Genomic DNA, 57,671 nt, shown 5'->3' on the forward strand with positions numbered 1-57,671 from the left:
TCGTCGGAAAAAAGTTTGAGGGCTTTCGGTTTCTTGGGCTTTTTTACTGTGCTCATCGATGTAGTCATGGTGTTTCCCTTTCGGTATCATCTCATGACCTTCGGCACACAAAAAATCTGACAGGCTCAGCTCAACACCGACTGCGCCAGCACCGCCTTGCGCATGCCCGAAGACATCACCGTCACATCGGAAGTCTGCGCAGCAACAGCAATCGTAAAAGAGAAATAAAGGAAATCCCAATAATCGGGATTCAGCTCTGCATCAGGAAACTTCAAAGCCCTGCTCTTCACCGGCGACTGGTAATACAGACGTGCGTAATGCAGCGTATACACGCCACCCAGCAACAACCAGGAACCCAGCACCGTCACACCAGTGAACGCATAATGTACAAGCTGGTCAGTGCCAGCCAAACCTTTGGCCGAAGTAAGCTCGAGAATAATCGCCAGCAAACTCAAAGGCGCAGCAATAGACAAAATCCCGACCACCGTCCCCGCCCCGGCATCCTCACGCTCAGCTATCGCCTTCACCCGTTCATGACTGGACGTCGTCATCAACCATGCCATCTGCAACAGATTCGCCCACACCGCGACATTCCAGCCGGCCAGGGCGCGTGTGACAAGATTCCATGAATCAGGCGTGATCAGAGCGACTATGACGGCGATCAGTATGATAGACGTCAGGCGCAGGTGGGAGCGAGTCAAATGGGATGCTTTAGACATAGGGGTAGATAGCCTATCCGGACTAAACAATGTCAGATTACCGTTTATTCAGCAGTCGCGCATGGTCTTTAATCGCAAGCTCAGCTTAGCGCCTTTCTTGCATGGAGAGCAGACGAAAAAATACCTGGCACATGCCAGGCATTTTAATCATCGACCATTTGATCGTTTATCTCTTTCTTCCACAGTCAGTCGTATCCTTATACTCAACCGGCACCATCGTCATGGACTCGTTAGTCTTGACTATCTTCTGCGCCGTTGCCATACATTGCGGAACGTCGGTAAAGATCAATTCATAGTCAGCGTTAGGTTCAGGGATCAAGGTCTTTTTCATATAACAACCGTCATTACGCCAGGTCGAATATATCCCCGCTTCAATCTTGGTGTTTGGCTTGTGAAACCTGAATGTAATCGGTTCATTCGCAGCGACATAAATCTCAGAAGTGACAAAATTCTTATCACCAGAATATGCCGTCTCAGGTATGCCGATTTTTTTATTGTTCAGATTTTTTTCAAATCCCAGGACCATTTGGACATTGGCGACCATGCCGTTTCCTGGCAACTTATCGTTCACGCATGTGCTGCTTGGATAAGCCCGCACCCCACGGTAATCGATATCTTGAATAACGACCCGGACTCTTGCGCGCTCTCCTCCTGTAGGTTCGCTGACAACGACGTTTTGCTTGAGTGTGTTACAGCCACTTAGGAGAAAACATATGGCCATTAGAAATAGAATGTTTTTATTCATTTACAAATATTCAAAAGAACATATAAAAAGGAATAAATGAAACCGATCTAAATATTGCCCCATTAATCGTCTTTGTTTTCATTTTTAGATCGTGGGCTTTTCTGTAATTGGCCAGTGTGAGATTTGTTCAATGAACCAATAAAAGCCACAAACATAACAAGCAAGCCTATACCCGCAGGTACAAAAATGCCGGTCAAAGTAAATGTTTTATCTAACGTAATTTGAACTGCGGCTCGAAATCCCTTTGCATAAACACCCAAAAGAAATAGACCAAGATGAACCGCTAACATAGATAGAAGAAATATCACTCCGTATCTAAATTTACCTAACCACGTTACTAAGGCCGGACCAAATAATCCACTGAATAAACCAGACCAAAACCCATCAAACATAAAAACCTAAATAAGTTAGCGATTATTTGAAGATTTGAGAATGCTATGCATAGCTTCTCCTGCTGTCTTACCTAACAAAGCACTATTAATGCGGATAATAGCCCCTGGTAACGTCATAACATTAGTTATTGAGTTTGGCACTCCTGCCCAACCAAACATTGCTGTGCCGTATAACCCAGTTAGCCCCCCAATTGCCGCAGAAGTCCCCAACCCACCATAAGAAAATCTTTGATCAAAACCAACTCCGAAAGGTTGCCCCGATCCAAATCTCTCGTCGTATAAAGCATTAAATGCTGCGGAAGCAGTATAAGATACGCCGCCAACTGTAACACCTGTTCCCAATGCTGCACCGCTTGAATATGCAGCTGAAGCAGCTCGATAAGCATTCCACATATCCAAAGTACTTGCAGCCAACTTTCCACCTACATAACCCGAACCGGCCAAATATAAACCATCTTGTAAGCTCAAAGCTTGTTGATACTGAAATGCATTGGCATATGCTTTGTTTAAATCCGACGGACCAATAGGTTGCATGTTCAATCCCAGTGATACATCGGGACTATTCGCATAAACAACAGAACCATATTTACCGCCAACAATATTACCCATTGCTTTAGCTTGGCTAATCAATTGGTTGCAATCTGTTGACGGCCCACTACCACAAACAGCCTGAAAAATAGCATCACGCTGGGCTGATAATAATGCTAACTCATTTCGCTTATTACATGCATCCGAATTATTTCCACTACTGCAGGCCGCAGCAGCATTATCATAAAGTTCCTTTTCGGAGAGTTGTAGCATCTTGGGTCGAACGTGATTAAGATAATTATTGACCGTTTGATTAAGCCCTGTCGCAGCACCAGCAGCGCCACCGACCGTAGAGCCAACAGCTGCTCCGGCCAATGTAATTAGCGCCTGCTTTGCATCCACGGGAATATCAAGCGCATCAATTGATTTGGCTATTTCTGGTATAAGTTCCGCACTAAAACCCGCTCCTAATGCTCCTCCAGCACCTCCGCTCACTCCCCCAACTACCGTATGCAGACCAACACGATAGATCCCTCCCTCATTCCATTTTTCTGCCTCCGCGTTGAGCTCGTTCGCTAAGGCAACGTTACCCGAATCAAGTGCTTTCTCTGCATCACTCATTAATGCCAAGACTTTGTTGTTAGCGTACGTTCCTATATCCTCGGCCATTTTTTGGCCTAGCTCACCCATCATGCGTGCAGCCTGATCCTCCAGACGCGCCTGCTGCAGTTTCTTCTCAAGCTCGGCCGCTTGCTGCAGAGTCAGTGTGTTGGTAAGCGCACCGTTGGCAATAGATGCATCACGACTTGTCAGCTCTTCAGCTGTTTGCTGACTTTGCGCATTCTGCTCGGCGTTGCTGCCGGTGATGGTGATATTTGCCGGGCTAATAACGCTCAATGTCTGGCTTTGCTCATGCCCGTCTTTTGGCAAGGCCTTATTTGCCGCGGCATTACCCAGAAGATTGAGTGCGCTGTCATTACCTAATTTAGTTAGATTCTCAGAGATCGTGGCACCAGGCCCCAAAGCAGCTGTTCCACTAAAGCTGCTGCTTTTGGTGGCAGTGTCTTGTACGTTGTTCAGATCACTGCTGCTCAGACTACCGGTGCTAAGGTTATTTTTCGTTTTGTCGGCTGTACTGGTAATAGCTGCGCCAACCAGATCTGTCGCATTGGCCACGGTGATATCAAAACCGCCATCACCCACCGAGATACCACTCTGCCCCTGAGCACTTTGGTAATTATGTTTGATGCTTTGATTGCTTGTATTGACGGAGACTGAGCTGGCACCCACGCAGAACGGCGGTATACATAAGCTGAGGCCAAAGCCACTGCTCTTCTGTTCGCTTTCGTATTTGCTTTGATCCTGTAAAGTCTGAATAGTAAGGTCGCCACCTACCTCCATTTTCACTTGCTGAGCTGCGAGTTGCGCCCCCTGCAAGGTCGTGTCATTACCGCTTTTTATCGTGAGCTTATCTGTGGCAGTGATGAGTGTGTTGTCATAGGTAGTTTCTTCTCCATTAGCCTTGCCTTTGGCATTTTGCACGCCTAGCTGAAGACTGATGCCACTTTGCTGACCGATACCGACCGTGATGCCTACACTTGCACTCGAGGATTTATTAACACTATGCACCTCGCTGGTATTCGCAGCAGCGACTAAAATCACGTCCCGCTTGGCCTCCAGGTTAATCGTTTCTGCCTGAAGTTTAGCGCCCTCCATGGTGATATCGGTCTGGCGTGCGTTCAGGTCGATAGACTTGGCTTGTAAATTGGTACCTGTAACCTCCGTACTTGCTGAGCTGCTAGAGCTACTCGATTTAGAGCTACCGACACTGATGGATACACCAAACGCAGCTCCACCTGGGTCTGCACCTTGTGCCAAGTCTTTAAAACCATTGGCAAGTGCCGCACTTTTCTCTATCGCTTTGTAGGTGTCGTATCCAGCCTTTAACGCCAGGGCATTATCCAGCCTGTCGTTGCCGCTACCTTGGCTAGCCGCCATGGCCGACTCAATTGCGCTATTGATCAGTCCGCCAATTTGCCCTGCAGGTTTGCTACCCACAGTGAAACTCTTACTTTCTGCCTGGTTGCTACTGCTGCTCGTGTCACGTGCAGCCAACAGGTCGATGCGATCAGCTTCGAGCGTAATCGCATTTCCCGCCAACAGATCTGCTCCGCGTGTCGTGATGGTGGCATCCCGCGTACCCGCATTACCGGCTACCATGGTGAGGTTACCGCTATTAGCCGACAACAAACTGGTGACGGAACTCTGCCCATCCGCTTGACCATTCTGTTTTTCAGAATTGATGCCGAGTATGGTCATACTGCCGCTCAGGCTCGGATGCAGCCCTATTCTGGTACTGGAACTTTGGCTGGTACTTGTCGTGCTCTGTGTTTCTTTGACGACGTCTATATTGATATTTCTGCCAGCGGCGATGTTGATATCTTTGTCTGCCAGTACCGCACTGCCGAGCACATCCACATCCCGATCTGCATTGATCTTGACATTATTTCCGGAGATGCTGGATGTAATCGCAAGCTGCCCTTGTTGATCCAGGGTCTGATTGCTCTTACTACTACCCACGGACAAACCTGTCTGAAAACTTCCCGAGAATCCGGATCGTTTTGTTTCACTTGTTTGTGCAGTATTGTGGTCCTCAATTGCAGCAGCAATCAAGACATCTTGCCCGGCGCTGACGATAACGTCTTTCACTGCATCAACCTGGCTCCCTATAACTGCAATATCACTGCCTGCTGAAAGCGTAACGTTATTCCCTGCGACGGAACTACCCACCACCTGCGTATTGTAGGTCTCGGTAGTTTTTTTGTTTTCCTTGCTCGAGATTAGGCTACCTTTTCGCGAATCAGAGAACGTACTGGACTGACTAGAGCTGATCGCGGCTTCGATGATCAAATCTTTATCCGCGGCTATTTTCGTATCGGCGTCGCCAATGATTGTAGAACCACGGATTACTGCGCTCCCGCCAGACGTAATGGTGACGTTGTCACCACCAAAATAGCTACCAATAGCGGTATTACTCGAACTCTGCTCACGGCTTTCGGTACTGGACGAAGAAAGAAATCCTTTACTCTTCGCATAACGTGCGTCATCGCTCTGGCTGGTCGCACGACCTTCAGCAATTTGGATGTCACCTGCAGCATTAACACTTAAATCACCTATGGCATTAACAGTAGCGGCTTTTGCATCAAAATTATTCCCTGCCGTTAAAGTAGTTTTACCAACGGAAACAATCTGGCTACCAACGTCTTGAGTTCCGGATGCCCGCATGTAGTTACGATCATTCGCGGTGAGATCGCTTTTGTATGCAGTCTCTACCGTACCCAAGTTCATATTATTTCCAGTGGAAACCTGTATATCACCAGAACTGGCAAGCACACCTGCCAGAACGCTAAAGTCGTTGCCAGCACTAGCTACAAGGATGCCCTTATCTCCTGTCACATACAGCCCCGCTACGCGGTCTATCTGAGTGAGAGAACTGCTGGAACGTCCAGACGAAGCTGTACCTGTACTGGTTGTACTTTCGATGACAAAGTCTCTGCCTGCGCTTGCAGTCAGACTATCGTTTGCGACAATGCTGCCACCAATATTAAGCAAATCCTCCTGCGCCGCTACATTCACTGTTTTACCGACTATGTCTCCAAAGTTCTGCACATTGTCGGCGTTGATCTGCATGACGTTACGTCCAGCGATGGTGCCGGAATTTTTGAGGTCGCCCGAGAGTTGGATATTAACGTTCTGCCCTGCCAGCAATGAGCCGCCAGTCGACAAATCGCCAGGTCTAGGCACGACATATACCTGAGGCACCAACGCTGTAGTGGTCGTTCCATCTGGCAGCACTACCTCTTGCGCGACCAACCAGACGATATCGCTGGTGAGTGCAGCCATCTGCGCTGGAGTCAGGCTAACGCCGGGCACCAATTCCCATTGCTTGGCATAAGCGGCGCCTGCTTGCATCAATGCCTGATACTGTGCTTCGTCACTGGCGTAGCCATCAAGAAATCTGCGCCCTGTCAGTTCCGCGACTTGTTCGCGAATGAGCATTTGTTCATAGAAACCGTCACCCAGACGTTTTTTTATTGTGTTTGGATCAGTAGCGAGCTCCTGCAACATGTAATCACTGGATAGCCATTGTTGCTGGTTATTGAAACGCGGATCGCCCTTGTAGATGTGGCTATCGTACGGGTCGGGATTAAGTATCAGCAGACTGCTGCTAGGTGGCGTACGCGGCCCTGCAACTTGCGTCCCTGTCCCCGAGACACTGGTATTGCCTTTAGCGACCGATGTATCTAGTTTGGTTGTAACACTTTCCGTCACTTCGGCATAAGCACCGCTACCGAAGTACCCCGCGTGTATGCCATAACCTTTGTATTTCACACTATCGCCGCGGAAGGAGCCAAAATCTGTTACCACTTTCTGCCCCATAGTCTCTGTGTTTGTCAGACTAGCGCCGGAGATGTCCAGATTACCGCCAGCCATGATCTGGCTATTGTCATTGAGAACCGCTGCACCAGCCAGCTTCATTCCACCTGCCGAAATTATGCGTCCTGGCGTACCCGGATTGTCGACAACAGTTTGTACGGTTTGCGTACTCGTTACCCATATCTGATAGAAGTCACGATAGGCGCGAGAAATGATGCTTTGGTTGTAACTCTGCAGATAGCTTCTCAGTGTTACCTGGTCACCAACCGCGACACCGAAAAGCGCCCAGACCGGGCTATCTGCTGGATACAGATACGGCACTTGTACGGTCATTCCACCTACTTCCGTTTCATAGTACTCATACGTGTTGAGTTGATACGGAACGCGTGAGAATCCTGCCTCAAAAGGATAAGCACTACTAGGTGCCACATACTCCAGACGCGGCAAACTCGGATCACCGTCATCGAAGCGATCCGATGCACATTTAAAGCAACGCCCCAGAGCACTTTCCAGATATCTGGTACCACCCAAGCGTATGTAGTGAATATAGGTAGACTCGCTAGTGGTATCGGTACGTGTACTGAAGTCAGGATTCAAGTTATTAATCTTGCCTGCCGTGATAGTCAGGCCGCCCATCGACTCTATCGTCGCAGCTTGATTAGTGACGACATCTGCCGTGCCTGTCGCATGCGCTTGCGCGTCCAGACTGCGTCCGATGTTCAGCGCAGTTTCTTCTGTGCCTGCGCTGAAGAGTAATGATCCATCGCGATTGTTGAGCGTGCCGACACCCAAATCCATACGCTGACGAGCAGCGATGACTGCATCTGAGCGCAGGCCGGTTAGTGTTTCGCTATCGTTGTTCAGTGTATTTGCCGCAATGGCTAGTTGATCGCCATAAATACGGCCAGTGCCTATATTGTCGAGTTGATCTACACGTAAGACGGTTTCCGTTCCGTCGATCAGACCACGATTACTGAGTTTATTTGCGGCAGTAAGGTTTGCTGTGTTGGCAGCCATCTCGCCGGTTGCTGCGTTGTCGATATTTGTGGCATTTACTATCAACTTGTCCGTAGCGCCTAGCTTGCCGGCATTGCTTAGTGTGTCTGCTGTAATAGCAAGATTATTGTTCGCATCTATACGTGCATCGACAGTGTTGAATAGCTCACCAGTCGTCACAAGATCAGCCTGATCTTGTGCTCTTATAACCGCCTGGGCACCGCTGTTAGTGATATTGCCTGCAGTCTCGATATGCAATTTTCCGCCATTACCATTCGACGATGCAGCCAGTATCGCCCCCTCATTCGTGAGGAAACCATTCGATAGCAGAACCAGGTTACCGCCATTCGCATTGATGGCCCCCTGGTTACGCACACCCATGCCGCTTTCACTGCCGACCAGATAGATGTGGCCAGCGTACATGCCACCTAGTGCAGCGACATCAAGACTGAATTGAGGAGTTGGCCCGGCGCCTGCAATCGGTGTAATACCTTGCGCCACATTGCCCGGATAATCTGTACCGTTGACGGACACGTCATTCGCGCCTGTCACCACTTTTAGTTTATTCGCCCAGATACCGGCATTGACTTGCACCGACCTGGCCAAAATGTCCGTGTAAGTTGCACCGCGCGTATCCAGCCCCAGGCCTTCAACACTGATGGTGCCTTGCGTAATGCGGTAACTTTCCAGTGATCCGTTATTGACCGGATTGCTTGTTGCAGTTCCCGTCGTGAGCGTGACACGGTCAGCATTGATGAAGCCACCGCCATTGATTTGTATGCCCGCAGGATTGGCGATGATGACTTCTGCCTTCTGCCCTGCGACTTCGACGTAGCCACGCAAATGGCTGGGGTTGCTGGAATTGACTTCATTGAGAATCACACGCGCCGCACCACCCGATAGCCATGGATTACCCTGCACCCAGCCACCAGTTTGGGTGAGCACATTGTCCCGGCTGTTATTGAGGATGGCACCATTGCTCTGCACGTCGAACTGGCTATAGGTATTACGCGACACGCCCGCAGCCGATGGTGTCTGGATGTTGACTTGTGGCAGACCATTCGCTGTTTGTACGATGGTCGGGCGTTGGTTGTTCGGTGCAGTTGGGTCTGCCACGATCTGCGCATGGGCAAAAGGCATGATGACTGTCATGACCCCGGTGGTCAATTTGGCGGCAAAGGAAATGGATTTCAGACGTAAATCAATCTGCTCCACCATCGGCCTGATTACAGCAGATGATGCCGCATCCCCCTTGCCATACGCAGATACATTCTCCGCGACCGCCATCATGATGCCGCGCGCTTTATTGAAAACGATGCGATATAGATGCTTATTCATGTCTGCCTCTTGCCTGATTTATTCAATATGGAAATGTGATAAATGTGAATCACAAGGTTTTACGAGCCACGCGTTTTTCTAAATGCTCCAGTTCAGATTGAAGCCTGCGGTCGTATTTGCAGTCCTGAATCCATCTGGCTTCTTAATCGGCTGACCGACGAAGATGTCGTACGAAACACCCAACACACTGCCGCGCAGTCCCAAGGCCGTACCAGCCAGTCGCCTGCCTAGCAGGTAGCGGCTGGACTGCCCTCCGACCTGACCGTAGTCGAGTCCGAGATATAGCTCTGCACCTATCGGGCCAAGGACCATGCCTATGTCATTACGCAAGGTCCAGCCGCGATCGGCGGACAGCATCATGTTTCCGTCAAAGCCACGCACCGAATAACGACCGCCGATGGCAAACCTGTCCTGCGGTACTAAAGGGGTGTCGTTCCACTGCGCGCGTAACGCACCGAGGTAACGGAAGTTTTGTTGCGCAAGCTGGAAAGGAACTGATACAGACACGTCGGCATTCCAGACTTTGGGACGTGAGGCACCTTCACCAAACAGATCTTCCGGGGCCTGCAATGCCTGGAATGCACCAGTGCCGTGGCGATATGCGAGATTGAGATCGAGCGTGTTCGCGCCCATGAATTCTCTATGCGCGACACTGACCTCCCAGCCCGCAGTGCGCCTGCGCTGGGTTTCTATTTCCGTGTCTTCTATGTAGTTGCTCGACTCTTTGAGATAGCCGCGTACGGCCAAAGTCGTTTTGCGCTGCGCATCCCGATACACCACGCGAGATAGCTTGAGATCATTGCTGGCGCTGGTACCGGAGTAAACATAATCCTGGTTCAGGCCTGCGACAGTTTGAAAGTAACGGTTGCGTGTGGCAGTTGTGCTCAGCAACCAATAGCCAAGCGGTATCGAGTAATGCGCAACGCCACCGCGTGTCCCCCTTGCCCCGCTATCGCCACCACCCAAGTCATGGTTGAAGCTGACATAGAACAGATCATTCAACGTCAGCATATGGTCGTAGGAGAGCGTCACGCTGCCCTGATATTTACCAGTCGATTTGGAACCTGAATCATCGACCGAGACGGACATACGGAACGGAATATCCTGCTTGTATGAAATGACCAGATCACTTTGCCCCGGCTGCGCGCCTTCACCTTCCGCGGCTTCTATCTTGATATCAGCCGCTGCAGTCGGAACACGTTTAAAGTTTTCCAGGCCTTGCTCTATATCGCGCAGATTCAAAATATCGCCAGACTGAACCGGCATGGCATTCCACTTCGTGCCACGCGGATCGGCGTCAGCCGCAAACCTGATGTTGCGCACGCGCCCTGGAATCACGGTGAGTACTAAGTTGCCTGCATTCAGATCCTGTGGCGATACCAGCACACGCGTCGTTACATATCCTTTATCGACGATCACGTTCTGTATGCGACCCACGACCAGATTGATACCGCTTACGCCCAGGCATTTGCCTATAGGCGAGTCCTCACCATCAATCACGCTCTTCAGGCCGAACTGAAAACGCTCGGCAGCATCACCAAGCAGCGAAATATGATTAATGCGAAAACAAGGTGTCTCGTTCTCCGACAGCAATGCAGACGGTTGCATCTCTGGCGTCTGTAGACGAACGTCAGGGACCTGCTCTTGCTGCAAACGCAATTGCCGCTCACGTTCTTGCTGACGCAACAACTCGTCGGCGGCAGGACTTTGCGCATACGCCGGAGCAAGACAGAAGAGCCCGGCGATGAGCAGGCAAGTTGCTGCGGTAACTGATTTGCTGGCGAGAGAACTGGTAGTCGTGAGCTGATGCGCAACGGTGGATGTCTCGGTTTGATTCAATATATGCCTCAAAAAAATCAGGACGATATAGAGAATTTAGCGCGAGCACCTCCCATATTTAAGGGGTTCCAGACGCAACAAAGTTACCAAAAATAAGGGCAATCTTATTCAAAAATAAGAGAACTTAAAAACAAATGAATGAAATTAGAAATGACGCACCAGAGAAAAAATGCGCATCGTTAAGCCTCATGCTGGATAGCGAGGCAGCGTGCAAAAACAGGCACTTTCGACACGCGATACCAACATCCTCCAATAGCGGAGCTAATAAAGTTTGGGGGATTTCTCCCAAACACGGGGACTTGTGGCGAATAAGCCAAAGAATAGAGGGAGACGGTACTTAATCGTCAGCAGTAACCGGCACTTCAGTCACCACATCAGGCATACCCGAGAGGATCATCAGTTGCACGCGACGATTGCGCAGACGCCCTTCTGTCGTGTCATTGCTATCGACAGGAAGGTTAGCACCATGGCCCATGGCGACCAGGCGTTTTTCAGCGACGCCATTTGCCAGGAATAAGCGCACCACGCTGCTGGCGCGTACCGCGGAGAGCTCCCAGTTGGAAGGGAACATGGAGTTGTTGATAGGTGTGTTGTCGGTGTGACCTTCGACCTGGATGTCGTTATCGACGTCCTTCAAGACTTGAGCCACTGCACGCAATGCTGCTTCCGATTGTGCATTCAGTTTCGCCTCACCCGGCGCAAACAGCACACTCGCATTGATTTCCACACTGACGCCGCGATTGGTTTGCGTAACGCGCACTTTGCCCTGGCTAACCAAAGGAGCCATGGCCTTGAGGATGTCGCGCGCAATGCTGGTCATGCGTGCTTTCTCGCGTTTGACGACTGCTTCATTCGCGCGTTGCGATGGCGATGGTATAGGCAGCGGCAGGATGGGAGTATTTTGATTGACCGGGTCCTTGATGGTTTCGGTCTTCGCTGCGACACCACCGAAGGCGATGCCCAGCGAGCTGGAGAGGATGCGGTACTTGCCTTCGTTGACGGATGAAATCGCGTACATGACGACGAAGAAGGCGAACAGGAGCGTGATGAAGTCGGCGTAGGACACCAGCCAACGTTCATGGTTTTCATGCTCTTCTTCGTATTTTCTTCTACGTGCCATGGTGGATCTATCTGCCTACGCTTTGGGCGGGCTAACTTACATCGTATAGACGTTCATCCGCTCTTCGATCAAGCGCGGATTGTCACCTGCAGCAATACCGGCAAATGCATCTGCCAGCATTTCACGTTTGAAGATGTCCCTGCTGACCAATGCCTTGAGTTTGCTCGAGATCGGCAGGAAGACCAGATTGGCGAAGCCGACACCATAGATGGTCGCGACAAAAGCTACAGCGATACCGCTACCGAGACGGCTAGGGTCGGACAGGTTTTCCATCACGTGGATCAAACCCAATACGGCACCCAGAATGCCGATGGTCGGCGCATAGCCACCCGCGGCTTCCCAGATCTTGATGGCCAGGCGTTGACGTGTTTCATATGCGCCTATTTCCAGGTCCAGCACATCACGCAATTTGGTCGGATCTACACCATCGACGATCAGGCGCAGGCCGTGTGCGATGAACGGATCCTTGACGTCCTTGATGACGCGTTCCAGGCTAAGCAGACCTTCACGGCGTGCGATGACACTCCATGCGGTAATGTCCTTGATCAGACCAGGATAATTGTCGTCCTTGGGCATGAAGACCTGACCGGCCATTTTTACGCCTTGCACAAAGTTGCGCCAGCCGCTTTGCAGCAGAACCGCGCCTATCGTGCCGACCACCACAATGATGAAGGCTGCAGGTTGTACCAACGAACCTAAAGCACCGCCTTCGAGTATTTGCCCGAGGAGGATGCCGCCCAGCGCCAGTGCTATACCAACTAAGCTACCCCAGTCCACGCTTTCTCCCTTAAGTTCGCACGCATCCTGGCGATAGCCTGGCTATGCAATTGCGATACGCGTGATTCGGTGACTCCCATGACGGCGCCAATTTCCTTCAAATTCATTTCCTGCTCGTAGTACAAACCCATGAGGATTTTTTCTCGCTCCGGCAAGGCCTGGATCGCTTCGATCACGGCAGCGCGGAAGCCTGTGTTCATCAGGTTCTGCAGCGGATCCGGAGACTCGTCGGTGCAATAACGATCGAGGAAGTGTTCGTTATCCTCGTTATCGTGGAAATCTTCGTAGTAGACCAGTTGGTGACCACCGCCATCACTGAGCAAGTCCTGATAGTCGGCCAGCGACAACTTGAGCTGCTTCGCTACTTCGCTTTCATTCGGTGCACGTCCGAGACGCTGCTGCAAGGTGTTCATCGCCACCTCGATCTTGCGCATGTTCTGGCGCATGCTGCGTGGCATCCAGTCACTGCTGCGCAATTCGTCCAGCATGGCGCCACGTATGCGCTGCACTGCATAGGTTTCAAACTGTGCGCCGTGCGTTTCTTCATAACGGCTGACTGCATCAAGCAGGCCTATCATGCCAGCCTGTATCAAATCATCGACTTCTACGCTGGGCGGCAGCTTGGCTTTCATCTGGTGCGCCAGCTTTTTAACGAGCGGCGCATGCTCAGTTACCAGATGATTTTTGTCCGATTTTCCGGCCGCGGTATACATGTGTGAATCAGGCTCCAAACTTGGCGCTATGAGCGGACAAGGTAAAACGTTCAGCCAGGCCACGGAACGCAACGGATGCGCCTGCCAGCGGGAAAGCATCGATGACGGCGCGTCCCAAGCGTGCAGCGCGTGTCATATGATCGTCCTGCGGTACAAAACCAACGGAATGTAATTGCAAGGCCAGGTAACGGCTGGCTGCTTGCGCCATGTTTTGATAAACGACAGCGGCTTCCTGTGCATCGGCACCGGTTACCAGGATGCCAAATGGACGGCGACCCAATTGCGCGTTTAATCGTTTAATCAGTGCGTATGCTTTCTTGATGGAGGCAGCACCTGGTGTGACCTGCACGATGATTTCGCCATTGCCCATCGCCGGAATAGCAAAGTTATCGTTCATATCCAGTTCGGCATCGACCATCAATACATCAGATTGCGCCGCCAAGACGCCAAAGGCGTTCGACAAACGGCGTTGCTGATGCTGATCGCTGCCATTCGCTGCGCGCAGGGAACCACGCGTTAGCGAAGCCAGACCAAAGCCCTGCGGCATTGCATGGACGACCTGGTTCAATGCACGTTCCTGACGTGCCACATCCAGCAGCGTGGCCTGCAACTCTGCGCCCATGCGATGGCTGATGCCATCATTGGAACTGCAGGCGTCGAGCAGGACGACATCACTGCCACTTAAAGCCAGCGAGGCGCTCAGATTGACCAGCATCGCGCTTTTATCGGTGGCCGAAGCCGCAGATAAAAATGTAAAAATGCGCGGCTTCGGTCCTGCGAGCATACGCCGCAAACCTTCTGCCTGATCACATTCGAAACTAGCCAAGAATCACCTCACGCAAACTCTTATCGTTCATTGCACGGACGGTATTTGCCATGACAGCTGGTATCTCCGCATCACCCAATTGGAATGGCGCTGTTTCGCGCTTGAGTTTAAATGCACGGTCTACCAGATACTGTTGGTTCGCGACGTGCAGGTCTTCCGGCACGCGTTGTCCGTTCGCGACGTAGTATAAGTTCAATTTCTGTCTAATGACTACATCTAGTGCACTGCCAATGGTTGCAGCTTCGTCCAGTTTGGTCAATATGCAGCCCGCGAGGCCATCACCCATGTAGGAGCGCACTACTTCGTTCAGTGTTTCACCGGTCGAAGTCGCATTCAGGCACAGCAGGCGTTTGACCTGGTCACCGGCACCGGCCAGCATGGCGATCTGGTCTGCCACCATTTGGTCACGCTGGCTGACACCGACCGTGTCGATCAGCACCGTATGCTTGCCTTTGAGCTCGTCCAGCGCGATGCGCAGGTCAGCTTCATCCTTGACCGAATGCACCATGACGCCGAGGATTTTGCCGTAGATGCGCAGTTGTTCGTAACCGCCGATACGGTAACCGTCCGTTGTAATCAGAGCCAGTTTGCTTGGGCCATGACGCATGACGCAACGCGCAGCCAGTTTGGCTGTGGTTGTTGTTTTACCGACACCGGTAGGGCCGACCAGCGCATAGACACCACCCTTTTCCAGGATTTCGTTTTCATCGCCTATGGTGGTCAGGTTGCGGGTCAGGATGGATTTGATCCAGTCCATGCCGCTTTGATTACTGGCACCGGCAGGCAGGCGAGCGATCAGGTAACGCGCCAGGCTGGCACTGAAACCGGCTGCCAGCATTTCACGCAAGGCTGTCGATTTGACTGGCTCACGCTTTTGCGGATCGTTCCATGCGAGCTCGGACAACTGGATCTCCAGCATGCCGCGCATCGAGCGGATTTCGCTCATCATGTTATTCAATTCAGCGGTGCTGATTTCAACGCGGTCGGATGCCGGGGCTGTATCTGCTGCCTTCGAGGTCAAAGCCAGTGGAGCTGGCTGCGTTGGCTTGTGATGTGGCACCAGCGAAGCCAGTGTGGTTTCGGAAATGGCAGCGCGCTCGACCATAGGTTCTGCCAGCGAGGCCATATCCTCACCGGCCAGTGCCAGGATCTCGACCCCGCCATCGATAGCGCGATTCGAAAGGATGACCGCATCAGGTCCGAGTGCTTCGCGCACCAGACTCCATGCGCCGCGTGACGTGCTTGCCGTGAATTTCCTGACGTTCATACCTGACCTCCAACTAAGCTAGTTACTCTGATTGTTTTTGAATCCGGGACTTCCGCGTGCGACAGCACTTTGAGCTGCGGCAAGGCACGGCGCAGGAAGCGCGCCAGCAATGCGCGCAATTGCGCTGGCACCAGCAGTACCGGTGTTAATCCTAATTGTTCCTGTTGACGCGTCGCGGCTTCAGCCTGCGCAGCTATGGTGTCGGCCAGACCTGGCTCGATACCGGCACCGTCTGCACCACTGCCCTGCAAGGCCTGGGTCAACAGACGTTCAAGGCGGTTATCAAGTGTCATCACCGACAGTTCATTGGTGGACGGGAACAGTTGCTGCACGATGGCGCGTCCCAGCGCTACACGAACCAGAGCAGTCAGTTCGTTGACGTCCTGGATGTAGGCTGCGTGTTCGGTCATGGTTTCTATGATGGTGTGCATATCGCGGATATGGACGCCTTCGATCAGCAGGTTTTGCAGGACCTTTTGCAGGGTCGAGAGCGGGATCAGCTTGGGTACCAGGTCTTCCACCAGTTTCGGCGATTCCTTGGTCAGGTGATCCAGCAATTGCTGTACTTCCTGACGACCCAGCAATTCAGCTGCGTGCGTAGTGATCAAATGATTCAGGTGGGTCGCCACCACGGTACCGGCATCCACCACGGTGTAACCCATGCCTTGCGCCTGTTCGCGCATGCTGGAATCAATCCAGGTGGCTGGCAAGCCGAAAGCAGGATCGCTGGTGGTTGGTCCTGGCAGAGTACCGCTGACCATGCCTGGGTTGATCGCAAGGAATTGACCAGCGAGTGCTTCACCACTGCCGACTTCCACGCCTTTGAGCGTGATGCGATATGCAGATGGTTTCAGCTCCAGGTTGTCACGGATATGTACTGGCGGCGACAGGAAGCCGACTTCCTGCGCGAATTTTTTACGGATGCCTTTGATACGGCGCAACAGCTCACCGCTTTGCGATTTATCAACCAATGGGATCAGGCGATAACCGACTTCCAGGCCCAGCGTATCGACTTGCACGATATCTTGCCAGGTCGCCTCTTCCACTTCCGGTGCCGGTGGTGGTGCAGTCACTTCTGGTTCAACTTCCGGTGCTTTCAGGTTGCGCTGCGAGATCAGATAAGCAGCACCTGCCATCAGGCTGGCCAGGAACAGGAAGGACACATGTGGCATGCCTGGGATCAAACCCATGCCGCCGATGATGGCCGCGGTGATGTACAGCACTTGTGGACGCGCAAACAATTGGCCGATCAGTTGACCACCGATGTCTTGCTCACTAGCGACGCGCGATACCACTATACCGGCAGCGGTCGAGATGATCAGCGAAGGAATCTGTGCCACCAGGCCGTCACCAATAGCTAGCAAGGTGTAGTTTTCCAGCGCAGCGGAGAAGCCCATATCGTGCTGCACCATACCGACCACCAGACCACCGACCACGTTGATGACGGTAACGATAATGCCGGCGATCGCATCACCACGCACGTACTTACTTGCACCGTCCATCGCGCCGTAGAATTCTGCTTCCTGCGCTACCTGGGTACGACGCAGACGTGCATCCTGCTCGCCGATCAGACCGGCATTCAGGTCCGCGTCAATCGCCATTTGTTTACCCGGCATCGCATCCAGGGCAAAACGTGCACCCACCTCAGCGATACGGCCTGCACCTTTGGTGACGACCGTAAAGTTGATGATGGTCAGGATCACGAAGACCACGATACCGACTGTGTAGTTACCGCCAATCAGGAAGTGACCAAAGGCCTCAATCACTTTACCTGCTGCATCCGGACCGTTATGACCTTCGGTCAATACAACACGGGTCGAAGCGACGTTCAGCGACAGGCGCAGCATGGTGCTGACCAGCAGCACGGTCGGGAATACCATGAAGTCCAGCGGCTTGACCGTGTACAAGGCAGTCAGCAGCACGATGATGGACAACGCAATGTTGAAGCTGAAGAAGATATCCAGCACGATAGCCGGCAGCGGCAGCACCATCATCGACAGCATCATGATGATGATCAGCGGTGCTGCGACAGCACGCGATCCTTGGCTAGTCATCCAGGCGGGTAATTTCAGGCTATTCATTGTGGCAGGCCATTCGAATCTGCATCAGCTGCAGAGGGATTAAGTGGGTCCATCTCTGGCGGCACATCCAGGTCGCCCGGTTTGACCGGACGGTTGCCGCCGTGTTTGCTATACGCACGCAACTGGAATACATAGGCCAGCACTTCAGCCACTGCGATATACAAAGCTTCAGGAATTTCGTCACCGAGTTCAGCGTGGCGGAACAGCGCACGTGCCAGTGGCGGCGCTTCCAGCAGCACGACGTTGTTTTCCATCGCGAGCTCACGGATCTTGGCCGCGACTTCGTCGGCACCTTTGGCCACCACGCGTGGTGCGCGCATGCCGTTCTCGGAATATTTGAGCGCGACCGCATAGTGGGTCGGGTTGGTCACGACCACGTCTGCGGTCGGTACTTCGGACATCATGCGGCGGCGTGCCATTTCACGTTGCTGCTGACGGATCTTCGCTTTGATCTCAGGATTACCTTCGGACTCCTTGGATTCCTGGCGTACGTCCTGGCGCGACATCATCAGTTTTTTCGCGTGTTGCCACATTTGATAAGGCGCATCGATGGCAGCCACGATCACCAGACCGGCTGCGATGAAAATGAAGCTGAACACCAGCAGGTGTCCCAAATGTTCGGTGCCGCTTTTCAGCGGTTCTACGCTCAGCGCCATGATGGCGTCGAATTCATGCCGCATCACCATCCATGCGATCCAGCCAATCAGGATGGTTTTGGCGATGGCCTTGCCCAACTCGACCGCAGCGCGGCTGGAAACCATATTGCCGAGACCCTTGATCGGGTTCATACGGCCAAAATTCGGTTGCAAGGCCTTGCCGCTGAACAGCCAGCCACCGATCAGTGCAGGCGAAGCCAGCGCCACCACGATCAGGATCAGCGCAGCCGGGGCAAATGCAATCAGCAAATCGATGATGCTGGCTGCAGCATGTGCCAGCAGCAGCTCCATGTCGAAGGCCATCTCACGATCGAAGGAAAGACCGGCGGCGAGCATCTTGTTCAGCTCCCCGACCATACGGCCGCCCAGGATCCAGAAAGCAGCGCCCGCGCCGAGCAGCAGCGTACAAGTCGCCAGCTCGCGCGAACGCGGCACGTCACCCTGCTCCCGCGCCTGTTCCAGCTTGCGCGGTGACGCGGGTTCCGTCTTTTCGAGATCACTTTCTTCAGCCAAAGCCGACTCCTGAGGTGCTTCCGATAGCGTGCAACACGACGCTATACGGACCTATGAGTAGATTATTGGCCAGAACGCCCCGGACTAATCGGGGGAATAAGGTGGGAAAGGCACCGCTTTTCAGTCATGCAAAGCGGGGAAATGGCAGGGATAACTAAATCTTCAGGGCCTGGGCCCACAGCAATGCGGCCAAATGGGCTTCATTGACCTGGCGCGCGCTGATGAACAGCGAGTCGGCCAGTGCTGCAATATTGCCATTATTCAGCTCACAGGCCTCAGCCAGGGCCAGGAACGGACCGTACATGCCATCACGCGTCAACAAAGCCTGGGCCACCGGTTCCGCCAGCTGGATTTTAGCCAGGACTTCTTCCATCGGCATACCCAGCAAGCGATCCAGCAAGGAAAACATGCCAACCACGAACAGGTTTTCGGCTTCGTTTTTCGGCAGGATACCCTGCCCGGCCAATTCCGCAAAGCGGCCGCGCACGATCGCCGTCTGCATCAGCACCGCCGCATGGCTATCGGTACTCGCCGTTGCCAGCAGCAGCGACAACCAGCGATACAGCGGCGAGTAACCCAGCATGGTCACTGCATGGCGCAGCGACTGGATTTCGGCACCGAGGCCGAAACCGACGCTATTGATGTAACGGAAGAGCTTGTAGGACAGTGCAGCATCGCGTTTCAGGACTTCTTCCAGTTCACGGATGTCAGCGTTTTGGCGCAACATCTCCATCAATTGAATGATGATGATTTGCGCTGAATTCAAACCTTTTTTCTGGGCATGCGCACGCGGTGTCAGGTACAGGTTACCTATAAACGCATGTAAGCCCTGCAAGGCACAGACATCGTATTCCTGCCACGATGCCAGCTTGCGCACGACCGCCTTGACGGTCGTCGATTGCAAGGCCGCTATCGGTATCGCCGCGCCTTGTTCATGACTAAGCCGACCCTCGACATGGCTGACGACTTGCAGCAAGGGATTACCCGTCCTGAGCGCATCAGCGCCGCGCAAGGAGATACCATAACCTGCCAGCCGCAATGCACTGGCCGCCTTCAGCGTTTCAGGATCGGCAAGATCGGCGGCGGTCAGGCGAAATACCGTATTCTTGGCCGGTAACTTGCGCACCACATTGGTCGCAATCAGGGCTGGCGTCGCTTCCAGGAACAGCAAGCTGCCATTCAGTTGAGCGGCAGCCTCCGCACCCTGTAATTGCGCAGCAAGCACCTCCACCAGCTCGAGCAAGTCGTCATCGCTGGCCATGCCACCACCCTGCTCGCCACCAAACCAGGACAATTCATAGCCCAGGATTTGTTGCGCGGCATTGAGCAAAGGCTCACGGACGATGAATTTCAATTCAGACATGGGAATTCAGGACATGGGAATTCAGGGATAGGTACTGCACAGTGACCGAAGTCGGCATGGATGCCCTGGGCGAAAATCAAAAACCCAGGCTTTCGAGCAGATCATCAACCTGCTCTTGTCCTGCCACTACGTCATGACCAGTAGGATTGATTTGCGGGCCGTTGAGCAAGCCGCTATCAACTTCTTTCTTTTTCTCGGCTGGTGCGTAGTCGACCAGTAATTGCAGCAGCTGCTGCTCCAGGCCGTGCGCCAGCTCGGTGACTTTTTTGATGACTTGCCCGGTCAGGTCCTGGAAGTCCTGCGCCATCATGATGTTCATCAAATGCTGGCGTGTTTCCGTGGTCGCTACCTGCGTCGCATTCAGATGTGCGATCGTTTGTTCAGCCAGCGCCTTGAATTTTTCTTCCGAGTAGTCGCCCTGCAAGGCTTGCTGCCATTGCGTCGACATGGCCGCCGCATCGGATTGCACTTGCTCTTGCAAAGGTCCGGCAGCTTCGGTCGCGTTCAGTACGCGTTGCGCTGCCTGCTCGGTCATGCGTGCTACATAGTCGAGGCGATCACGTGCATCCGGGATGTCATGCGATGCACGTTCTACTAATTGATCGAAACCCAGGCCACGCAAGCTTTCGTGCAAGGCACGCGTCATATGACCGACGCGCGACAGCACTTCATCATGCGGTATGCCCGCTTCGCTTACCGCATCCACCATCTGTGCAGATGAGTTGCTAGTCAACTCAGGCTCCTGCAGCAGCCAGTTTCTCGAAAATCTTGGCCAGCTTCTCATCCAGCGTCGCGGCAGTGAACGGCTTGACGACGTAACCGTTTGCACCTGCTTGCGCTGCTGCGATGATGTTTTCTTTCTTGGCTTCAGCGGTAACCATCAACACTGGCAACTTCGACAATGCCGGATCAGCACGAATGTGCTGCAGCATGGTCAAGCCATCCATATTAGGCATATTCCAGTCGGACACGACGAAATCGAATTGCTCGCTACGCAACTTGGCCAGTGCCATTGCACCATCTTCAGCCTCATCGACATTCGTGTAGCCCAATTCTTTCAAGAGATTACGAACAATGCGACGCATCGTTGAAAAATCATCAACAACTAAAAATTTGGTGTTTGGGCCTGACATGAATTACTCCATTAAATCTCTATATGTTTATCGATCCTGCAAAGAATCGAACATGGTCTACAACATCCGCTTTTTTGAGCTCTCACTATTATGCACTGAGGATACATAAATTTTGAGAGAAATCCGATAGCACTTGTCGTAAATCAACACTTAGACGCGCAAGGCACGACTGCTGTGTGCGGCAAGGTAACCCAGAACCATGCCTGGCAATGCTTGCAAGGGACCGACTTCGTGAGTTGCACCAACGGCAATTGCTTCGCGCGGCATGCCGAATACTACGCAAGAAGCTTCATCCTGCGCAAAGTTATATGCACCGACGTTTTTCATCTCGAGCATACCGAGTGCACCATCTTTACCCATGCCTGTAAGAATTACACCGACAGCATTCTTGCCCGCGTGCACTGCAGCGGAATGAAACAGCACATCAACCGATGGACGATGGCGATTGACTGGTGGCCCCTGATCCAGTTGCGTCATGTAGTTGGCACCACTACGCACCAGTTGCAAATGCGAGTGACCAGGTGCGAGGTAGGCGTGTCCTGGCAGTACACGTTCACCACCTTCGGACTCTTTCACACTGATCTTGCACAAGCTGTCGAGCCGTTGTGCAAACGATTTGGTAAAGCCTGGCGGCATGTGTTGCGTGATCAAAATGCCCGGGCAATCGGATGGCATCTGCATCAGGAAATCCTTAATTGCTTCAGTACCACCAGTCGATGCGCCGATGATGATCAGCTTCTCACTACTGGTCAGCGGATTGCGTATCATCGGCAATGCTTCGCCGCTGACCTTGTTCGCATCATGCGGCGTGATCTGACGCGACTTAATACGTGCCTTGGAAGCAGTACGGATTTTGTCTGCTATCAATTCGGTATATTCGAGCATGCCGCTCTGGATAGACATCTTCGGTTTGGTGACAAAATCTACCGCACCCAGTTCCAGCGCACGCAAAGTGATATCCGAGCCACGCTCCGTCAGTGATGACACCATAACCACCGGCATCGGGCGCAGACGCATGAGTTTTTCCAGGAAGTCGAGGCCATCCATGCGTGGCATCTCGACGTCCAGTGTCAGTACATCCGGATTTGTTTGTTTGATTAAATCACGGGCAACGATGGGATCTGGTGCGACACCGACGACTTCCATGTCCGGCTGGCTGTTGATGATCTCTTTCATGACGCTGCGTATCAGCGCTGAATCATCGACGATCAATACTTTAATTTTCATGAGGCTACCCTGGCAAAACGTCTTCGTTTTTATTTTATTGATGGATATTTTTTATTTGCGTCAGGAAAAGAGTTCTACATCTCCGCTGACTGCGCCTGATTGCAGGCGGTTGGCGTAATCCTGCTCGCGATTAGCCAATGTGTTGTTGTTCAGCTGTCTGAGTTTCTTGACCAGCACTTTGCCGTTACGCGGGAAGAAATAAACCTTGCGCGGATGCACGTCATTCAGGTCTTCCGCCACGATGCGTATGTTTTCCACCTTCAGGAAATTACGCACGAACTGGGCATTGCGTTCACCGACGTTAATCGAAGTAAAACCGCTCAGGACATTGCCGCCGCCAAATACTTTGGCTTCCAGGTTTTCGCGGCGCGCACCTGCTTTCAGCAAATCATTGATCAGGATTTCCATCGCATACGTGCCATAGCGTGCCGATGCTGAAATCGGGCTATCCGCATCGCCACCACCATCCGGCAGCATGAAGTGATTCATGCCGCCTACACCAGTCACGCGATCGCGTATGCAAGCCGAGACACAAGACCCAAGTACGGTAACGATCAGCATGTCCTTGCCGGTGTAGTAATACTCACCTGGCAAGATCTTGGCTGCGTCGCGGTCGAAGGTCCGGTCGTAATAGACGTTCGTGGCGAAATGCTCTTTGGTCAGTTCATTCATGGATTCTTATGCCCGACGTGATTGCGACAAGCCCGCCTTTTTGTTTGGCTCTAATTCGTAAACTGTTTTTCCGCGCAACTTGAATGCATCGGTCACATACAGGAAGTTTTCTGAGTGACCGGCAAACAGCAAACCGTCCGGCTTCATTAGCGGTGCGAAGCGATCCAGTATCTTGCCTTGTGTCGGCTTATCGAAATAAATCATCACGTTGCGGCAAAAGATCGCATCAAACTGGCCGGAAATACCCCAGTTGCTCTCGAGCAGATTGACCTGTTTGAAGGTAATCAGCTGGCGCAATTCAGGACGCACGCGCACCATGCCTTCACGCGCACCTTTGCCACGCAGGAAGAAGCGCTTGGCGCGCTCAGGTGCCATCTTGTCCAGCCTATCTATCGAGTAGACACCGTTAGCGCCTGTGTTCAGTACATTGGTATCGATATCGGTCGCGATTATGCGCACCGGCGGCGTCAGCGTATTAAACGCTTCGCACGCAGTCATCGCTATCGAATAAGGCTCTTCACCGGTAGAGGCGGCCGAGCACCAGATTTCGATAGGCTCCTTGATTTTCTTGATATGGTCGGCCAGGATCGGGAAGTGATGTGCTTCGCGAAAGAAGGAGGTCAGATTCGTCGTCAGCGCATTGGTAAATGCTTCCCACTCTTCATCGCTGCCACCCTGCTCCAGCTGATCCAGATAGCTGACAAAAGAAGCTATGCCGGTCGCACGCAAACGACGCGCGAGTCGGCTGTAAACCATCTCCTGTTTACTCTCGGCCAGTGCAATGCCAGCCTTCTTATGTATCAAGGCACGGACGCGCTCGAAATCACGCGCGGTGAATTCGAACTCTTTAGATCCTTCTGCCCTACCTTGAGTAGTGGTTTTCATACTGCAGATTCCCCTTTCGCCTGCTGCATATCCTCTCTCTCGGATATGCGTATAGCCAAAAACTTACACGCGATTGTTTGCGTAGCCTGATGCTGCTCGCCCACTCGGCAATCTTTTATACGCCAGCCTTAAGCTGCGATTTTTTCGATCAAACCCATTTCGCTGCTGGACATCAATTTATCGATATCCACCAGGATCAGCATGCGCTCATCCAGGGTGCCCAAACCGATCAGGTAGTCGGTATTGAAAGCTGTACCCATTTCTGGTGCTGGTTTGATTTGTTCGGGTGACAAAGTGATCACATCAGACACGCTGTCGACCACCATGCCGACGACACGGCCGCCGATGTTCAGGATGATCACAACTGTAAATTGATCGTAGGTAGGCTCACCCAGGTTGAACTTGATACGCATGTCAACGATAGGCACGATGATGCCGCGCAGGTTGACCACGCCTTTGACGAATTCAGGTGCGTTGGCGATACGGGTGACGGCTTCGTAACCGCGGATCTCCTGTACTTTCAGGATATCGATGCCGTACTCTTCCTTGCCCAGAGTGAAGGCCAGGAATTCATTGCCGTTTTCTGCACCGGTCGTATTGTTTTGGATATTGTGAATCATGCTGATTCTCCCCTTCAGGAATAAATGGATTCGTCGTTTAACTGACGGCTTGAACGCAGTAAGGCTGCTACATCGATAATCAGCGCGACTCCGCCGTCACCGAGAATTGTGGCTCCCGATATTCCAGCCACCTTACGATAATTCGATTCAAGATTTTTGACTACAACTTGTTGTTGACCGACCAAATCATCGACAAACAATGCTGCTTTTTTGCCTTCTGATTCAAGGATAACCACGATGCCTTCCGACGGATCGACAAAGCGTGGCTCTATGCTGAAAATCTTATACAGCGGGATCAATGGCAAATAGTCACCACGCACCTTGATGACCTGGCCCTGTCCGCTGATTTCTTTAATATCTGCCAACTCAGGCTGCAACGACTCCACCACATAACCAAGCGGCAGGATATAAATCTCGTCACCGACCTTGATCGACATGCCGTCCAGAATCGCCAGTGTTAACGGCAAGGAAATCAGGATGGTGGTGCCATAACCTTTGCTGGAACGGATATCTACCGAACCACCCATCGCGGTGATATTCCGTTTCACTACGTCCATACCGACGCCGCGGCCAGATACATCGGTCACTGCTTCCGCAGTCGAGAAGCCTGGTGCAAAAATCAATTGCCAGACTTCTTCATCCGGCAAATCATCGGACACCGGCAAGCCCTGTTGCTTGGCTTTGGCCAGGATGCGGTCACGGTTCAAACCACCGCCGTCGTCGCTGACTTCAATAATGATGTTGCCGCCCTGATGCCCGGCCGACAAAGACAATTGACCGGATGCAGATTTACCCGCAGCCAGGCGTGCTTCCGGCATTTCGATGCCGTGGTCTATGCTATTGCGTACCAGATGGGTCAGCGGATCGACGATGCGTTCGATCAGGCCTTTATCCAGTTCAGTCGCGGCACCATGGGTGACGAAATCCACTTTCTTGCCCAGCTTGGAAGCCAGGTCGCGCACCATGCGCGGAAAGCGTGAGAACACGTAATCCATAGGCATCATGCGGATAGACATCACCGCTTCCTGCAGGTCACGTGTATTCCTTGTCAGTTGCGACACGCTATTAAGCAAACGTTCGTGCTGCATAGGATCGAGCGCACCGGTGCGCTGCTCTATCATGGCCTGTGTAATGACCAGTTCGCCGACCAGGTTAATTAGCTGATCGACTTTTTCTATACCTACGCGTATCGATGAAGACTCTGCACTGACATTAGTCTTGTCGACGTCACGCTTGGCTGCCGGTTTCTTGTCAGCCGCAGCGGCCGCGTGTACTTCCTCTACCGCCAGTGCATTTGCTTTTTCTTCATCCTGCTCTGAAGCATCCTTGCTGCTCGCATCGGGCAGCGGCAACGGGACAAACGGCGCAAAGAAACCATAGCCCTGTGCATTTTCGGCAATCGTCGAGTGCAGCGGCTCGAAGAAGCCATAGCCCTGCTCTTCTTCATTGCGGCTGCGATCATCTATTGATTGATGCACACCTTTGATGACCGCTTCTTCGGTGATTTTTAAATCTTGCGGATCGAGGATGAAGGAACAGATTGCAATGATGTCGTCCACACCTTCTTGCGTACTCAACGTAAACACTGCACGTTGATCCGGCAGCACGTCGCGCTGTATCTCACCCAGCAAGCCCAGTTCGGCGGCCAGCGCATCCACGTCGCGCGCGGAAGTTTGCGGTAATTCGATACGGAAGCGCCTATCGCCGGAGACATCGCCTGGCGTCGCCGCAACGGCTGGCGCTGCTTGCGGTGGCTGGGCCTCGTCTTGCGACAAGGACTCAAGCAGGATGCGCACATCCGCGACTGCATCCAGATCCACCGGCGTATGCAGGCGATGACCATCCAGTTGCATCTTGAGTACGTCTTTCGCCGACAGGAATGCATCGACGTGTTCAGCCATCAGCGCCATCTCACCTTTGCGGATACGGTCCAGCAAAGTTTCCAGCACGTGTGTGACTTCGGTCAGATCTGTAATGCCAAATGTGGCAGCGCCGCCCTTGATCGAGTGCGCCGCGCGGAAAATCGCATTCAAGTCTTCTTCATCAGGAGCCGATACGTCCACCGCCAGCAGCAGCTTTTCCATCTCGGCCAGGAGTTCTTCCGTTTCATCGAAAAATACCTGGAAGAACTGACTCATATCGATGGTCATCGTTCTGCTCCGTTATCTGTGCGCTTGATGATGTTGCAACTCATGATATGTATTAACCAATCACTTTTTTCACGACTTCAGTCAGTCGTTGCGGATCGAAAGGCTTGACCAGCCAGCCGTTGGCACCAGCCGCACGACCTTTGGCTTTCATCTCATCACTGGACTCGGTAGTCAGGACCAGGATCGGTGTTTTTTGATAAGTCGACAGCCCGCGCAATGCACGGATCAGCGAAAAGCCATCCATGCGCGGCATGTTTTGATCGGTCAGTACCAGATCAAACACCTGCGTCTTCGCTTTATCCAGACCATCTTGTCCATCAACTGCTTCTGTCACCTGATAGCCGGCCGCCCTCAAACTGAAGACCACCATTTGTCGCAGTGAACCCGAATCATCGACTGCCAATATTGTCTTTGCCATCTTTACCCCTGCCCATTTTTGTTTCAGGCCTGTACGCCCGGTTATCTAAATTTAAATCCGTTTAAAACAGTTCGACGTCGCCGCTTTCCATATGCGTCTGACGCACTGCTTTCCACAATTCATTCTCGAGATTGATGCTTTGTGTTTTCAGGCTGACATTTGCCTGCTCCAGCAAATCCTGCAACTGGCTTTGATCTGCCTCGCCCGGTATCGCGGCACTATGTGTACCCAGCACTTCCAGTACATCACGCACTCCGACCAGCCTCTGCATCGCGCGACCTATCAGTTGATTCGTCATATCCTGGAACTGCAAACCCGTCACCGCAGAATTCACATGCTGATCGATCTGTGCCGCCTTGCTCTTGAGCTCGCCCACTGCGGCGGCGGGTGCCTGTGCCAGCAGCGCATCAACCATCTGTTGCTGCGCACTTACCGCTTCGTGGATCGCCATGAAACTGGCACTCAGTTTTTCTATCGCTTCACTCAACAAGATATTGGTTTGCACCAGATCTGTTTCGATTTCCGACAGATGCTGACTTCCGTGTTCAGACAAGCCCGTTAATAGTTTCTTTATTTCCAGCGCCAACGAATTTTTTATTGTCATGGGAGCACCCGCTCATTTCGTTTACTTACAGCACTTTGCTTATCTTGCAATTGGGGCTACCGGAGCTGCTGGTGCAACTGGGGCTGGCTTCACTTGCTGCGCATTCACGGCGTTCTCGACGACTTCCTGCGCACTCTCCTTGTCACTCACATCAACTTTTCTGTTTTCCTGCGTGATCGAATCTTCGGCTTTCTTGTTTAGCACGATGATGCTGATACGACGATTGACCGGATTCAGCGGATCAGCAGTATCGAACAGCACTGCAGAAGACAAACCGACGACCCGCAACATTTTGTTTTCCGCCATGCCGCCAGCGACCAGCTCACGACGCGAAGCATTGGCCCGGTCGGAAGACAGTTCCCAGTTGCTATAGCTTTTTTCACCGCTCGAATATGGCGTCGCGTCGGTATGGCCGGACAGGCTGATACGGTTAGGAATATCGTTCAGGATCTTGGCGATTTCGTGCAGGATGACTTTGGTATACGGCTGTAACTCGGCACGTGCCAATGCAAACATCGGACGGTTCTTTTCATCCACGATCTGGATGCGCAAACCTTCGGTCGTGATGTCGATCAGTAATTGATTTTTGAATTGCTGCAAACCGGGAATGGTATCGATCGCTTTCTCGATACGTTCTTTCAACGCCTTGAGGCGATTGATCTCCTGGCGTTCCAGTTCTGCTTCTGCCGCTTTCAGGTTGAAGTTCTTGGCTGGCGTCAGGTCTTCACCTTTTTTCTGCTGACCGTCGATACGGGTCATGTCCTTGCCGCCGCCCTTGATCACGCTCGAGCTGTCGCCGCTACCGGAACCGCCAGCCATCGCCACTTTCAAAGGAGTACTGAAGAAGTCAGCGATCCCTTGCAGATCGCCTTTGGTGGTCGAGCCCAGCAACCACATCAATAAAAAGAAAGCCATCATCGCCGTGACGAAATCGGCGTAGGCGATTTTCCAGGCGCCGCCGTGATGGCCGCCCCCGGATTTTTTGATACGTTTGATGATGATGGGACGGAGTCCTTCGTCAGCCATGCCAGTCTCCGTTAGATTACTTTTTTACTTGCGACGCAAAGTTAATAAATGGGTTTATTTTGTTTTCGACTGTCTGATGTGCTCTTCCATCTCGCTGAAGGAAGGACGCTCAGTCGAGAACAGGACCTTACGGCCGAATTCAACTGCCAGTGCAGGTGCGTAACCATTCAGGCTGGCCAGCAAAGTCACTTTCACACATTGGAAAATCTTCGAAGATTCATGCAGCTTCTGTTCCAGCAAGCTCGACAAAGGAGTCACGAAACCGTAAGACAGCAAAATACCGAGGAAGGTACCAACCAGCGCGTGTGCGATCAGCATACCCAGTTCGGCCGGTGGCAAGCCCACCGACTCCATCGTATGCACCACCCCCATCACCGCGGCCACGATACCGAACGCAGGCAAGCCGTCACCGACTTTAGCCACGCAATGCACCGGCACTTCACCTTCGGCGTGATGGGTTTCAATCTCGTTATCCATCAGGTTTTCGATCTGGAATGCATCCATATTGCCCGACACCATGAGGCGCAGGTAATCGGTCATGAATTCGATGGTGTGGTGATCAGCCAGTACCGTCGGATACTTGGCGAAGATTGCGCTTTCTTCCGGCGACTCGATATCACCTTCGATCGACATCAAACCTTCTTTGCGGACCTTGGTCAGGATTTCGAATAAAAGCGTCATCAGCTCCATATACAAACTCTTTGTATATTTGGAACCTTTAAAAACGCTAGGCAAAGCCTTCAGTGTCGCCTTGATTGCTTTGCCGTTGTTACCAACGAAGAAGGCACCAACCGCAGCGCCGCCGATCATGAGCAACTCAAGGGGTTGAAACAAAGCGGCCAAATGACCACCAGCCAGAGCGAAGCCGCCAAAGACCGATAGGACGACAACCAGATATCCAATGATGACTAACAAGTGCGCTCGCTCCGTTTTTCTTAGGTTTAGGCTGCCATTATTGCCTTAACAGTTGCATACGCGCAACCAAGATGACAGCCCACCTGTTGTATATAAGGGTGGTATTGACCGCTCAAGCGCTCATATGCTTTCAACGGCGTGAATTGTTGGAACTTGAGCGGTTATCGGGGAGGAATCACTGAAATAAAGCTGAGAGATGCGCTCAGATTTGCTCAGATACGCCAGCCGTAAAGCTGGACGCCACTTGCGTCGGGGGATAGCACGATATCGGGCGTGGTCCCCGGGATGATGAACTCATAACTAAGCAGCAAAGTACCGCTGCGCATTTCTGCCTTGGCCTTGCGCCACAGATTCGGCATGGCTGCCGGTGACAGATAAGCAAACACCACATCGTAGTCAGCAAAATTCAGGCGGCCGTAGTCGCCGCGCTCAAAGCGCGCACCACTGGCACCGAAGCGCGCACGCAGACTGCTGATCAGCCACGGCAAGGGCGCGATCTCAATACCGACGAAACGACTTTCCGGTCGACGTCGCGCCAGACTCATCACCAGGCCGCCGAGACCACTGCCTATATCTATAAAGCTGATTTTTTGTTCAGGCGGCAGCACACCTTCGACCGCCTGCCATGTGGACAGACGTGACGGGTAATACGGGACCTGGGTACGGAAGGTGCTCCAGTAGAGGAATAGCAGAACCAGGAAAGCAGCCAGGAAGATAAACGGCGACCATTGCAGGCTTAGAGTCAGCAACAGTACCGGCAAAAACAGCAGTTGGATTAACAACCACCACGGTGCGAGCCCGCGCCACCACGACAAACCAGCAGCGACCACGCCTTGCAGACAAGCCGCAACCAACACATTCATGGACCAGCCGAAAACTGCCGCCAGGCTATACGCCAGCAGCAGTACGATAAAAAAGGAGGAGATTTGAAACAGAAGGGCTTGCACTGCCGGTATCTGGAATACCGTCCCTGGAGGCGCCGACTTTGCGCCGGAGCGCCCCACTTTCTTCACACAGACACTCTTTCAATAATAAGACTATCCGTTCAGGCGGCCAGCAGACTGTCTGCCTTGGCACGTTTGGTTTTACCTGCCCGGGATGGCATATGGCACAGGCCACAGGTGTAATTTGCATTCAAATCGAGGCGATGCACGACGAAATTGCCGCCGCATTCGCTGCAACATGCAGTTGCCAGCATTTTGCTGTCGAAGAATCGTACCAGAGTCCAGGCGCGCGTCAATGACAAAACTGGCTCACCATCCGCACCCAGCTCAACCTGCTCCAGGTAAAGCTTGTACGCTTTCATCACAGCCTGGATGCCAGAGATCTGTGCATGTTCGATCAGGTATTTATGGATGCCCATAAACAATGAGGAATGTATATTCGGCTGCCAGGTAATAAACCAGTCGGTCGAAAATGGCAACATCCCTTTCGGCGGCGATACGCCACGCAATTCTTTATATAGCTTCAGCAAGCGTTCGCGCGACAGCGTGGTTTCCGATTCCAGCAACTGCAGACGTGCACCCAAATTAATGAGTTCGATTGCAAGCTGAATTTCTTGTGCTTCTGTCACTACACTTTTCTTGGCCATTTTTTCGCTCGCTTCTGAAGAATTACAACAATACGGTCGGCAACAGCTTAATTAAGCAATTTGCTCAACAGCTTGTCCTGCCATCAGGATGGCTGCATGCGAATGCGCAAGCGAGCGATCTTTGTTGTAATTGGTCAGCATGCCGAGTATGGCGCCGTCGTCGAAACGGAAGCGGGCCAGCATCATATTGGCACCAGCGAGTTTGAGGATCTGGGCATTGTTCATGCCTTCGATCAGGTCAGCGATCTCATTGCTGATTCCGAGGCGGAAGATTGCAGTTGCCTTGTCGGAACGAATCATTTGTTGTGCAAGCATCAAGTAACCCAGGTTGGCGTCACGAATTTCAGCAATGATGTCGTTGTTTGTCATGTTATCCCCTGATCTGTGAATTTCCTGGCGGTAATTTGTAGCCAGTGATTGCATTCTGCAGGGGGAAACTGGGGGCTGGAATAGGCAGGTTTCTGTATTTTTATACAGAGCAGACGACAATAAGCCGGTAGGCGTTTGTCTTACAAACGTCGACCAGCATTCAATACGCGCTCACATGAAATGAGGCGGAGAGTGGCTTGCATATTGCATCTGAGCATTTATTTCGCATTCAGATGTTGCTTATAAAAAAGCATGTTTTGAGGCAATTTTTAGTGATTCTGGGGGATACAGAATTTTCCAAAAATCGACTCCAGAGACAAAAAAATGAACTTCTTTTCTCGCTCTTGTCTCTTTAACGGCACGTTTTTTCCAAACTTTAGGGTTAAAACAAAATATTTTTAAAATATTTTCAGAACCCAAAATCAGGAAAGATTCCCTGCTGTCTGAATTTGATAACGGCCGCGAAAACCAGAACTTTAGGGTTTCAGTGAAAATATTTTGATTTTTTTTCGATTTATTACACTTTACTTATTAAATTGATATCTCAATCGTTCAAACTAAGCCTCTTCCCCTTATCTGATCGATACTTCGTTATTTTTTATGCAATGAATTAACAGCGATCAGAATGCCACTGGCGCGACTAACAAAATCTGGTATTGTTATCTCACCCTCAACCCAAAGGAGACTCTTATGGATTTGGTAGAAAAATTCGATGCCAAAGGAAAGACCGGTGCCGCTTACCACGTTGAGGTTTATCAAACGCCTATCAGTACGCCCGATCCGGACGAACTGCCAGGTTCCAAAACCTATCAATTGGCAGATGGCCGCGCACTCGACCCGCTATCCGACGCAAAATTCAAAATTGTGCAGACCGGGGAAAAAATTTACAGGGTCTGAGCCCATCTCATACACAGACGCAGCCTCAGCCCACATCAAACGCCGCATGGCCACACACTGACCGCTACGGCAAATAAAAAAGCCCGCATCCAGACGATGCGGGCTTTTTTACATCCAGGCCTGGCGAGTCGCACTCGCCTGCCGCTCAGAAGTATTGTTCGACGATCTCGCCAAAAGCAGCTTCAGCGGTCATCCCCTTCTTCATCAGATTGGTTATGTCCTGCGAATAAGCGCGGATGCCTTCCGGTAGCTTCTGTACGTTGTTCTTGAAGTATTCGTACTTCTGGATATCGATCAGGTCACCCGGACGTGCTGCAGGTGTGCTGCTGCCCCGTACGCTGCGAACTGCACGCGTGGTGGTAGTCACACGCTTGACACCGACGTTGGCTATCGCACTCTCTATTTGCGCCAGTGTCAGCACAGGAGTTGCATTGGCACCGACAAATTCATCTTCGCCCGGATGCAGCAAATGGTTATTGCTGTCGAATGCCATTTTCTTTTCAAAACTATTGATGACCTGGTAGTGCGGCTTTTGTCCCGGCCCGTTCAATGCAAACTGTACGCGATCGCCGTAAGACTTCATCTGCGTTACGACATCCTTCAGGTAATCCGCGGTCAGCGTATCTATCTTTCCATCCCAGCGCTTGCTTCTCTTCGTGTTCAAAATACGTATTCCAGTAAAAGTGACTCTATCCAATTCGAGAAAGAAAAAAAGCCCTTGATTTTCATCAAGGGCTTTCAATTCTTTGGCGGAGACGGTGAGATTCGAACTCACGATACAGGTTTAAGCCCATATGCTTCCTTAGCAGGGAAGTGCCTTCGGCCACTCGGCCACGTCTCCACATTACTTCAGCAACGTCGACAGCCCGTCACCAGAAGGTCCAGCATCATAACTTTTCACGCATGTCTGGTCAACCCAAAACTATGCATTTCCATGTATGACTTGTTTTCTTTTTTAATTACTTTTTTCCAGATCGAAGGTCTTGTGCAAGGCACGAACTGCCAATTCCATATACTTCTCGTCGATCAGGACCGAAATCTTGATTTCCGAAGTCGAGATCATCTGGATGTTGATGCCCTCTTCCGACAAGGTACGGAACATTTGCGACGCGATACCAACATGGCTGCGCATGCCTACACCAACCACCGAGACTTTGGACACTTTAGTGTCGCCCTGGATGCTGGCTGCACCAATGTGTGCTTTGACGCTTTCATTCAATACATCCACTGCCTTGGCGTAATCGCCACGTGGGACGGTGAAGGTAAAGTCTGTTTTGCCGTCGACCGACTGGTTTTGAATGATCATGTCGACTTCGATATTTGCCGCAGCAATCGGTCCCAGGATCTGATACGCGATGCCTGGGCGATCAGGTACGCCCAGTACGGTAATTTTCGCTTCATCGCGATTGAATGCTATACCGGTGATGGCAGCTTGTTCCATGTGTGTATCTTCCTCAAACGAAATCAGGGTGCCGGATTTTGCTTCTTCTTCCAGCGGTATCATAGGATCGGTCAGCGACGACAGCACGCGTGTCGGCATCCGGTAGTTACCAGCAAATTCAACCGAACGAATCTGCAGCACTTTCGAACCTAGCGATGCCATTTCAAGCATCTCTTCAAAGGTAACTGTATTCAGGCGACGCGCTTCCGACACGACGCGTGGGTCAGTCGTATAAACACCGTCAACATCTGTGTAAATCAGGCATTCCTGTGCCTTCAGCGCGACTGCAACAGCCACTGCCGAGGTATCGGAGCCGCCACGACCCAGCGTTGCGATATTGCCGTCGTCGTCCACACCCTGGAAACCAGTGATGATGACGATGCGACCCGCATCCAGATCCTTCTGCACTTTAACGTCGTCGATAGACTGGATGCGCGCTTTGGTGAAAGCGGAGTCCGTCTTGATCGCGACCTGCCAGCCTGCATACGATACCGCTTCCTTGCCGATAGACTGCAAAGCCATCGCCAGCAAGGCAACAGATACCTGCTCGCCGGTAGAAGCCAGCATGTCCAGTTCGCGTGGATCTGGTTGCGGCATGATATCTTTGGCCAATCCGATCAAACGGTTGGTTTCACCGGACATCGCCGATGGCACCACTACGATTTGATAACCAGCGTCATGCCATTTGGCGACGCGTCTGGCGACATTTTTGATGCGCTCGGTGGAGCCCATCGAAGTGCCGCCGTATTTGTGAACGATTAAAGCCATAGGGATAGTGAACGAGCTCTTAAAAGAAGAGAAAAGCGTGAAAAATCAACCCTCGACTTTACAGCCTGCAGCGCAGAATGACAAGTCCGACAAGGCCGCGCCAGCGCCTTGCCTTATCAAAATCACCAAAAATCCCGGGTATGTGCGTTTTCCGTTCTTGATACGGCGCAATTTAACTCTAATCGAACTGCCAACGCAGCTGAATATTGGCTCCCGCCTCGGGATTAAGCGGATGGCAATCCATGCCTATACCTGCAGCAAACAACAATTGCTTACCTGCAAAAACCAACGGCAGGCGTTCACGCTCCCAAGCTGGAACATCGCAAGCCTGGTACTGGTACTTCAAACTTTTGGTCGGGCGATTCCATGCCGGTTTCAAACGTTCCCCACCGCTGCGCAATTGGATAGACAGTGTTTGCGCACGTAACCAATCGGCAGCAATGCCCTGCTCCGCCTGATCAAAGTGCAAAGTGCCGCCGAAACTGGGGAAATGCAGGCTGGCTTCACCCTGCCAGTTGAACGAGCGTGGCGGCTGCAGCAGCAAGTCCGGATCGAATTTAGGCGTAATGTAGACCCGGTCACGGTGGCGCCGGATATGACAGTCTGCATGCGTGACGCATAACTGCGCATCGTGTTTTGCTTCCAGCAATTGCGTGCGCATTTCATTGAGCCAGGCGGTCGATGGCATACGCACACCGCGCAAACCAAACCAATAGCGCAACATATTGTCGATGCGGTCTGCACTGAAAAGCTTCAGCTTGCTCACATCCACGCATTCACCATCCAGGCATTGCTGCAAATCTTCGGCCGCCAGTTCTATCAACAAACGTTGTGCCGATTGTGCATGCTGCGCGGTACGCGCAAAGCGCTGCTGGAAACCTGGAAAGTGTTCTTCCAGTTTCGGCATGACCTGATGACGCAAAGCGTTGCGTGCATAGCGCGGGTCCAGATTCGATTCATCTTCGACATACTGGATCGCGTGCGTTGTGACGTAGGCCTGCAAATCTTCACGCGTCACCTGCAACAATGGACGTCCCATCAACAAGCTGGCATCACCCAGCAAATCCGCCGCATGATTCGCGCTATCCATACCGGACAGACCTGCCACACCGGAACCGCGCAAGAGCTGCAGCAACACGGTCTCTGCTTGATCATCCAGATGATGCGCCGTCAACAGCAGCGGTACACCATACGCACGACACATGTCGCCGAGTGCCGCATACCGACTTTGCCGTGCCGCTTCCTCTATGCCGTTTTTATCTTTGCGGGTGATTTGTACCTGGCGCGCATCGAAGGTCACACCCAATGCCGCACACTGCGCGCGGCAATGCGCAAGCCAGTCATCGGCATTCGCACTCAAACCATGATGCACATGGAAGGCATAGACTTCCAGCTGCTGCACCTGTCCATATGCATGCAGCAAATGCAGCAAGGCCGCTGAATCGAGTCCGCCGCTGTAAGCCAGCGCGATTTTGGCGACACCGGGGCCAGAAAGAGAAACGCGCGTCCGGATCTCCCCTAACGCGCGTTCAAACCCAGCTTGCATAGACGCAGTTTCTTTATTCGTCACGCATCATTCCGGTGTGTTGAGCTCTTTGAATTTACCGTAGCTCATTAATTTTTCATGACGTGCTGCCAGCAAGTCCTTGGTTTTCATACCCTGGAACTGACGCACGGTATCGGCCAACGCACGTTTGACCAATGCTGCCATTTGCTTAGGATCGCGGTGCGCGCCACCCAATGGTTCATTAATGATCTTGTCGATCAGGCCCATGGCTTTCAGGCGATGTGCGGTCAGGCCGAGTGCTTCTGCCGCATCGGATGCGCGCTCTGCAGATTTCCACAGGATCGAAGCACAACCTTCCGGCGAGATCACCGAGTAAGTCGAGTACTGCAACATCAGGACTGCATCACCAACCGCAATCGCCAGCGCGCCGCCGGAGCCGCCTTCGCCGATGATGGTCGCGATCAATGGCACTTTCAATTCAGCCATGACGTACAGGTTGTGACCAATCGCTTCCGATTGCCCACGCTCTTCGGCATCGATACCAGGGAATGCACCCGGGGTATCGACAAATGTAAACACCGGCAAGCCGAATTTCTCAGCCAGCTTCATCAGGCGCATCGCCTTGCGATAGCCTTCCGGTTTCGGCATACCGAAGTTACGCATGCTACGTTCTTTGGTATCGCGACCTTTTTGATGACCGATGACCATGCAAGGCATGCCATTGAAACGTGCCAGGCCGCCGACGATGGACAGATCGTCCGCATAGCTGCGGTCACCGTGCAATTCGTGGAAGTCGGTGAAGATTTCATTCACATAGTCCATGGTGTACGGACGTTGCGGATGACGTGCAATTTGCGACACTTGCCACGGCGTGAGCTTGGCGTAGATATCTTTGGTCAGTTGCTGGCTCTTCTTGGACAGGCGATCGATCTCTTCCGAGATATCGACTGCAGAGTCATCTTGTACAAAGCGCAGCTCTTCGATCTTGGAATCGAGTTCTGCAATCGGCTGTTCAAAGCCGAGGAAAGTCGTTTTACTCATCGTGCACCTTTATGATTCAACACGTGGTGGATTTCGTATCTACCTAGTTTGCTGCCTCTACCGGATCCAGGCTACGCCACAGATACCAGGTCGCAACAGTACGGTAAGGTTCCCAATTGGCGGCTACTTCCCGCGCATCGCTGCGCGAAACCGGCTCGCCAGAAAAATAATTACGGCTAATGCCCGCCAGCAAACCGAGGTCGTCCAGCGGCAAAATATTTGGTCGGAGCAGATTAAATATCAAAAACATCTCCGCTGTCCAGCGTCCGATGCCGCGAATTTGAATTAACTCAGCGATAACTTCTTCATCTTCCATCTCGGCCCACTTGTCACAATTGACACGTTTTGCCTTGAAATGGTCTGCCAGATCGAAAATATACTCTGCTTTACGCTTGGATAAGCCACAAGTTGCCAGCTTGTCACCAGCCTTGATCACTTGGGCTGGCGTGCATTTTGGGCAAACTTCGAGGAAGCGCTGCCAGACGGAATCAGCAGCTTTGCTGGAAACTTGTTGTCCGATGATGGAACGGGCCAATGTGGAAAATGCCTCGCCGCGGCCAACCAGGTGCAAATCACCAAACTGTGGGATGAGTTTGCGCAGGATACGGTCGCGCTTCATCAGCTCGGCCTTGGCCTCCTCCCAGTAGGCTGGCAGGATACGGGTTTCGTCAGTGGCGATCGTTTTCCCCATCAGCTCAAGCCCTACGCCATTCGGTCAGACCACCCGGTTTATCTTCCAGGATGATGCCTTTTTCCAGCAGCTCGGCACGAATACGGTCAGCTTCGGCAAAGTTCTTCGCCTTCTTGGCGTTGACACGCGCATTGATTTGCTCGACGACAAATGTTTCCATCTCGCCATCTTCCCCGTTGGCCAGTCCGGCATGCAGGAATTGCTGGGCCGGGCGCTGCAAGAGACCGACTATACCAGCGAGTCCGACCAGTTGGCGCGCCAAAACAGGGGATTTTGTTTTATTGATCTCGTTTGCCAGCTCAAACAATACGGCTACGGCCAGCGGCGTATTGAAATCGTCATTCATTGCCTCGGCAAAGCGTACGGCATGCGCTTCTGTCATATCCAGCGGTGCGCCATCCGGTGCCACATCCTTGAGCGCCGTATACATCCGCGTCAGGGCGTTGCGTGCATCATCCAGATGCGCATCGGAATAATTCAGCTGGCTGCGGTAGTGCGCGCGCAGGATAAAGAAGCGCACGACTTCGGAATCGTATTTCGCCAGCACTTCACGGATGGTGAAGAAATTACCCAGCGATTTCGACATTTTTTCATTGTCGACGCGTACGAAACCGTTGTGCATCCAGTAGTTGACGAAGGTATGCTCGCTCGCCCCTTCGGACTGGGCAATTTCATTTTCGTGATGCGGGAACTGCAAATCTGCACCGCCGCCGTGTATATCGAATTGTTCACCCAGCAGTTCACACGCCATGGCCGAGCATTCGATATGCCAGCCCGGACGACCACTACCCCATTTCGATGACCACTTCACTTCTTCCGGCTCGGCTTCTTTCGACGATTTCCACAAGACGAAATCCAGCGGATCACGTTTGCCGGTGTTGACGTCGACGCGCTCACCGGCGCGCAGATCGTCCAGCGACTTGCCGGACAACTTGCCGTAACCCGGGAAATCACGCACTGAATAGTTCACATCACCATCGGATGATTTATAGGCCAGACCATTGCGTTCCAGCGCTTCGATCAAGCCTAGCATTTGCGGTACGTAGTTAGTCGCACGCGGTTCGTGATCCGGCTTTTGTACGCCCAGCGCGGCGGCATCTTCATCCATCGCATCGATGAAGCGTTGCGTCAGGGCAGAAATGGACTCACCGTTTTCGGCAGCGCGCTTGATGATCTTGTCATCGATATCGGTAATATTGCGTACGTAAGTGACTTCATAGCCCGAAGCACGCAGCCAGCGCTGCACCAGGTCGAATACCACCATGACGCGCGCGTGTCCGATATGGCAGTAGTCGTATACGGTCATGCCACATACGTACATTCGGACTTTACCAGGCTCAATAGGAGTAAACGGCTGCTTCTCACGCGCCAGCGTATTGTAGATCTTCAGGGCACTCATGAATGGTTGTCTGTTTCGGCTAAGATTTGTCACAAGGCTAGCTGCGCATCGCCATTTACGCGCATCAGCAACTTCGGGGCGCAGCTGCGGCGACGCTGCCAAAACACTTAGTTATGCTTCTTTTTTGATAAAATGCGCTTTTTCGTGGCGCGTTTGGGCAGCACGAATTTTTAGCAGTATAGCATTGATAAAAACCGCAACCGCCGTTCAAGTTGCTTATCTGCACTGCTTCTTGCGCAAGATGGCATTTAATCTTTGCCCTTCCTGCCCGCTCAAACGGGACGGCATAATATGACAGCGCGTATGATCCTGCAAGCTGAAGGCTATTGAATATTTGTACATCAGCATCATCTGTACCCGAAATTAGCCGTACATCTGAGCATCACTCACCTTCATTTAAATGAAAGAAGCCCGCATGAAATTTTCTCGTCGTCACGTCCTGGCCATGGTCGCCGCCGTTTCTATGTCCGGTATGCTGCAATTCGCACAAGCTGCTGATGCACCGCAGGTATTACTGAAAACGAGTATGGGCGATATCGTGCTGGAACTTAACCAGGACAAAGCACCGAAATCCGTAGAGAACTTTGTGCAGTATGTAAAAAGCGGCCAGTACAACGGTACGATTTTCCACCGTGTGATCGATGGCTTCATGATCCAGGGTGGCGGCTTCGATAAAGACATGAAAGAGAAAGCGACACGTGCTCCTATCCAGAACGAAGCAGCAAACGGCTTGAAGAACGATATCTACACCATCGCGATGGCACGCACCAGCTCGCCGCACTCCGCTACTGCACAGTTCTTTATCAACACCACAAATAACAGTATGCTGAACTACCCTAGCCGTGATGGTTGGGGCTATGCAGTCTTCGGAAAAGTCATCAAAGGTACCGAAGTCGTCGACAAGATCAAAGGCGTCAGCACCGGCAATCGCGGCGGCCATCAAAATGTACCGACCACTCCGATCGTCATAGAATCGGCTACCGTCATCAACTAATCATTACTAATTTTTAGTCACCAGTTTTTATTCATCACCCCTACATTTATCAAGGAATAAATATGGCAGTCCTGCTCACCACCAACCACGGCAACATCACTATCGAACTCGACGCAGAAAAAGCGCCAAAAACGGTAGAAAACTTCCTCGCATACGTGAACTCGGGTCACTACGCTGGCACCATCTTCCATCGCGTCATCGACGGCTTCATGATTCAAGGCGGTGGCTTTGAACCAGGCATGAAACAAAAGCCTACCAATGAACCAGTCGAAAACGAAGCCAAGAACGGCTTGAAAAACGATATGTACACACTGGCGATGGCACGTACTTCGGCACCGCACTCGGCTTCCGCCCAGTTCTTCATCAACGTCAACAACAACAGCTTCCTCGACTACCCAGGTCAAGACGGCTGGGGCTACTGCGTGTTCGGTAAAGTCATCGACGGTACCGACGTCGTTGAAAAAATCCGCGCAGTCAAAACCACACGCAGCGGCATGTTCGCAGACGTACCGGTAGACGACGTAGTCATCGAAAAAGCTGAAGTAATCTAAGCGTCTGACGTTTATTTAACCAGCTATCTCGATGCACGATATGAGCTCTTCCCTATCCTCTGCTTCGACGAATCAAGCGCAGCCAGCAATGGCTGCGCTTTTTGTTTCCGATTTGCATTTGCAGGCAGCGATGCCTCGCACCACGCAGGCTTTCTTTAATTTCCTGCAACAACACGCCGTACACACCCGACAACTCTACCTGCTCGGCGATATCTTCGAAGCCTGGGCCGGTGATGACGATTTGGACGATCCCTATCACCAGCAAGTGGTCCATGCACTGAAACAAGTCAGTGCCGCCGGAGTAGAAGTATTCTGGATGGCTGGCAATCGCGACTTCCTGGTCGGAGCCGGCTTTGCCGAAGCGACCAGCATGCGCTTGCTGCCCGATCCCTATGTCACCACGATAGCCGGACGTTTGCTGGTGCTGACACATGGCGATGCCTATTGCACCGACGACGACGCATATATGCAATTCCGCGCGCAAGTACGGCAACCAGAGTGGCAACAGAATTTCCTCGCCCTGCCCCTGGAACAGCGCAAAGCCATCATAGAAAACCTGCGCGCCGGTAGCCGTGCGGCCCAGCGTGAAAAATCTTACGACATCATGGATGTGAATCAGGACGCGATTGCAGGCTTATTCCGCCTCAGTGGCAGTGCCACCATGATCCACGGTCATACCCATCGCCCGGCCAAACACGATTATCAAATCGATGATGCGGCACGCGTACGCTATGTATTGTCAGACTGGGATCTGGATCACGCGGCAGCGGAGCGCGGTGACTGGCTGGCGCTGGATACGGCGGGCAATATCCACCGTTACGCCTTGAATGGGAGCGAAGTCGGCAACTAAGTACCGACTTCAACTTATTCAAACTGCTGTTTGAATTGCTGGAACTGCGCTTTCAAAGCTTCGACTTCGTCGCGCAGGCCAGCTACTTCTGCTTCCAGTTGGCCGATGCGGTCATGGCGGCTCACACCACCGCTTGCCGCTGCAGGCAACTCACCCGACTCAGGAAACACTTCTCCCGATAACAAGGGTGCATAACGGGTTTCCTTGGTGCCTGGCGCACGCGGCAAGCGCGCTACCAGTGGCGGATATTTATCGATCAGGAATTGCAATGCTGCTTCGACATCAACGATGGTGGCGAACTCATGCAAGCGCCCTGAGCGGGTACGTATTTCACCGGCGGTCTGGATACCACGCAACATCAGCACCGTCAGCACCGCCAGCTTGTCCTGCTCCAGCGTCCACTTCATCCGCAGCCTGTGCTCGTACTTGCTGACACGTGCGCCGGCCTGATTTACTTCGGCGACAAATTTATCCGCGATCAAATCCTGCAAGATACGCTGCACATCGCTTTCAGTCAGTGACATTACAGGATCACGGCTGGTGAGCTGATTACAGCCATTGGTGAGTGCATTGATGGACATCGGATATGCATCCGGCGTCAGCGCTTCCTTCTCGGCCAATACTGCCAGCACACGCAGTGCACCTGCATCAAATACCACCTGTCCGTCACCCTGCGCATCGGCAGCAGGAGCATTGCTTACTTCATCTGTCATGGCTTTACTTACTCAACCAGTTTGTTCAACTGTTCAGGATCAAATTTCTCGGTGGCGTTCAGGGTTTCGCAATCGATACCGGCACACTTCAGTGCCGCCAGGATACGCTCGATCTGGTGTTCCTGTGTCGCTGCATTATCGATCAAACCATGCAAGGCCTTGGATAAAGGATCATCGCCGTTCGGCGTCACGCCATACGCTGCAAACATGCGTGCGGCAGCTTCATCGCGGGCATTGTCTTTCTGGATAATGCGCGCCGGGTTACCGACTGCGGTGGCACCTGGCGGTACTTCGCGCACCACCACGGCATTGGAGCCTATTTTGGCGCCCTCACCGACGGTAAAGCCACCCAGGACTTGCGCACCGGCACCAATAATCACACCAGCACCCAGGGTCGGATGGCGCTTCGCACCTTTGCTGAGCGAGGTACCTCCTAGCGTCACCCCCTGATAAATCGTGCAATCGTCGCCGACTTCTGCGGTTTCACCGATCACCACGCCAAAACCGTGATCGATAAAAACACGCCGCCCGATTTTTGCACCGGGATGAATTTCGATTGCGGTCAGCCAGCGCGCGATATGCGACGTAAAGCGCCCCAGCCACTTCAAATCATGGGTCCAGAACCAATGTGCCCAACGCTGCATGACGATGGCGTGCAAGCCCGGATAGCAGGTAATAACCTCCCATTCGCTGCGCGCAGCAGGATCGCGGGCGATGATATTGGCGATGTCTTCTCGAATACGGCTAAACATAAAGTAAATATGGATATGCGGAAAATGCTCAGGTAGCAATATTAGCCTGTTAACGAAAATCATGGCGGACACCGGCTATTTCTGGCCGGCGCCGCCATGCTGTCAGGCGATGCTCAGGAACCGGTGGCGATGCGCTGTCTGCGGGCTTCGTAGAGACAGACGCCGGAGGCTACGGAGACATTCAGGCTCTCTACCGAGCCAAACATCGGGATGCCAACCAGGACATCACAGGTTTCACGGGTCAGGCGACGCATACCCTCACCTTCCGAACCCATGACCAAAGCAGCCGGGCCGGAGAAATCGGCTTCATACAAGCCTTTTTCGGAGTCATCGGTGGTACCGATCAGCATGATGTCGCGCTCTTTCAGTTCGCGCAGGGTACGTGCCAGATTCGTTACCGTAATGTAAGGCACGGTATCGGCAGCACCACTGGCGACCTTGGCAGCGGTCGCATTCAGACCTACCGCGCGATCTTTCGGCGCGATCACGGCATGTGCGCCAGCACCGTCTGCAACGCGCAGGCAGGCACCCAGATTATGTGGATCGGTAATGCCATCCAGCACCAGCAACAAAGGCGGGCCTTCGATCGCATCCAGCAACTCGTCCAGATTGCGTGCCAGTGACAACTCACCGGCCTTGGCTACCACGCCTTGATGGCGGCGCGTGCCGACAATGCTGCTCAGGCGTGCATCGTCAGCCGGAATAATACGTACCTTGGCGCCTTCGGCTGCGCGTATCAAATCCTTCATGCGCTGGTCATGGCGACCGGCGTCTATGTAAATTTCTTCTACCGAAGAGGCTTCATGGCGCAAACGCGCCGTGACGGCGTGAAAGCCGAAAATCATCTTGCTCTTCATTTTTATCGCTTCTTCTTACCTGATTTAGAGTGCACTGCTGGTGCACGTTGTTTATGCGGTGTTGCCGGGGTACGCTTGGCTTTGGTTTTTTTAGCAGCGGCGGTCGGCGTCGCAGCAGTCTTCGCAGTTGTCTTACCTGCAGATTTCGCTGCTTTCTTTTCCGCTTTCTGGCTGCGTTGCTGATGTTCGTTGTCGGCACGTCGTGCTTCGTTTTTCAACACGGTACGGATGCCAGGCTCGTTCACCAGACGCAAATCAATCTTGCGTGCATCGAGATCGACACGGCTGACCTGCACGGTCACACGGTCGGTCAGTTGATAACGGATGCCGGTACGCTCACCGCGCAACTCATGACGCGCCTCATCAAATTTGAAATGATCCGCGCCGAGCTCGGTGACATGCACCATGCCTTCGATGAACAAGGAATCGAGTTGCACAAAGATACCGAAAGTCGCGACACCTGAAATCGTACCGGTGAATTCCTCACCCAGCTTGTCGCGGATGAAGTAACACTTGAGCCAGGCTTCAACGTCACGCGATGCTTCATCGGCACGACGTTCGTTTGCCGAGCAATGGATGCCGAGTGCTTCCCAGATCGCCAGGTCGCCCTCTGCCTTTTGTTTGCCCTCTGCCTTATCCTGCGCGTGCTTCTTGCGCGCGGCAGGCGACAGCATGGTATTCAGCGTGCTGGTATCCATGCCGCGCGGCTCGTACTTCTTGCCTTGCAGGATGGCTTTGATGGCGCGATGGGTCAGCAAATCCGGATAGCGACGGATCGGACTGGTGAAGTGCGCATAGGCTTCATACGACAAACCAAAGTGGCCGATATTTTCCGGGCTGTAGACCGCTTGCTGCATGGAGCGCAATAGCATGGTCTGCAACAACAAGGCATCCGGACGATTTTTAATCTTCGGCATCAGTTCCGCGTAATCCGAAGCAGTCGGCTTGTCGCCACCGCCCAGATTCAAACCGACCTGCTTGAGGAAGGTACGTACCTGATTCAATTTTTCCTTGGTCGGCAACGCATGCACACGATACAGGCTGTGATGCTTGTGACGCTGCAAGAGATCAGCTGCGCACACGTTGGCGGCCAGCATGCACTCTTCAATCAGTTTGTGCGCTTCATTACGTGTACGTGGCAGGATCTGCTGGATTTTGCCGACTTCATTGCAAACGATATAGGTTTCGGTTGTTTCAAAGTCGATCGCACCACGTGCATGACGTGCTTGCAGCAAGGCCTGGTAGACGCCGTACAGATTCAGCAGGTGCGGCACCAGCGCCGGACGCTTGGTCGCTTCTATACCCTTGGTATTGCCCAGGATCGCAGCCACTTCGGTATAAGTCAGGCGTGCAGCGGAATGGATGACTGCCGGATAGAACTGGTAAGCCTTGATTTCACCTTTGGCAGTGATCACCGCATCGCACACCAGCGTCAGTCGGTCTACGCCCGGATTCAGCGAACACAAACCGTTCGACAATTTTTCCGGCAGCATAGGAATCACGCGACGCGGGAAATACACCGAGGTACTGCGTTCCAGTGCATCGACATCAATGGCTTCATTCGGTTTGACGTAGTTGCTAACGTCTGCAATCGCAACAATCAGGCGAAAGCCGTCAGCACGACCGATTTTGCATGGTTCGCAATACACGGCGTCATCGAAGTCACGCGCATCTTCTCCATCGATGGTGACCAGAGGCACATCGCGCAAATCAACGCGATCATGCAAATCAACCGCACGCACTTCGTTCGGTAATTTCGCTGCTGCTTTTTTCGCCGCTTCAGAAAATTCATGCGGCACGCCATATTTGCGCACTGCGATTTCGATTTCCATGCCGGGGTCATCGATGTCGCCGAGGACTTCAACTATCTTGCCGACAGGCTGGCTGAAACGCGAAGGCTGTTCGGTCAGTTCTACACTGACGACCTGCCCGGTTTTTGCCTTGCCTGGTGAACCCGCCAGCATGATGTCCTGGCCTATGCGCTTGTCTTCAGGTGCAACTACCCACACGCCGTTTTCGTTCAGCAAGCGGCCGATGACATGTGTGTTTGCACGTGCAACGACTTCGACGATGGTGCCTTCAGGGCGACCTCGACGATCCGTGCCTATGATGCGTGCTTGTACCCGATCACCGTGCAGTACTTTTTGCATTTCTTTCTCAGGCAAAAAGATATCGGCACTGGCATCGTCGGGAATCAGGAAACCGAAGCCGTCGCGATGACTGCTGACACGGCCTTCGATAAAATTGGAAGAATGGGCAAGTTGATAATTGCCGGCGCGATCTGGTTTGATTTGTCCATCGCGCTCCATCGCATTCAGGCGACGCATCAAACCGTCCATCTCATCAGGCTTTACGCCGAGAGCAGTAGCAAGTGTGGAAGCGTCGTGCGAACCGGTGGCCGTACGTAAGATGCCGAGAATTTCCTCGCGGCTGGGAATGGTATAAGAGTATTGGCTCAAAAGCTGTTTTGGTTAATTGTTATTAGAACGGGAGTCAGTGTAACGGACGACGAGAGTATTTGCATAATAAGTCGAGAAACATGCAAATTAATCGCAATCAATGATTGACTTCCAATGTATATCCGCTATACTGCTCATCTTTCATGTAGGCCCACGTGGCGGAATTGGTAGACGCGCATGGTTCAGGTCCATGTGCCGCAAGGTGTGGGGGTTCGAGTCCCTCCGTGGGCACCAAGTTATTAAAACCCCGTTGATTCGTCAACGGGGTTTTTCTTTTTCCGGTCGCATTTATTTCCTGGCTCATACGAGCTCACTTCAAACGCACGCAACACACTTCAGATATCGCAAAACTCTTTGCGAAAACTTGTTTTTAATTCCTACGTTTTTTCTACGTCACTTACTTTTGCAACGCATAGATATTGCCTGCAGAAAATGACACATCAGTGACGATGTGCCCTATTCTGTTTCACCTTTGCGCAACCATGCTGCCAATTGATGCGGACGCAAGCCATCGTACTCTTCAAACGGCTGATGTATCCACGGATTGTGCGGCAAATAGTCGAGATAGAAATCCGGCTCTACAGATGAGCAAGCTTTGTACCAGATGACGGCAGATTTCACTTCTGTCACTGCGGGGAATTTTTCGGAAAGATGACGCTGTACTTGTTCCAGCGTTACTCCGGAATCGACCAGATCGTCGACCAGCAATACCTTGCCACCCAGAGTTCCGTTTGTAATCGTGATGTGTTTCGCGATATCCAGCGAGCCCTGCTCTTTACCCGCATCTTCGCGATATGAGCTGGTCGACAAAATCGCCAGCGGCACATTGAAGATACGTGAGAACACATCGCCGGGGCGGAGACCGCCACGCGCCAGGCATAGTACCTGGTCAAATTCCCAACCCGACTCGTGCACGAGCAGAGCCAGGCGTTCGATTGCTTGGTGATAGGCTTCCCATGTCACCCATAGATCTTTATCGCCTGATTCTGGCATCTTGCAACTCGTCGGACTAAGTAGTTTTTATTTGAAAGGATGACGCAATACGATAGTTTCTTCGCGGTCTGGACCGGTCGAAATCATATCGATAGGCACACCAACCAGTTTTTCGATGCGATCGATGTAAGCACGTGCATTTGCAGGCAAGGCTTCCAGTGTTTTCGCACCAACTGTGGTTTCTTTCCAGCCTGGCATTTCTTCGTAGATAGGTTCGCAAGCGGCTGCATCTTCTGCGCCGACCGGGAAGATATCGACTGTTTTGCCATTCAGTTTGTAACCGGTGCAGATACGCAGCGATTCCAAGCCATCCAGCACGTCGAGTTTGGTGAAGCACATACCGGTCACGCCGTTGATCTGCACCGAACGTTTCAGCAAAGCTGCATCGAACCAGCCACAACGACGGGCACGGCCGGTAACGGTACCGAATTCGTGGCCGACTGTTGCCAGGTGTTTGCCAACGCCTGCATCAGTAGGCAATTCCGATGGGAATGGGCCCGAACCGACACGTGTGGTGTAAGCCTTGGTGATACCCAACACATAGTGCAGCATGTTAGGACCAACACCGGAACCGGTGGAGGCATTACCTGCCACACAGTTACTCGAGGTGACGTATGGATAAGTACCGTGATCGACGTCGAGCAAGCTACCTTGCGCGCCTTCGAACAAGAGGTTGGCACCAGCGTTATACGCTGCGTACAGTGCGCTCGATACATCGCCGACCATAGGCTTCAGGCGTGGCACATCGGCCAGCGCATCATCCAGGGTTTTTTGATAATCGATGGCTGGAACCTTGAGATAATGCGACAACACGAAGTTGTGGTAATCGAGGTTTTCCAGCAGTTTTTCTGCGAAACGTTTTTCGTTCAGCAAGTCAGCAGCGCGAATGGCGCGACGTGCAACTTTGTCTTCATATGCCGGGCCGATGCCTTTACCGGTGGTACCGATTTTTGCATCGCCGCGTGCGACTTCACGCGCCACGTCGAGTGCGGTGTGGTACGGCAAGATGATAGGACAGGCTTCCGAAATCTTCAGGCGCGACGGGACTTCCACACCGATCGCTGCCAGCTTGTCGATTTCACGCAATACGTCAGGTACCGACAAGACCACGCCGTTACCGATGTAGCATGCGACGCCTTCGCGCATGATGCCGGAAGGGATCAGTTGCAATGCGGTTTTATGACCGCCGATCACCAGTGTGTGGCCGGCGTTGTGGCCGCCCTGGAAGCGCACTACACCTTGCGCGTGATCTGTCAGCCAGTCGACGATCTTGCCCTTACCTTCATCGCCCCATTGGGTACCGACAACTACAACGTTTTTTGCCATGCTTTTTGTTGACATCACTTAACCTAAATTTTTGATAATCCAGTTTCCATCTTCAAGTACGAGTACGCGGTCGCACTCAAACTCGTCCTGATCGTTTTCATAGCCGGGCAAGCTTTGTATCACTACTTCCCCTGCCTTGCGCAATGCAACTATCTTGGTGCGCAATGCTGCTTCGCGGCCCCAAGGCGCACGAATTGCGCGCTTGCGTTCCGCTACTGGCAATAAGCGCGCCAGTTCGCGTAAATCCATAGAGAAACCAGTCGCCGGACGGGCACGTCCAAACGCTTCGCCGACGTGGTCGTAACGACCGCCACGCGCGACAGCATTCGGCAAGCCCGGCACATAAATCGCAAACATCGCACCGCTCTCGTACTGATAGCCACCGAGGTCGGCCAAATCTATCGTCACGTTCGCTTCGCCCGCGAGGCTGGCCAATGCCGCCAGCTCATCCAGCGCCTTGGTAATACCCGTCAAAGCCGGCAATTCCTTGCGCGCGCGCGCCAGCACCGTGACGTCGCCATACAGGCTAGGCAAGGCGAGCAAAGCACGGCGTGACTCTTCACCGTAAGCAGCTGTTATCTCCTGCAGCGCCGGAACATCTTTGGCGCGGAGCAAAGTATACAGTGCCGACTCGTCTTTTTGCGCATTTGCGTCATTTTCGATGATCGCCCGCAACACGCCGACGTGGCACAAATCCAGCCTTACCTGGGTAAAACCAGCCAAAGCCAGCGATGCCAGCGCCAATTCCTGGATTTCCGCATCCGCCTCCAGCCCAGCATGGCCGTATATCTCAGCGCCGATCTGCAAAGGCTCACGAGTAGCGTGCAAACCGTTAGGACGGGTATGCAGGACGCTACCGGAATAGCACAGGCGGGTAACCGAAGCACGGTTGAGCAAGTGGGCATCTATGCGCGCCACCTGGGTAGTCATGTCTGCACGCAGGCCCAGCGTACGGCCGGACAGCTGGTCGACCAGTTTGAAGGTGCGCAAATCCATGTCATGTCCGGCACCAGCCAGCAATGAGTCCAGATACTCCAACATAGGTGGCATGACAAGTTCGTACCCGTACAGGTGGAAGTTGTCGAGAATGACACGACGTAGTTCTTCAATTTTGCGCGCTTCAGACGGCAAAACATCAGCAATATTTTCAGGCAGCAGCCAGTTGGGCATGACGGGAAACGAAAAAGTCAGAAAAAGGAATTGGGATACAGCGTACGGCAGGCTTATATCAGCTAGGCAGAGGTCGCCCGCACGCGGGCCGTTTCTGCCAGGAATTTGTTTTAGTTGCGTTTATGCATATAAATAGCCGCCACAAAAAAAGAACTGCATGAAGTGATGGTTGATCACTTCATGCAACTATGCTTACTTCGCTTGCACGACGCGGTTTATTTCTTCGCGCCCGCTCCGCTCGATGCCGGGTTTTTAAAATACTTGAAAAACTCGGAGTTAGGATCGATCACGAGCATGTCGTTACGTGTTTTAAAGCTGGCACGATACGCTTCGAGGCTACGGTAAAACTTATAGAACTCTGGGCTTTGACCAAATGCCTGCGCGTAGATTTGCGACGCTTTGGCATCGCCTTCACCACGGATCTGTTCAGCATCACGGTACGCTTCAGCCAGGATAACGGTACGCTGTCTGTCAGCATCCGCACGAATCTTTTCAGATTCCGCAGCACCAGTCGAACGCAATTCGTTGGCGACACGTGCACGCTCAGACTTCATACGGTCAAACACCGAGTTATTGATCTGGTCAACATAGTCAACACGCTTGAGGCGGACATCAACGATTTCAACGCCGATCTGTTTCGCTTCTTCGGTGACTTTCTTTTGGATGCCGTCCATTACCTTGCCGCGCTCACCCGAAATCACTTCACGCACAGTACGTTTGGTAATTTCTTCGTTCAGCGAAGCCTTGACGATTTGCGCCATACGGTTTTGCGCGCTGCGTTCGTCACCGCTAAAACTGACGAAGTACAAGCGTGGATCCACGATACGCCATTTAACGAAGGCATCAACCAGGATGTTTTTCTTTTCCGCAGTGATGAAGCGATCTGCATCCGGCGTATCCAGAGTCAGAATGCGTTTATCCAGGAATACGACGTTCTGGAACGGTGGCGGCAATTTGAAATGCAAGCCAGGTTCACTGATAACGGTCTTGACTTCACCCAGTGCAAACACAATCGCGTACTGGCGTTGATCAACCACAAACAGGGTCGACGACAAAGCGATGAAGCCGATAACCGCAACGATGACATAAGAGATCAGGCGATTCATTATCGTACCTCCCGATCACGCGAACTACGGCTATCTCGGCTCCTCGACTCCTGTGCTTCCAGTGCAGCCGTATCCGGTGCACTTGTAGACGAGGTAGCAGGCGGTCTGATCGCACCGACATCCGCTGCGGCACCGGCAGGTGCTGCAGACTGGGAAATCAACTTATCGAGCGGCAAATAAATCAGGCTGTTATTACCTTTTGAATCGACCATAACCTTAGTAGTGCTAGAGAAAATTTTCTGCATCGTTTCGAGGTACATACGATCCCGGGTCACGGCAGGCGCTTTTTGATACTCAACCAAAACCTGTTTGAAGCGCGACGCTTCACCCTGCGCATTCGCGGTCACACTGGAACGATATGCTTCCGACTCCTGCAGCAGACGCGAAGCCGCACCGCGTGCACGTGGAATCACGTCATTCGCGTAAGCCTGGCCTTCATTCTTTTGACGTTCGCGATCCTGCCCTGCCTTAACCGCATCATCAAACGCAGCCTGTACTTGTTCAGGTGGTTGTACGCCCTGCATCGTGACGTTGGTAATCTGTACGCCAGACTTGTAACGATCAACGATTTGCTGCATCAACTGGCTGCTGTCGAAAGCGATTTTTTCACGGCCTTCGTACAGGACGAAATCCATCTTGCTGCGGCCGACCACTTCACGAATCGCGGTCTCAGCAACCTGCTTGACCATTTCTTCCTGTTCACGATTGTTGAAGACCCAATCGGAAGCGTTTTTCAATGTGTATTGCACGGCGAACTGGATGTCGATGATGTTTTCATCTTCAGTCAGCATCAGCGATTCCTGCTGTTGCTTGTTCTTGACGTTGCCGCGATAGCCGACTTCAACCGTACGTACTTGCGATACGTTGACGATTTCATGGCTTTGAATCGGGGTCGGCCAGCGCCAGTTGAAACCGGCTGGCGTCATGTGGCTGTATTTGCCGAAAGTCATGACCACGCCGGTCTGACCTTCCTGCACGATGAAGAAACCGCTGACCAGCCACAGGAATGCGACGATACCAGCAATGATAGCTGCGCCTATGCCGGCACCGCGCATGTCGGGCTTGAAACCACCCATGCCGCCACCGGAAGAATCGCCGCCATTACCGCCGCCGCCATTTTTCCGGTTGCCGAAGATACCGCTCAGGCGCTGATTAAAATCACGCCACAATTGATCGAGATCAGGCGGACCGTCATTCGGGCGCTTGTTATCCTGATTTTTATTATTGTCATCGGACCCACGACCCCAACGCGGGTCATTGAGCGAAAACTTCAAACCAAATTTTTTAAGTAGGGAAACGAGCATTCTTTTGCGGTCCGGGCTGAAAAATAATGGGTTGGAAGGCCAAGTAAATACTTATACGTTGACGTCGTCAGATGCAACTAGTGATACATCTTCTAATCCAGCGGCGCGCTCCTGCGCACATTCGGCTATTGCTTCTCGCAATAGATCCAATCCGCTTCCAGTCTGGGCACTAATAAAAACACGACGAATTTTATCATATTCATCACGCTCCAAAGCAGGTTCCAGACCGGCAGCGTCAATCTTGTTCCAAACCAGAATCTGCGGGATATGATCAGCGCCGATTTCACGCAAAACCATATTCACCTGCTCTATCTGTTCCATCCGGACCGGGCTGGCACCATCGACTACGTGCAACAGCAAATCCGCATGGATGGTTTCTTCCAGCGTAGCGCGAAAAGCAGCAACCAATTGATGCGGCAATTCGCGGATAAACCCGACCGTATCGGAAATAACCACATTCCCGGCTTCGCCCAAATAAATCCGACGCGAAGTCGTATCCAAGGTAGCGAACAACTGATCAGCTGCCAATACCCTGGTTTTAGCCACGGCGTTAAACAAGGTCGATTTCCCGGCATTGGTATAACCGACCAGCGATACTGAAAATGCATTATTACGACCACGCGCACGACGCTGGGTAGCATGCTGCTTGTGCAGCTTATCCAGCTTGGCGCGCAAGGCCTTGACCCGTACACCCAACAAACGCCTATCTGTTTCGAGCTGGGTTTCACCTGGTCCGCGCAGACCGATACCGCCCTTTTGCCGTTCCAAGTGAGTCCAACCGCGTATCAGTCGTGTCGACAAGTGTTGCAATTGTGCCAATTCGACCTGCACCTTACCTTCATGGCTTTGCGCCCTTTGCGCAAAGATATCCAGAATCAGGCTGGTGCGATCCACCACGCGCACCTTGAGATGACGTTCAAGGTTGCGCTGCTGCGCCGGCGACAGAGCATGATTGAAGATGACAATATCAAGCTCGTGGTCGACGACCGCATCAGCGATTTCATTTGCTTTACCCGAACCGACAAACAAGGCAGCGTCCGGACTGGAACGCTTGCCAGTGATCGTCATGATCGGATCGGCACCTGCCGATCTGGAAAGAAGGGAAAGTTCTTCGAGGCTTGCAGCGAAATCGCCTTTGCCAAAATCAAGGCCTACCAGTACTGCGCGCATATTAAAACTGCGCCCACAACTGGGCGGCGTATAAATTATTCAGCTTCTGATTCAAGGCTCAGGTTCACGGCACGTGCAGGAACAACGGTGGAAATTGCGTGTTTGTACACCATTTGGGTGACGGTATTACGCAAGAGGACGACGTATTGATCAAAAGATTCGATATGACCCTGGAGTTTGATGCCGTTAACGAGGTAGATCGAAACGGGAACATGCTCTTTGCGCAAAGCATTGAGGAATGGGTCTTGTAACAGTTGCCCTTTGTTGGTCATGACAGCTCCAGTGTGTTGTTGTGTTTAAGAGGTTGAGGCATCTTGCTATTTTTCAAGTGTTCTAACCATTGGAATGTAATCGATTTCTGGCATTTTCGCCAAATCGCTTATTTTTCCGAACGCGAGAAAGGATTCTTACCAGAACGTAACTCGATACGTAGTGGAGTCCCGACAAGCGAAAAAGTTTCTCGGAAATGCTTTTCCAGGAAGCGTTTGTAGTTTGCATCGATCGCTTCCAGCGCATTACCGTGAATGACAACAATCGGCGGATTCATGCCGCCCTGATGCGCATAGCGCAATTTAGGACGGATGGAGCCCTTGCGCCGCGGCTGCTGATGCTCGACCGCTTCGATCAGAGCGCGCGTCAACTTAGGCGTAGACAGGTTGGTCATAGCGGCAGCATAAGCACTATCGACAGATTTCATCATCGGACCGATGCCGCTCGATTTCAGGGCCGACACAAAATGTGTTTTTGCAAACGAAAGGAAATTCAGCTTGCGCTCCAGATCCATCTTGATCGCATCACGGCGGTCAGTCGTCAGGCCATCCCATTTATTCACACCGATGACCAGCGCACGGCCGGACTCCAGGATAAAGCCGGCGATGTGCGCATCCTGCTCGGAGATATCCTGCTGGGCATCCAGCAAGAGCAACACAACATTCGCTTCGGAAATCGACTGCAGGGTTTTGACCACCGAGAATTTCTCGATCGCTTCAAATACCTTGCCGCGACGACGGATACCGGCAGTATCGATCAGCGTGTAATGTTTGCCGTCGCGCTCGAACGGAATCTCGATCGAATCACGGGTCGTACCGGGCAAATCGAATGCGATGACGCGTTCTTCGCCCAGCAAGGTGTTGACCAGTGTTGACTTACCGACGTTAGGACGGCCCACGATAGCCAGCTTGATGCTTCTGTCGTTCGAGGCAGGTGTTTCTTCTTCCGGTGGGCGTTGCGCGAACGCGATGTCCAGTGCTTCTTCGACCAGGTCGGCAACACCGTCACCATGCGCGGCCGAGATTACATACGGATCACCCATGCCCAACTCATAGAAGTCGGCAGTGACCGTGGTGTACTTCATGCCTTCAGCCTTGTTCACGACCAGCATCACGGAACGACCTGATTTACGCAGGAAGTCAGTGATGGTTTTATCGTGCGGCGTCAGGCCTTGACGACCGTCAACGATGAAAATCACGACGTCAGCTTCAGCTACCGCCTGTTTCGTCTGCTTGGCCATTTCGTGCATGATGCCTTCTTTGGCAACAGGCTCGAAACCACCCGTATCAATTACCAGGAACGGACGTTCGCCCACACGGCCTTCGCCGTAGTGCCGGTCACGCGTCAAACCCGGAAGGTCAGCGACCAACGCATCACGCGACCGGGTTAGTCGGTTGAATAGCGTGGATTTGCCGACGTTAGGTCGACCTATAAGTGCAATAACCGGCTTCATCAAATGTTTTACTCGGCTGCGATCGCAACCACTGTTCCTGATTGAGTTTGAAAAATAAGATTCGCATCGGTGCGAACTGGTACGCCGACTATCGGGCTACCATCAGTGTTCACACGTGCCAATAACAAGCCATTGTCTTTCGAAAAGAAATGGATATAACCCTGGTAATCGCCAACCGCTACTGCACGGCTGGATGAAATCGGGGTCGACAGGCGGCGGTTTTTCAACTGCTCGTTCTGCCAGATGCTGGTGCCGGTATCGCGGGCAAATGCCTGCACGATACCGCGTTCATTCGCAGCATACACTGCACTGCCATCGACATCGACGCCGACATCGCTGGAGAAAGCTTTACCCCAGCGCGGTGTGCCGCTGACGGTATCGAAGCAGGCGATACGGCCTTGGTACGATACTGCGCACACATCACGGCCAGCGACATACGGCGAACCGGAAATATCAGCAATGCGTTCCAGTTCAGTCGTACCGCGTGGATCACCCACTGCAACTTCCCAGCGTGGCGCGCCAGTGCTCAGTGCCACTGCCAGCAAGCGACCACCGGCCAGGCCGATGTAAGCATTGCCATTTGCAATGGAGATACCAGGCGAGGTACGCAGCGTCAATGGCGGCGCAGTGCGTTGGGCAAACCATTTACGGGTACCGGTTTCTGCATCATAGGCGACGACACGATTGTCCAGGCTGCGGATGACGACAGTGTCCAGACCAACTGCTGGTGTCGACAGGATCTCGCTGCTGGCTTGTGCTTTCCAGCGCAGTTTGCCCTGGTTATCAAACGCCAGTACGACACCCTTCTCACCTGCGACCACGATAGTCTGGCCATCGCTGCCGACACCAGAAGTCAAAGGCATGCCTGCATTGATGCGCCACAAGGACTGACCATTGGTTGCATCCAGGCGGGTAATGGTGCCGTCCGCTGCTGCAGTATAGAGATCGTTACGCACCAGTACTGGCGAGAATGCATAGTTTCCTGCTTTGCCGACCGATGCAGTCCACGCAGTGCGAGCAGTCATGGTTTGCTTGAACTCAACCAGCGGCGCAGGCGTATTGCGCGTCGATGGCTTGCTGGCAAACGGATTCATCGATGACAGGAACGAGCATCCGGCAGTAGCCAACAACAGGCTGGCTGACAGTACTTTTAATGCGATTCGATACTTCTGCATTTCTTTTCCTTTAAGCTTTTATGCTGCTTTTTTAACCGGTGCACCACCGATGGCATCCAGCTTGATCTGGATCAGCTGGCGTGCAGGATTCTTGGCATCTGTTTTGTCCAGCGCGGTCTGATATGCGACACGTGCTTCATCCAGCTTGTTTTGCGCTACCAGGATGTCGCCTTTGCGATCGCTGACCACATTCGCAAACTGCGCAGGGAATTCACCCGCCAACACTTTCAGGCCTTCGTCGTATGCTTTTTCATCCAGCAGGATGCCAGCAAGGCGGACTTTCGCAACAGCCTTGTATTCGTCGCTGTTACCTTTGTCTATCACCCATTGCAATTGCGTTTTCGCGGTTTTGAAATCATTCGAATCAAATGCCGACTTGGCCGCTGCCAGCGCACTCATTTGCGCGTAAGCAGTACCAGCAAACTTGGCTTCCATGTCAGTCGCTGCGCGCTGCACTTTTTCCTTGTCTTGCGCGGCTACCGCTTTTTGCAGCTCTTCATACAATTGCGCTGCCTGCGTCGCCTGGCTACGCTGGTAAGCACCCCAACCTGCCCACGCTGCATAAGCACCAAGGACGATGATGAGTACCCAGGTAACGATGTTGCCGTACTGATTCCACCAGGATTTAAGAGTAGCTAATTGTTCTTGCTCTGCGTGATCGTATGCCATGATGGTCCAAGTTTAATGATGATAATGTACGTGTTCGTCGTGCGCATGGTCATGCGCACCAACGATCTGATCAACCAGGTAATCCGCGATGCCTTCGAATGGCACACTGGCTTGATTGCCAGCCGCTTCGGCGTTGCGCATTTCCTTGACGACTGCCGTGCCCTGCGCAATTTCGTCTTCACCGATAATCACGGC

General features: G+C 52.6%; 52 protein-coding genes and 2 tRNA genes (1 of these 54 running past the window's edge). 5 read left to right on the forward strand and 49 right to left on the reverse strand.

Annotated features, from left to right (window positions below; genetic code table 11):
• Positions 1 to 125: 125 nt before the first annotated feature.
• From IXC47_RS02380 to flhD, 27 genes are all read right to left on the reverse strand, one after another.
• Positions 126 to 701 (reverse strand): DUF1345 domain-containing protein, encoded by a 576-nt coding sequence (locus tag IXC47_RS02380; protein WP_230089361.1) that lies wholly within the window; start codon positions 699 to 701, stop codon positions 126 to 128.
• A 184-nt stretch (positions 702 to 885) separates the two neighbouring features.
• A complete protein-coding gene (locus IXC47_RS02385) occupies positions 886 to 1,464 on the reverse strand; it encodes a hypothetical protein (protein ID WP_195874583.1) in 579 nt (192 codons plus the stop codon).
• 62 nt (positions 1,465 to 1,526) lie between these two features.
• The gene (locus IXC47_RS02390; protein ID WP_195874584.1) at positions 1,527 to 1,856 is read right to left on the reverse strand and encodes a hypothetical protein; all 330 of its coding nucleotides are present in this window, start codon (positions 1,854 to 1,856) and stop codon (positions 1,527 to 1,529) included.
• Positions 1,857 to 1,871: 15 nt separating this feature from the next.
• The gene (locus IXC47_RS02395; protein ID WP_195874585.1) at positions 1,872 to 9,155 is read right to left on the reverse strand and encodes a hemagglutinin repeat-containing protein; all 7,284 of its coding nucleotides are present in this window, start codon (positions 9,153 to 9,155) and stop codon (positions 1,872 to 1,874) included.
• Between the two features lie 78 nt (positions 9,156 to 9,233).
• Positions 9,234 to 10,907, reverse strand: a complete 1,674-nt coding sequence (locus tag IXC47_RS02400) for a ShlB/FhaC/HecB family hemolysin secretion/activation protein (RefSeq protein WP_195874815.1) — start codon at positions 10,905 to 10,907, stop codon at positions 9,234 to 9,236.
• Between the two features lie 424 nt (positions 10,908 to 11,331).
• On the reverse strand, positions 11,332 to 12,114 hold the full coding sequence (gene motD / locus IXC47_RS02405; protein WP_195874586.1) for a flagellar motor protein MotD: 783 nt from the start codon (positions 12,112 to 12,114) through the stop codon (positions 11,332 to 11,334).
• A 36-nt stretch (positions 12,115 to 12,150) separates the two neighbouring features.
• Positions 12,151 to 12,891: a flagellar motor protein gene (locus IXC47_RS02410; RefSeq protein WP_195874587.1), complete on the reverse strand. Its 741-nt coding sequence runs from the start codon at positions 12,889 to 12,891 to the stop codon at positions 12,151 to 12,153.
• Positions 12,873 to 13,604, reverse strand: coding sequence for an RNA polymerase sigma factor FliA (locus IXC47_RS02415; RefSeq protein WP_195874588.1), 732 nt, complete (start codon positions 13,602 to 13,604; stop codon positions 12,873 to 12,875). Before IXC47_RS02415 ends, IXC47_RS02410 begins: the two co-directional genes overlap by 19 nt.
• 7 nt (positions 13,605 to 13,611) lie before the next feature.
• Positions 13,612 to 14,430, reverse strand: a complete 819-nt coding sequence (locus IXC47_RS02420) for a MinD/ParA family ATP-binding protein (RefSeq protein ID WP_195874589.1) — start codon at positions 14,428 to 14,430, stop codon at positions 13,612 to 13,614.
• Positions 14,423 to 15,697: a flagellar biosynthesis protein FlhF gene (gene flhF, locus IXC47_RS02425; protein WP_195874590.1), complete on the reverse strand. Its 1,275-nt coding sequence runs from the start codon at positions 15,695 to 15,697 to the stop codon at positions 14,423 to 14,425. The genes IXC47_RS02420 and flhF overlap by 8 nt, the downstream gene beginning before the upstream one ends.
• Positions 15,694 to 17,778 carry a flagellar biosynthesis protein FlhA gene (flhA, locus tag IXC47_RS02430; RefSeq protein WP_195874591.1) on the reverse strand — a complete coding sequence of 695 codons (2,085 nt, stop codon included), beginning with the start codon at positions 17,776 to 17,778 and terminating at the stop codon, positions 15,694 to 15,696. Before flhA ends, flhF begins: the two co-directional genes overlap by 4 nt.
• On the reverse strand, positions 17,775 to 18,947 hold the full coding sequence (gene flhB, locus IXC47_RS02435; protein ID WP_195874592.1) for a flagellar biosynthesis protein FlhB: 1,173 nt from the start codon (positions 18,945 to 18,947) through the stop codon (positions 17,775 to 17,777). Before flhB ends, flhA begins: the two co-directional genes overlap by 4 nt.
• A gap of 154 nt (positions 18,948 to 19,101) precedes the next feature.
• Positions 19,102 to 20,310, reverse strand: a complete 1,209-nt coding sequence (locus IXC47_RS02440; protein ID WP_195874593.1) for an EAL and HDOD domain-containing protein — start codon at positions 20,308 to 20,310, stop codon at positions 19,102 to 19,104.
• A 76-nt stretch (positions 20,311 to 20,386) separates the two neighbouring features.
• A complete protein-coding gene (gene cheZ / locus IXC47_RS02445; protein WP_230089382.1) occupies positions 20,387 to 21,019 on the reverse strand; it encodes a protein phosphatase CheZ in 633 nt (210 codons plus the stop codon).
• 25 nt (positions 21,020 to 21,044) lie between these two features.
• Positions 21,045 to 21,443, reverse strand: coding sequence for a chemotaxis response regulator CheY (gene cheY, locus IXC47_RS02450; protein WP_124573874.1), 399 nt, complete (start codon positions 21,441 to 21,443; stop codon positions 21,045 to 21,047).
• A gap of 150 nt (positions 21,444 to 21,593) precedes the next feature.
• Positions 21,594 to 22,670, reverse strand: coding sequence for a protein-glutamate methylesterase/protein-glutamine glutaminase (locus tag IXC47_RS02455; RefSeq protein ID WP_195874595.1), 1,077 nt, complete (start codon positions 22,668 to 22,670; stop codon positions 21,594 to 21,596).
• Positions 22,671 to 22,730: 60 nt separating this feature from the next.
• Complete coding sequence (gene cheD, locus IXC47_RS02460) at positions 22,731 to 23,342, reverse strand: chemoreceptor glutamine deamidase CheD (protein WP_175625676.1); 612 nt, start codon at positions 23,340 to 23,342, stop codon at positions 22,731 to 22,733.
• Positions 23,343 to 23,348: 6 nt separating this feature from the next.
• Positions 23,349 to 24,227 carry a CheR family methyltransferase gene (locus IXC47_RS02465; RefSeq protein WP_195874596.1) on the reverse strand — a complete coding sequence of 293 codons (879 nt, stop codon included), beginning with the start codon at positions 24,225 to 24,227 and terminating at the stop codon, positions 23,349 to 23,351.
• A gap of 128 nt (positions 24,228 to 24,355) precedes the next feature.
• Positions 24,356 to 24,847, reverse strand: a complete 492-nt coding sequence (locus tag IXC47_RS02470; RefSeq protein ID WP_012079947.1) for a chemotaxis protein CheW — start codon at positions 24,845 to 24,847, stop codon at positions 24,356 to 24,358.
• Positions 24,848 to 24,861: 14 nt separating this feature from the next.
• On the reverse strand, positions 24,862 to 26,997 hold the full coding sequence (gene cheA, locus IXC47_RS02475) for a chemotaxis protein CheA (protein ID WP_195874597.1): 2,136 nt from the start codon (positions 26,995 to 26,997) through the stop codon (positions 24,862 to 24,864).
• Between the two features lie 52 nt (positions 26,998 to 27,049).
• A complete protein-coding gene (locus IXC47_RS02480) occupies positions 27,050 to 27,415 on the reverse strand; it encodes a response regulator (RefSeq protein WP_195874598.1) in 366 nt (121 codons plus the stop codon).
• A gap of 61 nt (positions 27,416 to 27,476) precedes the next feature.
• Positions 27,477 to 28,019, reverse strand: coding sequence for a chemotaxis protein (locus tag IXC47_RS02485; protein ID WP_195874599.1), 543 nt, complete (start codon positions 28,017 to 28,019; stop codon positions 27,477 to 27,479).
• 39 nt (positions 28,020 to 28,058) lie between these two features.
• Complete coding sequence (gene motB, locus IXC47_RS02490) at positions 28,059 to 29,045, reverse strand: flagellar motor protein MotB (RefSeq protein WP_195874600.1); 987 nt, start codon at positions 29,043 to 29,045, stop codon at positions 28,059 to 28,061.
• A gap of 54 nt (positions 29,046 to 29,099) precedes the next feature.
• Positions 29,100 to 29,960, reverse strand: a complete 861-nt coding sequence (gene motA / locus IXC47_RS02495) for a flagellar motor stator protein MotA (protein ID WP_175625671.1) — start codon at positions 29,958 to 29,960, stop codon at positions 29,100 to 29,102.
• Between the two features lie 212 nt (positions 29,961 to 30,172).
• The gene (locus IXC47_RS02500; protein ID WP_195874601.1) at positions 30,173 to 30,973 is read right to left on the reverse strand and encodes a class I SAM-dependent methyltransferase; all 801 of its coding nucleotides are present in this window, start codon (positions 30,971 to 30,973) and stop codon (positions 30,173 to 30,175) included.
• 32 nt (positions 30,974 to 31,005) lie between these two features.
• Positions 31,006 to 31,551 (reverse strand): flagellar transcriptional regulator FlhC, encoded by a 546-nt coding sequence (gene flhC, locus IXC47_RS02505; RefSeq protein ID WP_175625669.1) that lies wholly within the window; start codon positions 31,549 to 31,551, stop codon positions 31,006 to 31,008.
• A 51-nt stretch (positions 31,552 to 31,602) separates the two neighbouring features.
• On the reverse strand, positions 31,603 to 31,920 hold the full coding sequence (flhD, locus tag IXC47_RS02510; protein ID WP_195874602.1) for a flagellar transcriptional regulator FlhD: 318 nt from the start codon (positions 31,918 to 31,920) through the stop codon (positions 31,603 to 31,605).
• A gap of 690 nt (positions 31,921 to 32,610) precedes the next feature.
• On the opposite strand from flhD, the gene IXC47_RS02515 reads away from it, so the two are divergent.
• A complete protein-coding gene (locus IXC47_RS02515; protein WP_124573863.1) occupies positions 32,611 to 32,817 on the forward strand; it encodes a hypothetical protein in 207 nt (68 codons plus the stop codon).
• A gap of 145 nt (positions 32,818 to 32,962) precedes the next feature.
• Here IXC47_RS02515 and IXC47_RS02520 read toward each other — a convergent pair whose 3' ends face one another.
• The 7 genes from IXC47_RS02520 to cysS all read right to left on the reverse strand — a co-directional run bounded on the left by IXC47_RS02520 (position 32,963) and on the right by cysS (position 39,664).
• The gene (locus tag IXC47_RS02520) at positions 32,963 to 33,481 is read right to left on the reverse strand and encodes a hypothetical protein (protein WP_230089362.1); all 519 of its coding nucleotides are present in this window, start codon (positions 33,479 to 33,481) and stop codon (positions 32,963 to 32,965) included.
• Between the two features lie 83 nt (positions 33,482 to 33,564).
• Positions 33,565 to 33,658: transfer RNA gene (locus IXC47_RS02525), tRNA-Ser, on the reverse strand.
• Between the two features lie 114 nt (positions 33,659 to 33,772).
• Positions 33,773 to 35,026 (reverse strand): aspartate kinase, encoded by a 1,254-nt coding sequence (locus tag IXC47_RS02530; protein WP_175625667.1) that lies wholly within the window; start codon positions 35,024 to 35,026, stop codon positions 33,773 to 33,775.
• 178 nt (positions 35,027 to 35,204) lie between these two features.
• The gene (tilS, locus tag IXC47_RS02535) at positions 35,205 to 36,572 is read right to left on the reverse strand and encodes a tRNA lysidine(34) synthetase TilS (RefSeq protein ID WP_195874816.1); all 1,368 of its coding nucleotides are present in this window, start codon (positions 36,570 to 36,572) and stop codon (positions 35,205 to 35,207) included.
• Between the two features lie 27 nt (positions 36,573 to 36,599).
• A complete protein-coding gene (locus tag IXC47_RS02540; protein WP_012079959.1) occupies positions 36,600 to 37,574 on the reverse strand; it encodes an acetyl-CoA carboxylase carboxyltransferase subunit alpha in 975 nt (324 codons plus the stop codon).
• A gap of 43 nt (positions 37,575 to 37,617) precedes the next feature.
• Positions 37,618 to 38,265: a DNA-3-methyladenine glycosylase family protein gene (locus IXC47_RS02545; RefSeq protein WP_175625666.1), complete on the reverse strand. Its 648-nt coding sequence runs from the start codon at positions 38,263 to 38,265 to the stop codon at positions 37,618 to 37,620.
• A 4-nt stretch (positions 38,266 to 38,269) separates the two neighbouring features.
• Positions 38,270 to 39,664 carry a cysteine--tRNA ligase gene (cysS, locus tag IXC47_RS02550; protein ID WP_195874604.1) on the reverse strand — a complete coding sequence of 465 codons (1,395 nt, stop codon included), beginning with the start codon at positions 39,662 to 39,664 and terminating at the stop codon, positions 38,270 to 38,272.
• Between the two features lie 415 nt (positions 39,665 to 40,079).
• Here cysS and IXC47_RS02555 point away from each other — a divergent pair, with 415 nt between their 5' ends.
• The 3 genes from IXC47_RS02555 (at position 40,080) to IXC47_RS02565 (ending at position 42,059) form a co-directional block, all read left to right on the forward strand.
• On the forward strand, positions 40,080 to 40,658 hold the full coding sequence (locus IXC47_RS02555; protein ID WP_195874605.1) for a peptidylprolyl isomerase: 579 nt from the start codon (positions 40,080 to 40,082) through the stop codon (positions 40,656 to 40,658).
• A 62-nt stretch (positions 40,659 to 40,720) separates the two neighbouring features.
• The gene (locus tag IXC47_RS02560; protein WP_175625663.1) at positions 40,721 to 41,209 is read left to right on the forward strand and encodes a peptidylprolyl isomerase; all 489 of its coding nucleotides are present in this window, start codon (positions 40,721 to 40,723) and stop codon (positions 41,207 to 41,209) included.
• An 88-nt stretch (positions 41,210 to 41,297) separates the two neighbouring features.
• Complete coding sequence (locus IXC47_RS02565; RefSeq protein WP_230089363.1) at positions 41,298 to 42,059, forward strand: UDP-2,3-diacylglucosamine diphosphatase; 762 nt, start codon at positions 41,298 to 41,300, stop codon at positions 42,057 to 42,059.
• Positions 42,060 to 42,073: 14 nt separating this feature from the next.
• On the opposite strand, the gene IXC47_RS02570 is transcribed toward IXC47_RS02565, so the two are convergent.
• The 4 genes from IXC47_RS02570 to rnr form a co-directional block, all read right to left on the reverse strand.
• Positions 42,074 to 42,772 carry a YceH family protein gene (locus IXC47_RS02570; RefSeq protein ID WP_175625661.1) on the reverse strand — a complete coding sequence of 233 codons (699 nt, stop codon included), beginning with the start codon at positions 42,770 to 42,772 and terminating at the stop codon, positions 42,074 to 42,076.
• A gap of 8 nt (positions 42,773 to 42,780) precedes the next feature.
• A complete protein-coding gene (gene cysE, locus IXC47_RS02575) occupies positions 42,781 to 43,524 on the reverse strand; it encodes a serine O-acetyltransferase (protein WP_175625660.1) in 744 nt (247 codons plus the stop codon).
• 113 nt (positions 43,525 to 43,637) lie between these two features.
• Positions 43,638 to 44,381: a 23S rRNA (guanosine(2251)-2'-O)-methyltransferase RlmB gene (gene rlmB / locus IXC47_RS02580; protein WP_012079967.1), complete on the reverse strand. Its 744-nt coding sequence runs from the start codon at positions 44,379 to 44,381 to the stop codon at positions 43,638 to 43,640.
• A gap of 2 nt (positions 44,382 to 44,383) precedes the next feature.
• On the reverse strand, positions 44,384 to 46,840 hold the full coding sequence (gene rnr / locus IXC47_RS02585; protein WP_175625659.1) for a ribonuclease R: 2,457 nt from the start codon (positions 46,838 to 46,840) through the stop codon (positions 44,384 to 44,386).
• 149 nt (positions 46,841 to 46,989) lie between these two features.
• On the opposite strand from rnr, the gene IXC47_RS02590 reads away from it, so the two are divergent.
• Positions 46,990 to 47,074, forward strand: a tRNA-Leu gene (locus IXC47_RS02590).
• Positions 47,075 to 47,296: 222 nt separating this feature from the next.
• On the opposite strand, the gene IXC47_RS02595 is transcribed toward IXC47_RS02590, so the two are convergent.
• The 11 genes from IXC47_RS02595 to hisS all read right to left on the reverse strand — a co-directional run.
• Positions 47,297 to 47,833, reverse strand: a complete 537-nt coding sequence (locus IXC47_RS02595; protein WP_124573852.1) for a phosphoribosyltransferase — start codon at positions 47,831 to 47,833, stop codon at positions 47,297 to 47,299.
• 27 nt (positions 47,834 to 47,860) lie between these two features.
• The gene (locus IXC47_RS02600) at positions 47,861 to 49,174 is read right to left on the reverse strand and encodes an adenylosuccinate synthase (RefSeq protein WP_175625658.1); all 1,314 of its coding nucleotides are present in this window, start codon (positions 49,172 to 49,174) and stop codon (positions 47,861 to 47,863) included.
• A 3-nt stretch (positions 49,175 to 49,177) separates the two neighbouring features.
• Positions 49,178 to 50,329 carry an ATP phosphoribosyltransferase regulatory subunit gene (locus IXC47_RS02605; RefSeq protein WP_175625657.1) on the reverse strand — a complete coding sequence of 384 codons (1,152 nt, stop codon included), beginning with the start codon at positions 50,327 to 50,329 and terminating at the stop codon, positions 49,178 to 49,180.
• 215 nt (positions 50,330 to 50,544) lie between these two features.
• Positions 50,545 to 51,435: a protease modulator HflC gene (gene hflC, locus IXC47_RS02610; protein ID WP_175625656.1), complete on the reverse strand. Its 891-nt coding sequence runs from the start codon at positions 51,433 to 51,435 to the stop codon at positions 50,545 to 50,547.
• Entirely contained in the window at positions 51,435 to 52,739 is a 1,305-nt protein-coding gene (hflK, locus tag IXC47_RS02615) for an FtsH protease activity modulator HflK (RefSeq protein WP_175625655.1), read from the reverse strand. The genes hflC and hflK overlap by 1 nt, the downstream gene beginning before the upstream one ends.
• Before the next feature lie 51 nt (positions 52,740 to 52,790).
• Positions 52,791 to 53,909: a GTPase HflX gene (hflX, locus tag IXC47_RS02620; protein WP_175625654.1), complete on the reverse strand. Its 1,119-nt coding sequence runs from the start codon at positions 53,907 to 53,909 to the stop codon at positions 52,791 to 52,793.
• 35 nt (positions 53,910 to 53,944) lie between these two features.
• On the reverse strand, positions 53,945 to 54,181 hold the full coding sequence (gene hfq / locus IXC47_RS02625; RefSeq protein WP_012079975.1) for an RNA chaperone Hfq: 237 nt from the start codon (positions 54,179 to 54,181) through the stop codon (positions 53,945 to 53,947).
• Positions 54,182 to 54,288: 107 nt separating this feature from the next.
• Complete coding sequence (gene der, locus IXC47_RS02630; protein WP_175625653.1) at positions 54,289 to 55,632, reverse strand: ribosome biogenesis GTPase Der; 1,344 nt, start codon at positions 55,630 to 55,632, stop codon at positions 54,289 to 54,291.
• An 8-nt stretch (positions 55,633 to 55,640) separates the two neighbouring features.
• Positions 55,641 to 56,807 (reverse strand): outer membrane protein assembly factor BamB, encoded by a 1,167-nt coding sequence (bamB, locus tag IXC47_RS02635; RefSeq protein WP_195874607.1) that lies wholly within the window; start codon positions 56,805 to 56,807, stop codon positions 55,641 to 55,643.
• A gap of 18 nt (positions 56,808 to 56,825) precedes the next feature.
• Positions 56,826 to 57,476, reverse strand: coding sequence for a tetratricopeptide repeat protein (locus IXC47_RS02640; RefSeq protein WP_195874608.1), 651 nt, complete (start codon positions 57,474 to 57,476; stop codon positions 56,826 to 56,828).
• A gap of 12 nt (positions 57,477 to 57,488) precedes the next feature.
• On the reverse strand, positions 57,489 to 57,671 hold the final stretch of the coding sequence (gene hisS, locus IXC47_RS02645) for a histidine--tRNA ligase (protein WP_195874609.1). The gene runs 1,167 nt beyond the window's last position; 183 of the gene's 1,350 nt are visible here — the last part of the coding sequence; the start codon falls outside the window, past its right edge; the stop codon is at positions 57,489 to 57,491.

It is taken from the genome of Herminiimonas contaminans (assembly GCF_015645465.1).
Lineage (GTDB): Bacteria > Pseudomonadota > Gammaproteobacteria > Burkholderiales > Burkholderiaceae_D > Oxalicibacterium > Oxalicibacterium contaminans.

Excerpts from the sequence above, each read along its gene's own strand:
- IXC47_RS02455 (WP_195874595.1), bottom strand. The coding sequence starts at position 22,670 with ATGAAAATTAAAGTATTGATCGTCGATGATTCAGCGCTGATACGCAGC.
- IXC47_RS02415 (WP_195874588.1), bottom strand. The coding sequence starts at position 13,604 with ATGTATACCGCGGCCGGAAAATCGGACAAAAATCATCTGGTAACTGAG.
- rlmB (WP_012079967.1), bottom strand. The coding sequence starts at position 44,381 with ATGAAGAGCAAGATGATTTTCGGCTTTCACGCCGTCACGGCGCGTTTG.
- IXC47_RS02570 (WP_175625661.1), bottom strand. The coding sequence starts at position 42,772 with ATGACAGATGAAGTAAGCAATGCTCCTGCTGCCGATGCGCAGGGTGAC.
- flhC (WP_175625669.1), bottom strand. The coding sequence starts at position 31,551 with ATGGCCAAGAAAAGTGTAGTGACAGAAGCACAAGAAATTCAGCTTGCA.
- cysS (WP_195874604.1), bottom strand. The coding sequence starts at position 39,664 with ATGAGTGCCCTGAAGATCTACAATACGCTGGCGCGTGAGAAGCAGCCG.
- hfq (WP_012079975.1), bottom strand. The coding sequence starts at position 54,181 with ATGACCAACAAAGGGCAACTGTTACAAGACCCATTCCTCAATGCTTTG.
- IXC47_RS02640 (WP_195874608.1), bottom strand. The coding sequence starts at position 57,476 with ATGGCATACGATCACGCAGAGCAAGAACAATTAGCTACTCTTAAATCC.
- IXC47_RS02515 (WP_124573863.1), top strand. The coding sequence starts at position 32,611 with ATGGATTTGGTAGAAAAATTCGATGCCAAAGGAAAGACCGGTGCCGCT.
- flhF (WP_195874590.1), bottom strand. The coding sequence starts at position 15,697 with ATGAACGTCAGGAAATTCACGGCAAGCACGTCACGCGGCGCATGGAGT.
- IXC47_RS02470 (WP_012079947.1), bottom strand. The coding sequence starts at position 24,847 with ATGATTCACAATATCCAAAACAATACGACCGGTGCAGAAAACGGCAAT.
- der (WP_175625653.1), bottom strand. The coding sequence starts at position 55,632 with ATGAAGCCGGTTATTGCACTTATAGGTCGACCTAACGTCGGCAAATCC.
- motB (WP_195874600.1), bottom strand. The coding sequence starts at position 29,045 with ATGGCTGACGAAGGACTCCGTCCCATCATCATCAAACGTATCAAAAAA.
- IXC47_RS02465 (WP_195874596.1), bottom strand. The coding sequence starts at position 24,227 with ATGAAAACCACTACTCAAGGTAGGGCAGAAGGATCTAAAGAGTTCGAA.
- IXC47_RS02485 (WP_195874599.1), bottom strand. The coding sequence starts at position 28,019 with ATGACAATAAAAAATTCGTTGGCGCTGGAAATAAAGAAACTATTAACG.
- IXC47_RS02440 (WP_195874593.1), bottom strand. The coding sequence starts at position 20,310 with ATGTCTGAATTGAAATTCATCGTCCGTGAGCCTTTGCTCAATGCCGCG.
- IXC47_RS02555 (WP_195874605.1), top strand. The coding sequence starts at position 40,080 with ATGAAATTTTCTCGTCGTCACGTCCTGGCCATGGTCGCCGCCGTTTCT.
- IXC47_RS02545 (WP_175625666.1), bottom strand. The coding sequence starts at position 38,265 with ATGGGGAAAACGATCGCCACTGACGAAACCCGTATCCTGCCAGCCTAC.
- cysE (WP_175625660.1), bottom strand. The coding sequence starts at position 43,524 with ATGTTTAGCCGTATTCGAGAAGACATCGCCAATATCATCGCCCGCGAT.
- IXC47_RS02560 (WP_175625663.1), top strand. The coding sequence starts at position 40,721 with ATGGCAGTCCTGCTCACCACCAACCACGGCAACATCACTATCGAACTC.
- IXC47_RS02565 (WP_230089363.1), top strand. The coding sequence starts at position 41,298 with ATGGCTGCGCTTTTTGTTTCCGATTTGCATTTGCAGGCAGCGATGCCT.
- cheA (WP_195874597.1), bottom strand. The coding sequence starts at position 26,997 with ATGACCATCGATATGAGTCAGTTCTTCCAGGTATTTTTCGATGAAACG.
- cheY (WP_124573874.1), bottom strand. The coding sequence starts at position 21,443 with ATGTCAGGCCCAAACACCAAATTTTTAGTTGTTGATGATTTTTCAACG.
- hflX (WP_175625654.1), bottom strand. The coding sequence starts at position 53,909 with ATGCGCGCAGTACTGGTAGGCCTTGATTTTGGCAAAGGCGATTTCGCT.
- IXC47_RS02595 (WP_124573852.1), bottom strand. The coding sequence starts at position 47,833 with ATGCCAGAATCAGGCGATAAAGATCTATGGGTGACATGGGAAGCCTAT.
- flhD (WP_195874602.1), bottom strand. The coding sequence starts at position 31,920 with ATGACAAACAACGACATCATTGCTGAAATTCGTGACGCCAACCTGGGT.
- IXC47_RS02480 (WP_195874598.1), bottom strand. The coding sequence starts at position 27,415 with ATGGCAAAGACAATATTGGCAGTCGATGATTCGGGTTCACTGCGACAA.
- hflK (WP_175625655.1), bottom strand. The coding sequence starts at position 52,739 with ATGCTCGTTTCCCTACTTAAAAAATTTGGTTTGAAGTTTTCGCTCAAT.
- flhA (WP_195874591.1), bottom strand. The coding sequence starts at position 17,778 with ATGAATAGCCTGAAATTACCCGCCTGGATGACTAGCCAAGGATCGCGT.
- IXC47_RS02600 (WP_175625658.1), bottom strand. The coding sequence starts at position 49,174 with ATGTCAACAAAAAGCATGGCAAAAAACGTTGTAGTTGTCGGTACCCAA.
- bamB (WP_195874607.1), bottom strand. The coding sequence starts at position 56,807 with ATGCAGAAGTATCGAATCGCATTAAAAGTACTGTCAGCCAGCCTGTTG.
- hflC (WP_175625656.1), bottom strand. The coding sequence starts at position 51,435 with ATGAATCGCCTGATCTCTTATGTCATCGTTGCGGTTATCGGCTTCATC.
- IXC47_RS02395 (WP_195874585.1), bottom strand. The coding sequence starts at position 9,155 with ATGAATAAGCATCTATATCGCATCGTTTTCAATAAAGCGCGCGGCATC.
- IXC47_RS02385 (WP_195874583.1), bottom strand. The coding sequence starts at position 1,464 with ATGAATAAAAACATTCTATTTCTAATGGCCATATGTTTTCTCCTAAGT.
- cheZ (WP_230089382.1), bottom strand. The coding sequence starts at position 21,019 with ATGGTGGATGCGGTAAGCGAAGCGGGCATACCGCATGATGAAGTGCTG.
- IXC47_RS02530 (WP_175625667.1), bottom strand. The coding sequence starts at position 35,026 with ATGGCTTTAATCGTTCACAAATACGGCGGCACTTCGATGGGCTCCACC.
- motD (WP_195874586.1), bottom strand. The coding sequence starts at position 12,114 with ATGGCACGTAGAAGAAAATACGAAGAAGAGCATGAAAACCATGAACGT.
- cheD (WP_175625676.1), bottom strand. The coding sequence starts at position 23,342 with ATGAATGAACTGACCAAAGAGCATTTCGCCACGAACGTCTATTACGAC.
- IXC47_RS02605 (WP_175625657.1), bottom strand. The coding sequence starts at position 50,329 with ATGCCCAACTGGCTGCTGCCTGAAAATATTGCTGATGTTTTGCCGTCT.
- IXC47_RS02540 (WP_012079959.1), bottom strand. The coding sequence starts at position 37,574 with ATGAGTAAAACGACTTTCCTCGGCTTTGAACAGCCGATTGCAGAACTC.
- IXC47_RS02390 (WP_195874584.1), bottom strand. The coding sequence starts at position 1,856 with ATGTTTGATGGGTTTTGGTCTGGTTTATTCAGTGGATTATTTGGTCCG.
- tilS (WP_195874816.1), bottom strand. The coding sequence starts at position 36,572 with ATGCAAGCTGGGTTTGAACGCGCGTTAGGGGAGATCCGGACGCGCGTT.